Raw genomic sequence first — 57,671 nt, 5'->3', positions numbered from 1 at the left:
TTCAATCGCCTGATGCAAACCTTCGGACCAGCGCCGACCCGGCATGATACGGCCGGTGAATTCGTCGACAATGATGACTTCGTTATTGGCGACGATGTAATCGACGTCTTTTTGAAACAGCACATGCGCTCGCAACGATGCGTTCAGATAATGCATCAGGCGGATGTTGGCCGCATCGTAAAGACTGCTGCCTTCGGCCATCAGGCCATGTTCGACCATCAAACGCTCTATGCGCTCATGGCCTTCTTCAGTCAAATAAATCTGGCGGACTTTCTCATCGACCGAGTAATCGCCTTTCTCGCCCTCTTTTTCCTGTTTGGTCAGGAACGGTATGATCTCATTGGTTTTGACATAAATCTCGGTGCCTTCCTCGGTAGGGCCGGAAATGATCAGCGGCGTCCTGGCTTCATCGATCAGAATCGAGTCCACCTCGTCGACGATGGCAAAGTGCAGATCGCGCTGAACTTTCTGCTCCAGGCTGAACGCCATGTTGTCGCGCAGGTAGTCAAAGCCGAATTCGTTGTTGGTTCCATAGGTGATATCGGATGCATAAGCCTGGCGCCGCTCACGGCTGTCAAGCTGGCTGACGATGACGCCGGTCGTCAATCCCAAAAAGCCGTACAGGCGCCCCATCCACTCGGAATCGCGCCTGGCCAAATAGTCATTGACGGTCACGACATGCACGCCGCGTCCTGGCAACGCATTCAAATAAGCTGCCAGAGTCGCCATCAGGGTTTTACCTTCACCGGTTTTCATTTCAGCAATTTTGCCGTCATGCAGAATCATGCCGCCGATCAGCTGTACATCGAAATGACGCATGCCAAAAACGCGTGTGGACGCCTCTCTGACTGTTGCGAATGCCTCAGGAAGCAGGTTATCGAGCTTTTCGCCTTGCGCCAGACGGTCACGAAACTCCTGCGTTTTGCCTCTTAGGGCTTCATCAGATAATTTTTCGTATTCAGAAGCTAATGCATTGATCTTTTTGACCAACTTCCTTTTGTTCTTTATAAGCCTGTCGTTACGGCTCCCTACAACTAATCTAACCAGCTTACCGAGCATATTTTTTTCCGGTGTTGTATTTAGTAAAAAATTGATTCAAAGCGTTGGATTATATACTGTCTAATTTTTTAGTTACAGTTAAAAACACCCTTAAACTATGGGGTCAAAACTTTGAATATCAACAAGGAACATTTACGGATTGATCTAAAAGGTTTCGTTCAAGTGCCGGGATTCCGCCCTTTTGTTGCGCCCCTTACCCGGCAGCACGAGCCAGAAGGCTGGGGATTGCCAATACCAGCAGGAGCTTAACCATAGCGATTGAGGGTACTCCCTAACAGCAACAGACATTCCTGCACAATCTGAAGCATCAGGCCCGCCGTTGGCCGAAATAAAATCGCTGCCCGGTATCGCGACCCATCAGGATCGCGTGCGGTATATTTTCGATTCAGCCAGCCGATTTCATCGCTCATCCGTTCATCCGTTGCTGCCACTGCGGCCCTGGATATAGCATCATGCACCGGCAACAACCATGAAAAATACCGGCCAAATTATCGGCCCGTCTGCCGATGCCGATCTTTTAATACACAGAGGTCAGACCAGTCCTGATAGAATTAGCTATGACAACTGGGCAGCATTTCGAAAGCAGCGAGACCACATTACCCATCAATGCCGATGGCCAAAGCGCAAGCAGAAGAAACGCTGGCGAGCTTGTGCAGCCATCCGTTAGTACCCGTCCTGCCACATAGGACAGGCAAAATGCGCACACGCACAAGGTCTAACTGCGCTGAGAACGATGCTGAACATCCGCTGCATTTTGGACTTATTAAGCGGCGAACAATTGCTTAGAATATGCCGAACTTACTTTTTTGATTAATTTAATAACGACTAATACTCATGAAAATCAGTTTTATCGCCTCGCACGGAGGCTCTTCCGCCAGACATATCATCGCCGCCATTGAGCAAAAAGCCTTGGCCGCCGAATTGGGCGTGGTCATCACCAACAATTCAGATTCAGCCATATTGCGCTGGTGTCAGGAACAGCATATCCCCGTGCATCTGATCAATGCCAAAACGCATCCCGATCCGGAAAGCGAAGACCTGGCGATTATGAACACGCTGACTGAGGCCCAGACCGATCTGGTCGTGCTGTCGGGCTATATGAAAAAAATCGGCCCGCATACGCTGACGCGCTTTAACGGGCATATCCTGAACATACATCCGGCGCTATTGCCGAAGCACGGCGGCCACGGCCTCTACGGGGATCGCGTCCATGAAGCCGTGCTGAAATCGGGCGACACGGTCTCCGGCGCCTCCGTGCATCTGATCAACGAGCGCTATGACGAAGGTCCCGTACTCAAGCAGAGCCATGTACCGGTTTTGCCTGACGACACGGTCGCTTCTTTGCGTGCCCGCGTACAGGCAACGGAAGGCGATCTCTACTTGGAAACGCTTAAGGATATCGTTGAGGGAAAGCTGTAATGCGCTCGACTAAAGCCTTGATCAGAAAAGCAGCCTTGGCTTTTTTGATTGCCGGCGGCGCAGGCATGCTGCTGCCCGGTTGTGAAAATAAGCCAGCCTCAACTGATAAAAACGGTCTTACCGGCCTAAAAAGCCTAACAGGTGATTTTGAAAGCCGACAAAGCGATGTTCAAGACTTTACCGACCTAAATACCCTAACTGACGCTTTCGAAAACCAGCGCAGCAACATACAAGTCAGACAAGCCGGCACGATTGTCAAAATACTGCCGGACGATACCAACGGCTCGCGGCATCAGCGCTTTATCGTGCGGTTAAGTTCCGGCCAGTCCGTATTGATTGCGCATAACATCGATCTAGCGCCCAAAGTCGAGGGCATCAGCGAAGGATCAATGATCAGCTTCTCCGGCGAGTATGAGTGGAACAATAAAGGCGGCGTCATTCACTGGACGCATCATGATCCGCAAGGCCAGCATGAAGGAGGATGGCTAACCTATAACGGCAGGAGATATGAGTAGCTTGCTGCTTTAATAAACGGGCATAAAAAAGCCGTAGCAGCCTTTTGACTGCTACGGCTTTTACGCAAATTAGATGATAGTTACTTCTTCTGCTTGCGGGCCTTTTTGGCCTTGAGTCACAACAAACTGTACTCTTTGGCCTTCATCAAGGGATTTAAAGCCGGAGCCGTTAATGTTACGAAAATGAACAAATACATCAGGGCCGTTTTCTTGTTGAATAAAGCCGAAGCCTTTTTCAGAGTTAAACCATTTAACGGTACCGGTAGTAGTGGAAGCCATAATTGCAATCCTATTAAAATAAAAATTAGTAATTTAGCCTGTTAAGGCCGGTGGAGCTGGGAAATGAAGAATTACTTAATGATAAACAGGACGAGCAACTACAGAAGAACTTCGTAAAGATAAACATGCGGTAAATCGTATTTCGAGCTAACGGTCATTCTATATGGGCATTCCAGGCATGTCAATTTATTAAATCAATCTTTTTCCAGATAGTCAGCCGCTTACGACGCCGACTTGATATTCCGGGCCAGCCGATCGAAGAAATAACCGCCTTTGGCCGCCGATAACTTGATGATCTGAAAGGCTGGATTAATCTGTCCGGCATATTGAGCGAGCCCTTCATGATCATATTGAAACCAAACCGCAAGGCGGCCGGATCTACAAAAGGACAACTTGCCGATTTCCAGTATCATCCTGGTGGCCTGGCTTTTAGCATGTTTTTTCCAGCGTTTCCCGCACATTTTCAAGCAATGACATCTCATGCATGACTCTCTTCCTTGCATGACGTTGCCTGCCGCCGCCAAAAACCGAGCGCCGGATTATTCAATAACAGTGCCGCAAGCTGACTGGCCTGCGTTAAGCAAACCTCAGCTTCCAGGCTCAATCCGGAGCCGAATTCGAATTGCTGCGCTCTAATGCTCAGCAGGAAACACGGCGGCGGCGTTTGTTTCTTGACATCCTGATACACGGCCAGAACCGCGGAAGGATTCAGTGCGTGTGTGCTGTAGCTTTTGTCGCGTGCCGGACTGAGTTCGGCAAAATCGAATGCTTTCGCGCAGGATACGGACGCATCGACAAACAAAACCAAAGCTCTGTTCTCAAGATCCAGCGCATGTTCGATCTGCAGCTGAAAATCGGATAATATATCGATATTGTCCAGGTCCAAATGGGATTCAACGAACTCCAGCAACAGCGGCCCCAGGGCATCGTCGCCGCGGCTGAGATTCCCATAGCCGAATAGCAGGACCGGCTTAACCATCCAGGTTATGCTCGAATTCACCGTCGCTGTGCCTGACCAGCCTATCGATCAGCTTGCCTTCTACATCGATCAATTCCAGCTGCAGCGGCATTTTTCCGACGGCATGCGTCGCGCAGGACAAACAGGGATCATAGGCGCGAACGGCGACCTCCAGATTATTTAACAACGGCTCCGTCAATTCCTGACCGGACAGATACTCTGACGCGACCTGTCGCACGGACTCATTCATGGCCATATTGTTGCTAGTGGTCGAAACGATCAGATTCACCTTGGTGACAAGACCGTCTTCGTTGGCACGGTAATGATGAAACAATGTGCCGCGCGGCGCCTCGATCACGCCAATGCCTTCACAGCGTTTCTCACCTTTCGCAACCAGATCGTGGCTCATGATTTCAGGATCGTTCAGCAGTTCCTTGATGCGTTCGGCGCAATGCAGGGCTTCGATCATGCGCGTCCAATGATAAGCCAGCGTGCTGTGCACCATGGCTTCACCGCCGTACGCCTTGAATTCCAGCCGCGCAGTTTCCGCTAACGGCGTATCGATGTAATCGCAGTTATTGACGCGAGCCAAAGGACCTACGCGATACCAACCGTTCTCCTTGCCCAGCGCCAATAGATAAGGGAATTTCATATAGCTCCATGAACGTACTTCTTCATGGATATAGTCGTTATATCGGCAATAGTCTACATGATCGATGATGGTCTCGCCTTTATCGTTCCTGGCGCGCAAGCCGCCATGATAAAGCTCCAGCGCGCCGTCAGGCCTGGTTAGGCCCAGATAATTACTGCGTATCGCGGCAAACTGATCGTAATACGGCAGGTTGGAGCCGTGCACCTTTTTAACCAGTTCTACTGCGCCTGCCGCCCAAGCTATTATCTGATCGATATCCTGCAGCAGGTAGTCACGCTCTGTCTGAGTCAAGGACTTGTTCATGCCGCCGGCAATGGCCCCCGTCCCATGTATGCGTTTGCCGCAGATCATGCGGATGACTTCCTGACCGTATTTGCGCAGCTTGATGCCCTGCAGGCCGATATCCGGATAGGCTTCCAGTACGGCCACAATGTGGCGCTTATTGAGATCGCTTTCAAAGCCGAACAGCAAATCCGGACTGGCCAGATAAAAGAAATGCAAGGCATGGGACTGCAGCACCTGCCCGAAGTGCAGCAGGCGCCTTAGCTTGTCGGCGGCAGGCGGCAAATTCTGCGGATCAACGCCGACCAGTTGATCGATGGCCTTGCCGGCGGCCAATTGATGGCTGATCGGACAAATGCCGCACAGGCGCTGCACGATAACCGGAAACTCCCAGTAAGGCCGGCCCTGCATGAAACGCTCGAAGCCCCGGAATTCGACGATATGCAGCCGGGCCTGTTTGACTTTGTTGTCCTGATCCAGCAGTAAGGTGATCTTGCCGTGCCCTTCGACGCGCGAAACCTGATCGATGGCAACGCGCTTCAGGTTTTCCGGATTTTCGGCCGTTTCCAAATAATCGTACATAGGCATCTAGTCGTAGTGGATCAATTCATAAGGCAGTGCAGGGTCGCGCCCTTCCAGCAGATCGGTCAGGAATTTCCAGAATACATCAGCCGCAGGCGGGCAGCCCGGTAGAAAATAGTCAATCTTGACGACTTCATGCACCGGATACACCTTGTCCAGTAACAAAGGCAGCTCGGGATCATTGGGGATATGCGGGTTCTCGACGCCGATCCCGTCCAGATAAGATTCCCCCAGACATTCTTCCAGCGGCACATAATTTCTATAATTGGGCAGGCCGCCGTTAATGGCGCAGGCGCCGACAGCTACCAGAATCCTGCAGTGCTTGCGAAATTCCCGTAGTGTATGAACATTTTCCGAGTTGCACACCCCGCCCTCGATCAGACCTATATCGCAATCGGTGCAGCGCTTTATATCGGTAAGCGGCGAGCGGATGAATTCAACCTGATCAGCCAGCTGCACTATGCGTTCATCAATATCGAGCAGCGACATATGGCAGCCGAAACAGCCTGCCAGCGACACGGTTGCTACTTTGACTTTATCCGTCATGATTACCCCGTTCATAATCCAGACTGGTTTCGGCAATGGTCTTGTCGTCAAACAGGCGCTCGCCGATCGGGACAGTAAATCCGGTGCGTTTGATCAGAATGGCCCCAGTAGGACAGATATGCGCGGCCCGATCATTGACGTCCAGATCGGTGTCCTTTAACAGGCCGCTCTCGGAATTGAAAATCAGCCGCTTGTTGATGCCGCGGCCGCTGATCGCGAACACGTCCTTGCCATCCCTATGACTGGCACGCACGCACAGCGTACAAAAAATGCAGCGGTTGCGATCGACCAGCACATCGGGATGCGAAGCATCCAGTTGACGCGGTTGAAAGAAGTGCAGGAAATGGTTGTCGAGCATATTCAGGTAATAGCCGACGGCCTGCAACTGGCAATTGCCGCTTTTTTCGCAGCCCGGGCATAAATGATTGCCTTCCACGAACAGCATTTGTGTGATTCTGCGCCGGCTGTCATTCAGTTCCCTGGTGTCATTGAGTATTTCCTGCCCTTCCATGGCCGGGAATGTGCAGGCAGTGCAGGACCGGCCATTCACGGAGACCGAGCACAGCTTGCAGCTGCCGTGCGGCGCGTATTCCGGATGATGGCACAAATGCGGGATATAAACGCCGGCCGCAGCCGCGGCCTCCATAATGGTCTGCCCCTCTTCGAAAGGGATGGTCTTGCCGTCAATCGTAATGGTTTTAGTCATGATCCCCCACCTGAGATAAATGAGCCGCGGCATCATCGCGCTGAGCCAGGCGTCTGGCGATATCCAGCGCCCCATCCAGATCAAATCCCGGCTCGTAACTGATTTTCTTCAATTTGTTCTGATACAGCTCAGGATAGCGCTCCAAAGTCGTCAGCACCGGATTGGCGGCCGTTTGCCCCAGGCCGCAGTGACTGTAGCCCTTGATCAGCCGGCCCAATTCTTCAAGGGCCGCGACATCGCCGGCCGAGCCATGCCCTTCATGAATTTTAGCGACCTGCTTCCTCAATAACGAAGTTCCAACCCGGCATGGCGTGCAAAATCCGCAGCTTTCATGCGCAAAAAAGTGCGTGAAGTTATGGACGATATCGAAAATGTTACGGCTTTCGTTAAAGATAATGACTGATCCGCCGGTTGCCAGATCCTCGAAAGCCAGCTTGCGGTCGAATTCCTGGTTGGAAATAAACGTGCCGGAAGGACCGCCCATCTGCACGCCCAGCACATCCATCGCACCGCAATCATTCAATACCGTCTGAATGGTTGTGCCGAACGCATATTCATAGATGCCGGGTCTGGCGCAGTCCCCGCTGATGCTGAGAATTTTCGTACCCGCTGATTTCTCCGTTCCAACCTGTGTGAACCAGTCGGCGCCATTGACGGCAATCGCGCTCGCGGCAAAAAATGTCTCGACATTGTTGACTACCGTCGGCTTGCCGAGATACCCGTGCGTAACGGGATAAGGCGGGCGGTTGCGCGGAATGCCCGCCTTGCCTTCCAGCGATTCGATCAGTGCCGATTCTTCACCGCAGATATAAGCGCCAGCGCCGAGGTGGATGTCGATATCAAAATCCAGCCCCTCCCTGAGAATATTGCTTCCTAGCAGGCCAGCCTGTCTGCGTTGATGCAAGATTTCCTGTAAACGGTCATAGAGGTGCAGATACTCGCCGCGCAAATACAGGAAGCCCTGCCTGGCGCCGGTAATCGCTGCGCACAGGGTCATGCCTTCAAAGACCTGATGTGCAAAGGAATTCAACAGCACTCGATCCTTAAATGTGCCGGGCTCGCCTTCATCGGCGTTACAGACGACATAGCGCTCGCTCTGAGCTTCACCGGTGCAAAACGCCCATTTCATGGCCGTCTTGAAACCGGCTCCGCCTCGGCCTCGCAAACCGGATTGCTCAATTTCCGCCAGCGTGGCTTTCAGACCTCTTTTAAAGGCCGCTCTGAGCGCGGCGCCTTGCATAATGGGCTGTTTTAATAAAAGCCCTGGCTTGGCTACAGTGTCGTCGACATAGAACAGATCAGCCGGCCACGCAGCCAATGGCTCCCGGCGATTGATCAAATCAGCGATCCGGTCAATCCGGTCCCGGTCCAGACGGGTTAAGGCATAGCCGTTAACCATGCCGGCAGGGCCCTGATCACACATGCCCGTACAGGAGGTGTTATCGAGGCTAACCAAGCCGTCTTTACGCACCGCGCCGACAGCCACGTTCAGTTTTTCTGCCAAATAACCGGTCAGGTCTTTTTTGTCCCGCATGTGGTCGGTAATGCAATCGCTGATCAGCAGTTCATACTGCCCCCTGGGGGTCAAGTGCAAAAAGCTGTAGAATTCGACTACGCCGGTGATTCGCGTCCGGGGAATGGACAATAATCCGGATAACTGTTCTATCGCCTGTTCCGGGATATAATGGTAGCAGGCCTGAATCTCTCGCAGGATCTGAAGCAGCTGTTTTTCCTGGTTGTTGTGTTTTTCTGCAAGATCCTGAATGAATTGTTTCATTTTATCCGCCTGGTTGCGTATTTACAGTATGAGAAAATGAACTTCTTTGTCACTATATGATAATTTCTTAAATAATCCAACATTCCTGTAAGAACCTTTTCACACATACATGGCTAAAAAACCAGTCGCATTTAAAGCGGCGCTATCGTTTCCAAACCGGGCCATTGCCCATTTTTACAGCCGGATCGAGCAGCAACGTCAGATTCTGCAACACATTCGAGAGGCACTGCCGGAAGCCTTGGCAAAACAGGCGCGCTATTGCGTAATAAACGATAAGAAATTGCTGATTTATACGGATTCTGCGGCCTGGGCATCACAGTTGCGCTTTTATAGCCAAGCCATTCTTGCCGCTGTTGCGCCAATCACGCGAGAACCTGTCGCCCTTATGCAGGTTAAAATCCTTACCGAGCAGAAAAGCCTTTATGAAAAACCCATCAGGAGAGCCAATGTGCCAGCAAAGGACAAAATTGAAATCATCCGGAACCTGGGCCTAAATGTTCCGGATAATCAGTTGAAGCAGGCGTTGCTGAAGTTAAGCGCAACGCTGCAGCGGCTATCCGACGATGCCGGATAGCCCGAAGCGGACTTTATGCAGCGGACCGCGGTGATTGCGCGGAGCGCATGAAGGAAATCGGCGCGTCTTCTTCTTCATCAAACGTAACCATTTCCCACGCGTCTTTATCATTCAATAAAGTACGCAATAATTTGTTGTTCAGTCCATGCCCGGACTTATAACCGGTAAAGGCACCGATCAAACTATGCCCCAGGAGGTACAGGTCGCCGATCGCATCAAGAATTTTGTGCTTAACGAACTCATCCGCACAACGTAAGCCATCCTCATTGAGAATCTTATCGTCATCCACCACGATGGCGTTATCGAGACTGCCTCCCAACGCAAGATTATTTTGCCGGAGCATATCGATATCCTTCATGAAACCGAAGGTTCTGGCTCGGCTTACTTCCTTCACAAAAGTCGTGGACGAGAAATCCATTGTTGCAGTTTTGACGCGCTCATCAAATGCCGGGTGCTCAAAATCGATGGTAAACGTCACCTTAAAACCCTCAAATGGCTCGAAAGCCGCCCATTTATCACCGTCTTCAACTCTGATGCTGCGCTTTATGCGAATATACTGTTTTGGACTATCCTGCTCCTCAACCCCGGCCGACTGTAGCAAAAACACAAAAGGGCCGGCGCTTCCGTCCATGATAGGAACTTCCGCAGCACTGACATCGATAATCGCATTATCGATGCCCAATCCGGCAAACGCCGAAAGCAGATGTTCTATGGTTGAAATTTTTACGTCACCTGCAACCAGCGTTGTTGAAAGCATTGTTTCGCCGACATTTTCCGGTGAAGCATCAATGACAACCGGCTCATCTAAATCAACGCGGCGAAATTTAATACCGGTATTCGGTTCTGCAGGGCGTAAAGTCAAATACACTTTATCGCCCGTATGCAGCCCTACGCCTGTAGCCCTGATTGTATTTTTTAAAGTTCGCTGTTTAATCATAAAATAAAGGACGCCGAATTAAGGGGCAAAACAGGAATTCTACCACAACCAGGCCAAAAAAGAGATTAAGTCGACTTTCCGTCTAGTCGGCCTGCCGTCTCAGGAAAGCCGGAATATCCAGATAATCCAGATCGATATCTTTTTTAGGTTGCGCTCCGAACCGATTTTCCCTGGTTTCAGGCCTGTTCTGGCGTATGACGGTCGGTTTATCGAGTACGCCATAGTCGACCTCGCCAGCCGCCGCTTTCTGTACCAGTTTAACCGGCCCCCCTTTAGCTGATGACGCCGCCAATCCCATGCCTGTCGCGACGACAGTGACCTTAATTTCATCGCCCAGCTCAGGATCAATAGCGGTGCCGATCTTGATGATTGCATCTTCGGAAGCAAACTCATGGACAATATTACCGACTTCGTCAAACTCGGCAATACCCATATCGGCGGCAGAAATATTGACCAGAATGCCTCTTGCGCCTTGTAAATTGATATCTTCCAACAATGGGCAGGCAATGGCTTTTTCAGCCGCTTCGCGGGCACGATGCTCGCCTGTTGCCGATCCTGTCCCCATGATCGCGGCGCCCATGCCGGCCATGACGGTTCTGACGTCGGCAAAGTCCACGTTGATCATGCCCGGATGCACGATGAGTTCAGTAATGCCTTGCACCGCGTCCAGCAATACGCCGTTGGCCGCCTTGAATGCATTGACCAGAGAGACGCTGCTGCCCAGTACCCGCAGCAACTTCTGATTCGGAATCGTGATCAATGAATCGACATATTGCTCGAGTTCTTTAATGCCTCTTTCCGCAACCGCCAACTTTTTCTTGCCTTCGAACAGGAAGGGTTTAGTCACGACCGCCACAGTCAGAATCCCCATACTTCTGGCAATTTCTGCAATAACCGGAATAGCCCCCGTACCGGTGCCTCCGCCCATGCCCGCAGTCAAAAACAGCATGTCCGCGCCTTCAATCACTTCTCTGATGCGTTCCTTATTTTCTTCCGCCGCCTGTCTTCCGATATCCGGATTAGTGCCTGCGCCAAGGCCTTTAGTCAACTCAACGCCCAACTGGATAATCGTACCGACATTCAATCTTCTCAAAGCCTGCGCATCGGTATTCGCACAGATAAACTCCACACCTTCAATGTGACTGTCAATCATGTGATTGACCGCATTACCGCCACCGCCGCCAACACCAATAACTTTGATATTGGCCGTTTCAGTACACATATCCATTAATTCATATTTCATTTTCGCTGCCCCTTAAATAAACCCTACGAATACTAAAAATTACCCTGAAACCAACTCTTTATTTTTAAAAACAATCCAGAACTCTCGGAATCAATGATTCTGTCGCCGCTCTGATGCTCTTTTCCATACATTAATAAACCGACCCCTGTTGAGTGAACTGGATTTCTCACAACTTCGGTTAGTCCAGTCACATTTTGCGGGATACCCATGCGGACCGGCATATGAAAAATTTCTTCCGCCAGTTCGATCAATCCCATCACTTTTGAACTGCCGCCGGTCAAGACAACTCCGGCGGCAATCAATTCTTCATATCCACTGCGCCTCAGTTCCGCCTGTACCAGCAGCATCAGCTCTTCATAACGTGGCTCTATAATCTCTGACAGACTTTGCACCGAAATCTTGCGCGGAGCCCTGTCGCCGATGCTGGGCACTTCAATGACGCCATCAATATTGGCTAATTGCGTTAATGCACAGGCATATTTTTGCTTGATCTCTTCCGCATTGAAGGTGGGCGTGCGCAAGGCAACGGCAATGTCATTGGTGACCTGATCGCCGGCTATCGGAATGACGGCCGTATGTTTGATCGCGCCATCGACAAAAATAGCGATATCCGTAGTGCCGCCGCCGATATCAATCAAACAGACGCCCAGTTCCTTTTCATCTTCGGTCAGCACCGAATTGCATGACGCCAACTGTTCCAGCACAATATCCTCAACCTCAAGCCCGCAACGGCGGATACACTTGATGATATTCTGGGCGGCGCTGACGCTGCCCGTGACCATGTGAACTTTCGCTTCCAGACGTATGCCTGACATGCCGATAGGCTCTTTAATGCCCTCCTGGAGATCAATGACAAATTCCTGCGGCAGAATATGAATAATCTTCTGATCGGCAGGGATAGCGACTGCGCGGGCGGAATCAATGACCCTGTCGATATCATATTGAGTCACTTCCTTGTCTTTGATCGCCACGATGCCATGAGAGTTAAGACTTCTGATATGGCTGCCTGCAATGCCTGCGAATACGGACCTGATCTGGCACCCTGCCATTAATTCAGCCTCTTCCACGGCCCGCTGTATGGATTGCACGGTCGATTCAAGATTAACGACTACACCTTTTTTCAGTCCGCGCGACGCTGTTGAGCCGATGCCTATGACTTCTACTCTGCCTTCACCGGTAAGCTCACCCACAATAGCAGCGACCTTGGAAGTCCCAATGTCCAGTCCGACTATTAAATTACGCTCTGTTTTTTTCGCCATTTTGTTTACTCTGTGTCGCCTTTTCTAATCGCCCATCTGTTTCGTTTTCGGGGTTTGCAATTTTTTTCCAGTCAATTTCAGCAGTTCCGGGTTTCCATGAAACGCCATAGCCATTGGGATATCTCAAATCAACCACAGCCATTGCATCAACCTGCTCTGGCCCAAATACGGCCAGCGTCTTCAAGAAACGCTGCAGTTTCTTTAACGGCTCATTTCGTCCCAGCAGTATCTCCATACCGGTTGCCAGCCTGATTTTCCATGCCCACCGGTCATCGATGCTAAACTCGGCCAACTCCATAGACTGATCCGCCAGCACTGTTTTAATGCCCTTCATTATTTCCAGAACTTTCCTGTGTTGCTGCTCCGGCCCTACAAGCATAGGCAATGTCTGAAATTGTTCTACATTCTTCGGAGTAAACAATTCGCCTCTTTCATTCAACAGGCTGTGTTGCCCCCATCGTACATAAGGTTTCCTTTCATATACTTTTATGTCAATCGCATCCGGCCAGACCCGTTTAACCGTAGCGGTCTGCACCCATGGCAGTTGCGCGACAGCTTCGTGTATCGCCTGCATATCCGCTGAGAAAAAACTGGTCATAACCAGCGGCTGCAGCGCCGTTTTTATCTCATCCTTGCTAAGGTATTGAAAGACGCCTTCTATCCTGACGTATTTAATGGGCATCGTGTCGGAGCCGTAGCTCTTGACATCCTGCCTGTACAGCCAGATCAAACCTGTCAGCAATAATGCGGCCGCCAGAATTCTTACCGCGTATTTATTCATTAGCCGATACTGGTTTCCAATATCCGCCAAACCAATTCATCAAAATCAATGCCGGCCTGTTTAGCCGCCATCGGCACCAGACTGTGATCCGTCATGCCCGGTACGGTATTAATCTCAATCAATTGATATTGTCCGGCATCATCGACAAACACATCGAGTCTTGCCCATCCTTTAACGCCTAGCACCTGGCTGGCTTTCACGGCCAGATCACGCAACTGCAACTCGTCGTCCTGGTTCAAGCCGCATGGACAGTGATATTGAGTCGTGGTGGCCTTGTATTTCGCTTCATAATCATAAAACGCATGCGGCGTTTCCAGGCGTATGACCGGCAATGCCTCGCCGTTCAATACACCAACCGTATATTCCTTGCCTGCCACCCAAGACTCCGCATAGACATCGCAACGGAATTCTGCCGCCGTTTTCAGCGCTCTTTGCAGCTCATCGCGATTGGATGCCTTGCTCATGCCTATGCTGGAGCCTTCCTGAGCCGGCTTCACAATAACCGGGAAGCCCAACTGTGCTATGCAATCGTCCAGATCATGTTCATCTTTCAGCAAGAACCATTTGGGCGTGACCAATCCGTAACCCTGCCAGCACAGCTTGGTTCGGAGTTTATCCATACTCAATGCCGAGGCCAGAACGCCGCTGCCGGTATAGGGGATGCCCATCACATCCAGAACCGCCTGAAGCACGCCGTCTTCACCTCCCCGTCCATGAATGATGTTGAATACCCGGTCAACCTTAAGCCCGGCCAGTGCTTCTACGGGATTGCCTGTCACATCAATGGCGATTGCATCAATGCCTTGGCGCTTTAAAGCGTCGTACACGGCGGCGCCGCTTTTCAATGAAACTTCTCTTTCAGCGGCAGCCCCGCCCATCAACACGGCAACCCGGCCGAATTCTCGCGCCTCTTTAATCTTCAACGGCTTCATAATGCTACGCCTACCATACAAACTTCAGTCTGCAACTCAACCCCCTGACTTTCCATTACTTTAATCTGAACATAATTAATTAAGGCTTCGATATCGGCAGCCGTCGCCGTGCCGGTATTAATAATAAAATTCGCATGTTTTTCCGACACGCAGGCGCCGCCTATGGCATAGCCCTTTAAACCGGTCTGCTCTATAAGCCTTGCCGCATAGTCGCCTTGCGGATTTTTAAATACCGATCCGCAGCTCGGCTGGTTGGTCGGCTGCGTTTGCGCCCGTTTTTCCAGCAAACCTTTTATGCGCTGCATACTCTCTGCTGTGTCGCCTTGCTGCAGCGTTAGATGCGCCGCCAGAAACCATTCATCGTCACAGCCTTTCACCGAACGGTAGCTAATCTCGAAATCCTCAGGCAGCCGGATATGAACCTGGCCTTTCGAATTCAACATGTCCACGCTTTTAACAATATTCCAGGTTTCGCCGCCAAAGGCGCCGGCGTTCATCTTCAGGGCGCCGCCCATCGTTCCTGGTATGCCTGCCAGAAACTCGGCACCGACAAGTCCTTGCTCCGCGCAGAAGCGCGCCACATGCGCGCAAGGAACGCCGGCCTCGACATAAATCGACCCATCCGGGGTCAATCTCATTTCTTTCAACCGGCCTTTGGTATTGATGACCGTGCCGCGTATGCCGCCATCCCTGATCAGCAAATTGCTGCCCAGTCCCATCCAGAATACTGGTCCTGAAGCTGTGCCTTCCACATTAGACAGTTCCGCTATGAAATTTATCAAATCCTGTCGATCAAATGGCATATATAACCGGTCAGCCGGTCCGCCGACTCGCCAGCTGGTATATTTCGCCAGTTTTTCGTGATTTAACAATCGCCCTTTCATCGCAAGATCCAATCTTTCTTCTTTCAATCCTGACAAGTTATTGACCCGAAAGCGTCCGATAGCAGCTGCGGCAATTGCGTGGCGACTTGCCCCACATTGCCGGCCCCCATTGTTAAAATCACGTCATCAGGCTTTACGATGCCGGCCAGTATTTGCGGCAGATCTTCCCAGTCTTCGACGAATACCGGATCAACCTGGCCGCGCAAGCGAATAGCCCTGCTTAATGCTCTTCCATCTGCGCCGGGAATAACCGCTTCTCCTGCCGCATAAACATCCATCAGAATCAGTACATCAACGGTAGAAAGGACTTTGACAAAATCCTCAAACAAGTCCCGTGTACGCGTATAGCGGTGCGGCTGAAAAATAACAATCGAACGTCTGTCCGGCCAGGCCTGCCGTAAGGCTTCCAGTGTTGCGGCAATCTCGCGCGGGTGGTGGCCATAGTCGTCAACGAATGTCAGCTGCCCGCCGGCGATTTCCAGATCGCCCTGAATTTGAAACCGTCTGCCGACGCCTTTGAATGCGCCCAGGCTGTTGATGATCGCCTCATCATCGACATTCAGATGGGTCGCGATGCTGATAGCCGCAAGCGCATTGAGCATATTGTGCCAGCCGGGCATGTTCAAGGTGACCTGCAGCGGCGGATGATCGCCCCGGCGAATCACTTTAAAAGAAGTATGCATGCCTTCCTGTTTAATATTGATTGCTCGCACATCGGCATCGGCATGCACGCCATAAGTGGTTACCGGCTTGGAGATGTGCGGCAGAATTTCTCTGACGCCTTCGTCATCCATGCACATGACCGCCAAACCATAAAAAGGCAAATGATGCAGAAACTCAATGAACGTTTCCTTCAATCGCTGATAGCTGCCTTGGTAAGTCGCCATATGATCCTGGTCGATATTGGTGACGATTGCCATCATCGGCTGTAAATACAGGAATGACGCATCGCTCTCATCGGCCTCGGCAACCAGATAATGCCCTAGCCCCAGCTTGGCATTGCTGCCCGCGCTGTTCAGCCGGCCGCCGATGACGAAAGTCGGATCGAGTCCGCCCTCGGCCAGCATGCTGGCTGTCAGGCTGGTCGTGGTGGTTTTGCCGTGCGTGCCCGCTACGGCAATGCCGAACCTGAAGCGCATCAACTCGGCCAACATTTCCGCCCGCGGAATCACCGGTATTCTGTTCAGATACGCTTCGTCGATTTCCTCATTGCTGCGGTCTATGGCGCTTGAGGCAACAACCACATCCGCTTTTGCAACATTTTCGCGCTTATGTCCGATATTGATGGTTACGCCCAAGCCGGCCAGCCTTTGCGTGACCGAGCTTTCTTTTATGTCCGAACCTGAGACTTTATAGCCCAGATTGGATAAAACTTCTGCGATACCACTCATGCCGGTACCGCCTATGCCGACAAAATGTATCCGGTCGATTTTGCCTAACACCTGGGTCGGCATCTGTACATTAGGGAAATTCATAAGCCGGCCTCGGCCATGCAATAGCCGGCAACGACTTCAGTCGCATCCAGGCGGGCGCATTGTTTTGCAGTTCTACTCATTACATCCAGTTGTTTCAGCATTCTTGTTATTTGTTCTGCCAGCGTTGAGGCATTCAAGTCTTTCTGCATCAAGCAGATTCCGGCGCCGGCATCGGTTAAATAGCGGGCATTCGCTGTTTGATGATCGTCAATGGCATGCGGCAGCGGTACAAAAATAGCCGGCACCCCCAAAGCTGCGACTTCACTGACGGTCATCGCGCCGGCCCGGCAAATCACCATATCAGCCCATTGATAGGCCGCCACCATATCATCTATGAAAGCGCTTACGTCAGCATTAATGCCCAAAGCTTCATATCGGCTTTTGACCTGCTCGAACATGACCGTGCCGGTCTGGTGCTTGATCTGCGCATCTTTCAGTTGCCTGACCGCTTCCGGAACAACCTCATTCAATACCTGGGCACCCTGGCTGCCGCCCACGACCAGGATATGGACAGCCTGATTGCTCCGCCTGCCGCGGTCATCGAGCCGGTTTAAAAACTGTTTCCGAAGTGGATTGCCTGTGCATTCAGCCTTCACCTCCTTGTTAAAACTGTCGGGGAAAGCCTCCAGTATGCGATTGGCTATTTTTGCCAACAGCCGGTTTGTCGTACCGGGTACACGGTTCTGCTCATGAATGATCAAAGGTATGCCCAACAGTTTTGCCATCAGTCCGCCTGGCCCTGCAACAAATCCGCCCATGCCCAGCACCACGTCGGGTTTACGTCGCCGCAAGACTCGTAATGCCTGCATGCAAGCCTTTGCCAATGTCAATACGGCTTTTAATTTGGCCATGATGCCTTTGCCGCGCACGCCCGAAACCGACAGCCAGTCAATCTCAATGCCATTCTCGGGAACGACACGGCTTTCCAAGCCTTTCCGCGTACCCAGCCAGCTGACCTGCCAGCCTTTTTCCGCCAGCGACTGTGCGACCGCCAAGGCCGGAAACACATGACCGCCGGTCCCGCCGGCCATGATGACTATGCGCTTGCCCATTCCGACTTTCCTTTAGGCCTGTTGGCATTAATTTCATAAACTTCGCTCTGCACGCGAAACAGCAGCGCCACCGCGCAACACATAATCATCATACTGCCGCCGCCGTAACTCATCAGCGGCAAAGTCAGCCCCTTCGTCGGCAAAATGCCCATGTTGACCCCCATATTGACGAACGACTGAAAACCAAACCAGATGGCCAACCCATAGGCAACAAAAGCCGAGAATTTTTGCCCTGCCTTTTCTGCCTCGACAGCCACCTGAAAAGTCCGCCATATCAGTAACGAAAACAAGCCGATGACAGTCACTACGCCCAGCAGCCCCAACTCTTCGCCAATCACTGAAAACAGGAAGTCGGTATGCGCTTCCGGCAAATAGAATAATTTCTGTATGCCGCTGCCGAGTCCCACGCCCAACCATTCGCCGCGCCCAAAAGAAATCAGCGCCTGCACCAACTGAAATCCCGTATTCAGCGGATCGGCCCAAGGATTCATGAAACTGGTCACCCGGACCAGACGGTAAGGCGAAAAATAAACCAGCAAGACGGCCAGCAAGGCCACTACGGCCAGCAGAATAATGAATTGCGACAATCTGGCACCGGCGAGAAACATAATGCCCATGGCGATGCATAAAATGACTACCGACGAACCAAAATCCGGCTCCATCAGCAATAACAGGCAAGCCAACGAAAACAGCGCCAAAGGTTTTACAATCCCGTAAGCTGACTCGCGCAAAGACTGCTCATGCCGAGTAACATAGCCCGCCATATAGATAACGGCGAAGAATTTAACGACTTCCGACACCTGTATGCGCAAACCGCCTAATGACAACCAGCGTACGCTGCCGTTGACCCTTATGCCGAGGCCGGGCACCAGCACAATCACCAGCAACAGCAAGCCCGTTATGAACAGCCACGGCCCCCATTTTTCCCACGTTTGCATGGGCACCGCCATAACGCCGGCACCCAGGAATAATCCAAGGCCGATGTGTATCAGCTGCCTGATCGGATAATGCAGGCTGTCATCGGCCATTTTTACGCCTAAATGCAATGATGATGACGTCACCATTATGAAACCGATCAGCAGCAGGCTCGTACACGTCGCTAGCAACAACGGATCAAAATGCAGTCGCCTGGTCCGCGGCGTTTTCGCGCGATCGCTCATGCAACCAGCTCCAGCACCGCTTTAGTGAATTTCTCACCGCGATCCTGATAATTTTTAAACTGATCAAGACTGGCACAAGCTGGAGAAAGCAATACGCTTTCACCGGCATCTGCAAGATTGGCGGCAATCTGCACCGCCTGAAAAATATTTTCAGCAGAATAAACGGGTACACAGCCATTGAGCGCCTGCTCGATCAGTCCCGCATCCTTACCCATCAACACGACACTTTTGGCTTTTTCTTTGATGACGGGCATCAGCTCATTCATATCGGCTCCTTTGGCATCGCCCCCGGCAATCAGAATGACTTTGCGGTCATACCCCTGCAAAGCCGCCACGCAGGCACCGATATTGGTTGCCTTTGAATCATTGACCCAAGTGACGCCGCGTATTTCAGCGACGCGCTGCATGCGGTGCGCCAGCCCTTTAAATTTCTGCAATGCCCGGCACATGGCCTGCTCATCCAATCCGACAGCTACGCCTAATGCCAGAGCGGCCAGCGCATTTGCCGCATTATGCCGACCTTCAAGCGGCAATTCGGCCAGAGGCATCAGTGTCGTGTCATTGTGCATCAGATATTCCTTGCCGTCTTTTGCTGCAAGGTAAAAATTCGCCTTCATGCTGTTGATAGAAAATGTGAGCACTTCTCTGTTTGCATCTTTCATCGCATTGACAACAGGGTCATCAACATTAATGACCATAACGCCATTGCCGTCGAAAACCCTGCGCTTTTCCACAGCATAGCCGGCCATATCGGCATGCCTGTCCAGATGATCCGCCGATACATTAAGCACGGTAGCAGCCGCTGCATTGAAAACAGTGGTTCTTTCCAGCTGAAAACTTGAAAGCTCCAGCACATACAGTTCCGCATCCTGCTCTAGCAAATCCAGAGCCGGCGTCCCGAGATTTCCGCCTACGCCCACGCGTTTGCCGGCTTCTTTCGCCATTTCGCCGAGCATGGTTGTCACGGTGCTTTTACCGTTGGAACCGGTAATCGCAACAACTGGCACATCAACAGAGCAGGCAAACAGATCAATATCGCTGACGACTCTCGCGCCATTGGCAATGGCTTTGACAATAGCGTTCTCATTAAGCGACACACCGGGACTGACGACCAGATGCGTAGCCACCTTAAAAGCCGCTTCATCAAATCCGCCGGTAAAAACCGCGGCGTCAGGCATCTGCTGGGAGAATTCCTCCAATAGCGGCGGTTTAGCCCGGCTATCGACGATAGCGAACTTAATGCCCAGATTTTGTAAATAACGTGCCGCTGAAATTCCTGTTACGCCAAGGCCGACCACTAAAACCTTGGCGCTGTGTGGATCCAGCGCAAAATTCTTTTTTAACAATTCTGTAATCGCTGTCTTATCCATTTTCTTTATCTCAATTTCAAAGTTGCCAGACCGATCAGCACCAAGATCACGGTGATGATCCAGAAACGTACGATAACCCGAGGTTCGGGCCAACCTTTCAACTCAAAATGATGATGAATCGGTGCCATACGGAAAACGCGTTTCCCTGTCGTCTTGAAAGAGGCAACCTGGATAATCACGGATACCGTTTCCATGACGAAAACACCGCCCATAATCATCAGCACAACTTCTTGTCTAACAAGTATTGCCAATACGCCTAAAGCTCCGCCCAGCGCCAGCGCGCCTACATCGCCCATAAACACCATCGCGGGATAAGCGTTAAACCACAAAAAACCCAATCCGGCGCCCACCAAAGCGGCGCAAAATACAATCAATTCCCCGGCATTAGGCAAATAAGGAATCGCCAGATATTCGGCAAACGTCACATGCCCGGACAGATAGGCAAAAATTCCCAGCCCGGAAGCCACCATGACGGTCGGCATAATGGCCAATCCATCCAGACCGTCGGTTAAGTTAACGGCATTGCTGCTGCCGACAATGACGAAATAGGCCAACACCACATACATCCAGCCCATATCGAGCATGACGCTCTTGAAAAAAGGCACGATGAATTGCGTTTCCGCCGGCAGCACGGCTGTTTTGTACAGAAAAACTGCGGCCACCAGCCCGATGGCGGACTGCCAGAAATACTTAGCTTTAGCCGATAAGCCGTCACTGTTGCGGCGAACCACTTTCCGATAGTCATCGACGAATCCGATAACGCCGTAGCCCATGGTGACCAGCATGATGACCCAGATATAGCGATTGCCGAGATCGGCCCACAGCAAAGTACTGATGGCAATCGCCACCAAAATCAGGGTTCCGCCCATGGTAGGAGTGCCCGATTTTTCATAGTGCGTTTGCGGACCGCATTCACGAACACTCTGCCCGATCTTGTTGCGGCTTAGTTTTCTGATCATCACCGGCCCGACGATGAAGGAAATCATCAGCGCAGTTAATGCTCCGAGAATGGCGCGAAATGTCAGGTAATGAAAAACCCGAAAGCCGCCTTCGAATGTCATTAAATAATCTGCCAAATAAACTAACATCTTCTAAATCCTGAAATTTTCAACCAGAGCTGCAGCTACATTTTCCATGCGCTGCGCTCTCGACCCTTTGATCAAAACCGATTCGTTGCCTTTAAGTTCTTGTTTTAATGCATCGATCAGCTCATTCTGGGTCTCAAAAAAAGTAGCTCCCGGGCCAAAAAGCCGCACAGTATTTCGGGTATCGGCACCTGTAGCCAACAGACGCACGACTCCACTGGCTTTAAGCAGTTCGCCCATTTCTTCATGTATTTTTTTGCTCTCCGGCCCCAATTCGCCAAAAGCCCCCAGGACAACCCAGGGTTCGCCTGGCATGCCTTTCAGCACCTCCAGTCCCGCCTTCAGTGAGGCAAAATTCGCATTATAGGTATCATCGATGATGATGTTGCGCTGCCGGCCCATCAGCGGCTGTAAACGGCCCGTCACCGGTTTTACGCCTTCCAGCCCCTGCTTGATCTGTTGCAGGCCTACGCCTAAAGCCAGACAGGCCGCCGCCGCCGCAAGCGCATTAAGGACATTGTGCCGTCCTGCCAGTTTCAAGTTCACATTCAGAGAACCCTGAGCCGTGACTAACTCAAAACCGGTTATAAACTCGGCAGAAGCTGTACCACTCGAATCGGAACTCTCATTAGTGCGGATTTCCGTCCTGATTGCCCGGGCAGTCACGTCGGCTCCGTCATTTAAACCGAATGACACGGTTTTTCTGGCTCCGGCTATGGCTTTCCAATAGTCGAAATAGGCATCATCGTGATTCAACACGGCAATGCCGTCATTTTTAAGCGTCTGGATAATTTCGCCCTTCGCCCGCGCGACACCGTCCAGACTGCCGAAACCTTCTATATGTGCCGCACCTACATTCGTGATGATCACGACATCGGCTTGGGCATGGGTGCTGGTATAGGCAATTTCTCCGGGATGGTTTGCCCCCATCTCGACCACGGCATAGCGATGCCGTTCTTCGAGCCGAAGCAAAGTCAAAGGCACCCCGATTTCATTGTTCAGGTTGCCCTGAGTAAACAATACCGGATCATTGACGCCCAATATGGCTGCCACCATTTCCTTGACCGTCGTTTTGCCATTGCTGCCGGTCAGGCCGACTACCGAAACTGATGCCTTCCGGCGCCAGGCGCCGGCCAGTTCAGCCAATGCCAGACGTGTATCATCGACGACTATATGAGACATTGTCGGCGCGACTCCTTTATTCACAATGGCCGCGGCGGCTCCGGCCTGCTCGGCCAGATCGACGAAATCATTGCCGTCGAAGTTGTGTCCCTTGATTGCCACATAGAGCTGTCCGAGCTTGATGGCTCTGGTATCGATACTGACCGATGAGATGGCTGTGTCCTGCCCGACGAGTTGTCCGTGCACACAGCGGGCAATATCGCTTAATCTCATCGCCATCATTGCGCCGCTCTCGCTTTTAATGCGTCAATCACCGCTTGATTGTCGCTGAACGGTATTTTTACACCATTGATCTCCTGATACTGCTCATGGCCTTTACCGGCAATCACGATACAATCGTTTGCGCCCGCACTAGCTATCGCTTTTTGTATCGCCTGTTCTCTGTTTTGGATCACTTCAACCTTACCTGAACTGCAACCAGCCAATATGTCATTTACTATATCGAGTCCATTTTCATAACGCGGATTGTCATCCGTAACAATCACATAGTCTGCCCGATGTTCTGCGTAGGCTCCCATTTGCGGACGCTTGCCGATATCTCTGTTGCCGCCGCAACCGAAAACCACCCATAAAGCCTCTTTGCAATGCTTCCTGACGCTGGATAACACCTTGTCCAGCGCATCCGGCGTATGGGCATAATCGACAAAAATCAGAGGGGCATCCTCTCCGCCCAAGCGCTCCATGCGCCCGGCCACCGGCTCGAGGCGCTTCAACCTGTCAGCAGCATCTGTCAATGTAAGCCCCATCGCCAGCATGACGGTCAACACGGCCAGAACGTTCTCTACATTGAAATCGCCGTATAACGGCACCTTGACGCGCCGCTGCTCGTGCCGCCAACGCACGTCAAACTCGATGCCGCCGGCTTGATGCAGGATGTGTTCTGCATTCACGTTTTCGCCGCGGCCTTCTGTTTTCCCTTTGGCGCTAAATCCCCATACGGCAGCCGAATCAGGCGTTGCGGCTATAATTTGTTTGCTGTACTCATCGTCCAGATTCACTACCGCGAAAGCCAGTCCCGGCTTGTGCAATAATGCCAGCTTGGCCTCGACATAAGCCTCCATCGAACCGTGATAATCGAGGTGATCGCGGCTGATATTGGTAAAGACGGCGCCTTTAAAACGTACACCGTTAACGCGGCCCTGCTCCAAACCGTGCGACGAAACTTCCATTGCAACCGTTTGTTTTTTAGCCTTTGCCAGCTCAGCCAGTATGTGCTGAACAGCCAGGGCGTCGGGCGTCGTGTTAAGGGTTTTATTGAGCCTGCCCCACTCGCCCCAGCCCAGTGTCCCGATAATGCCGCAGTCATCCATAAGCTGACTTAAAAACTGACTGCACGAGGTTTTTCCATTCGTTCCGGTAATACCGATAACATCGAGCCGTTGCGATGGGTCACCGTAAAAACGCGCGGCGATTTCACCCAACCGCAATCCCAGATTGTCAACCGGAATGGCTGAAATATCGCCGCCCCCTTCCGCCAATTGCCTACCCTGCCCGGCCGGGTCAAAAATCACAGCACAAGCGCCATTTGCAATAGCCTGAGCGACATGCATCAATCCGTGCTGCGCAGACCCATTCAGGGCAATAAATGCATTGCCCTTGACTATCGCTCGGCTATCCAGCGCCAAACCCGTAATCGTCAATTCATCGTCGACGAGCGAAAGCCCCGCTAATAAATCCTTCAGCTTCATGTTCATGAGGCTTTCTGCGTCAGCAGCACCGGCATGGTGTCTTCCTGGTCTGGCGCTACGCCCAGCACTCTCAATGCGCCAGCCATGACTTTGGAAAACACCGGAGCGGAAACTATGCCACCGTAATATTGACCGGCGGAAGGTTCGTCAATCATGACCACGATAATCAGCCTAGGGTCGCTAGCCGGCGCCATGCCAGCAAAAACAGCCTGATAGGCTTTATCAACATAGCCTCCGGCCCCGGCTTTTTTTGCCGTTCCGGTTTTACCGGCGACTCTGTAGCCATCGACTCTGGCCTCATAAGCGGTGCCGTCTTTCGTAACTACGGTTTCCATCATCGCCCTGACGCGCCTGGCGGTCTTGGCTGAGAACACGCGCCGCATATCTTCATCTTCATCCCGTTTCAATAAACTGACCGAATGCAGAATGCCATCGTCGGCCAGTGCCGTATAAGCTCTTGCCAATTGCACAGCGGTTACATTCAAACCGTAACCGAACGACAAGGTCGCCTGCTCAAAAGGATGCCATTTGTGATAATCGAGCAGACTACCGCTGGCTTCACCTGGAAAACCGGCTCCGGTCGCCGTCCCAAACCCGAGTTTGTCATATAGGCCCCAGAAATAGGCCGGCGGCATTTCCAACGCCATCTGACTAACCGCCACGTTGCTGGACTTCTTCAGCACGTCTGTCAAAGTCATGGTGCCGTAATTATGCACATCCTTGACCAGATGGCGTCCGACCCGAAACATGCCGTTGGTTTCGAAAACCTCATCGGGGCGGACGTAACCGCCGTCCAAAGCCGCCGCGACTACTAAAGGCTTAACTGTCGAACCCGGCTCGAAGACATCCGTCATTGCCCGGTTCCTGTATAAGCTTTCTTTTAGATTCTTGCGGGTATTCGGATTGAAAGACGGCTGATTCACTGCCGCCAGAATTTCTCCGTTTTTTGCATCCAATACCACTAAGGTGCCTGATTTGGCTTTATGCATGTCAACGGCCAGCTGCAATTCCCGATACGCCAGATACTGGATGCGCTGATCAATGCTTAACTCTAGATTTTTTCCCGAAACCGGTTCTTTAATATTTTCAATGTCGTCAATAATGCGACGCTGCCCATCCCTGATGACCCGCTTGCTGCCCGGAGTGCCTTTCAAGGCTTTTTCATACCCTGCTTCAAGCCCTTCCTGCCCGATATCGTCCACATTGGTGAAGCCCACCAAATGCGCCGAAACGCCGCCCGTAGGATAAAAACGCTTGAATTCGCGCTCGAAATACACACCGGTCAGTTTTAACTCTTTTACCTGATCCGCCAATCCGGGATTGATCCGGCGAGCGATATACGCGAATTGCCGCGTAGTATCCTCTTTGAGCAGTTCGGTTACTTTGCCATCCGGCAGGCCCAACAGTTTTTCCATTTGCCGGACTTGATCTTTCGCAGCGAACTTAAGCTCCTTGGGATTCACCCATATGGATTGCACAGGCGTACTGATTGCCAAAGGTTCGCCGTTTCTATCTTTGATCATGCCTCTATAGGCCGATACCGATACGTCATCCACCTGCCTCATATCGCCCTGGTCTTTCAGAAACTGTTTATTCAGTACCTGCAGATCAACCGCTCGTCCGACCAATACCGCCATACAACTCATCATGAAAACCATGACGAACTTTCTTCTGCCGGAGAAATCGCCGGTTTGCGCGCTTGTTTTCCTGTTGTCTTGAAAATCTAACATTTACGGTTTTATGTAAATAATCTTTTCCCGTAACGGCATGACCAATTTCAATTGCTCCCGCGCGACTAACTCAACCCGATTCTGTTCCGTTAAAGTCGTCAGTTCCAACTGCAACTGTCCCCATTCCACTTCATACTGATCCAAGGCTCTTTCCTGTTTCTGAATCTCGATAAAGATCAGTCGCGAATAATATTTGCTATAAATCACCGCCAGCGCCGATACCAGAAGCATTATCAGCAGAACCGCCATACCTACAATCCGATTCGTCGCCACTTAAATTCTCTCTGCTACCCGCATGATTGCACTGCGCGCCCTAGGGTTCTGCGCAGTCTCCTGCTTACCGGCTTTTAACGCCTTGCCTACTTTTTTAAAAAGGCCTTTATCAATATCGGCTTCCTTGACAGGCAGCTTGCCGGGATCATATTTAGCTCCGGACTCGTCCCTGATAAAACGCTTTACGATTCTGTCTTCCAGCGAATGAAAAGAGATCACTACCAATCGTCCGCCCGGCTTCAGAACCCGCGCCGATTGCTGCAGGACGTCTTTTAACTCATCCAATTCCCTGTTGATTTCAATGCGTATGGCTTGAAAGGTACGCGTTGCAGGATGCTTATGCTTTTCTCTGATCGGCACGGCCTCTTCAATAAGCGCGGCTAATTGTCCGGTAGTTGCCACAGGCGATTGGGCTCGTCTTTCGATGACAGCCCTGGCTATGCGTCGCGCGAAGCGTTCCTCGCCATATTCGAACAAAACCTTGACGAGATCCTGCTCATCAACAGTCGCCAGCCATTGCGCTGCCGATACTCCGGCATTCCCATTCATGCGCATGTCCAAGGGTCCGTCGCGCAGAAAACTGAACCCCCTTTCAGGATTGTCCAGTTGAGGGGATGACACACCCAAATCCATCAGAATCCCGTCGACATGCCCCGCCAGACTTTCGCTGGTGACTATGTTTTCCAGCTCGGAAAAACAGTTATGTATCAACTGAAATCGCTTATCTTGAAGCATGGCCTTTGCATATTCGGAGTTAACCGCATCAGCGTCGCGGTCAAAAGCCAGCAAGCGTCCGGATGGACCTAATTGTTCCAAGATCCCCTGACTGTGGCCGCCTCGACCGAATGTACAATCCAGATAGATGCCGTCTTGTTTAATCGCCAACTGTTGCAGAGCTTCCGCAAACATAACGGGCAAATGTTTCACTAACAAATCTCCCGTCTTAAAAGGATAATGACCCTAGATCTTCCAACCCTTCGTCATCATCGCCATTGAGCCATTCATTTTCTTTTGCCGTCCATGCCTCTTCGTTCCAGATTTCAAACTTATTAAGCTGGCCAACTAAAACAATTTTCTTGTCCATGCGCGCATACGTCCTGAGTTTTTCCGGCAACAACAACCTCCCTTGCCCGTCCATATCGCACTCGGAAGCATTGCCAATAACGAAACGTCTTAACTTGCCGGCCATTTTATTCAAGGTAGGCAATTTACTGATCGTTTGTTCGAGCTTTTCCCATTCAGGCAGTGGATACAGCCATAAACAGCCGTGTTCTCCGACACATCGCTCATCCACGGCAACTGTCACAACCATCTGACGATCGCAGCACTCCTGCAATTCCTCACGATAGCGTGTTGGAATGGCAAGACGCCCTTTATCATCAAGCGTGATTGAGCTGATACCTCGAAACAAGATTTACCTCGAATTCCCAAAAAAACCATTTTTTTCCACTTTTCACCACTATAATTCACTATAGTTTTCAAACCAGCTTGAGTCAAGGAGGATTTCATTAATAATCTTTCTTTTTTGACAATGACTTACGTAACCTTGAATGTCAGGTTGAAACGCATAAAATACCTTCAAATAAATCTTATGCTTTATCAGAAAGTTAATTGATATTATGGTAGTAATACTTTAAACGTAAGACACCTTAAGCTCGGCAGGCTTTATCGGTGATAGCAGGAAGAAATGGGAAGGAACTGCGGCAATATTTACCGAACATTTTCATACAACTTCAACTTCAAAAATGTTTATGAATTCAACCTCTCGAAAATTTGAGGCTTAAACAAAAGAAAGAGTCAGCCTGTAAGCCGGGTTCTGTCTAGAACAGCCATTCATCTGGGCTGCAAGTCACCTTGCAGCTCAAGCAATCTACCCAGGAACCGCGCGGGCCACGCGTCTGTTCCTCTATTTGATCTTGCTCCGGGTGGGGTTTACCCTGCCGCTCCTGTTACCAGTTGCGCGGTGCGCTCTTACCGCACCTTTTCACCCTTACCAGCCACGAAGGCTGGCGGTATATTTTCTGCGGCACTTTCCGTAGGCTCGCGCCCCCCAGGCGTTACCTGGCACCCTGCCCAATGGAGCCCGGACTTTCCTCCATTTTATCTTGCGATAAAACAGCGACTGTTCAGCCGACTCTTTCAATGCATAGTTTACCACACTTGTTCACTGACTGCCTCGACGAATGATATTAACGGATAACCTAAGTGCTTTTACGTATTGCTTAATCTGTCACACTTATTCAACCAGTACCTTGACGAATACCATTAACGGATAAACTAAGCGTTTTTACTTATTGCATATCCAGCGCGGCCTGGTATAGCAATTTTTTTCTAACGCCGGTGATTTCCACAGCCATCGCGACGGCGGTTTTAATAGAGCATTCCCGCAATAACACAGCCAGCAGTTTCTGCTGCTCTGGGGTAATAATCTGTTCTTTTTTATCCACGACCGCACCATCGACAATGACAACGAACTCGCCCTTTCTCATATTTTCGTCGTTCTCGACCAACTCCAACGCCTTGCCCAAATGAGTCTTTACAATGGTTTCATGCAGTTTGGTCAATTCTCTGGCAATGACGATCTGACGATCCAACGGCAATACTTCTGCCATGTCTTTTAACGAGGCCAGAATCCGATGGCTGGACTCATAAAATACCCAGGTGGTCGGGCACATCAGTTTTTCATGAAAAAACGCCTGCCGCGCCGATGAAGTTCTGGGCAAAAAGCCTTCGAAAGAAAATTTCGTAACCGGCAGTCCTGCCGCCGACAATGCGGCGATCAATGCGCAAGCGCCCGGCACCGGCGACACTTCCAGCCCCGCGTCTTTCACCATGCGCACCAACGGCATACCCGGATCGCTTAGCAGCGGCGTACCGGCATCTGAAACCAGCGCGATTGATTGACCCTGTCTCATTTTTTCCAGCAGACCGGCCGAAGCCGTATCCTCATTGTGCTGATGCAGTGACACCACTTTATTGCTGACGCCATAATGCTGTAACAGCATTTTGACGTGCCGGGTGTCTTCCGCGGCAATTAAATCAACCTGTTTTAATATTTCCACCGCTCTAAAGGTAATATCTGCTAAATTACCTATTGGCGTAGCAACAACATATAATTTGCCGCATTGACTTGACATTGGACTTTCTCACTTGAAAACTTCTGATTTTAAGATACGGCCAAGGTATAAGCCGCTATTACTCTATGTCTCGCTTCCGGTCTTATGGCTTTTTTCCGGCTGCGCCATGCTGCCTGACAATAATGTCCAGCCTCAAGGGCAGACTACCCCTGTCATGCAAGCCCCCCTAACCGAACCGGCACCGCCATTATACCAGCAACCTGCCAGCGAACTGTCTCCCGAACAAAGCCAGCACCAACTGCAGGCTATTGACGCCCTGATTCAAGCCGGCAATCATGATACAGCGCAAAAACTCGCCGATGACCTTGATCCTGCCGCCTTGTCTGTCCAGCAACGCGGCCAGCTGAATCTGATTTATGCCCAGATTGCGCTCAATGTCGGTGAGGCCGAACAGGCCCTCGGCAGACTGGAGTTAATTCAAGCCCAGCAGCTAAGTCCGGAAAATAGAATCAAATATTTTCAATCACAGGCCTTTGCGTTTTCATTAACCGGCCGCCTGCTGGATAGCGTCAGATCCAGAATCGAGTTGAGCAAGTTATTAAACCCGCCTGATGAGCGCGACGACAACCATGCAGTCATTCTTGAAACATTAAGCCTAATGCCAGAACCCGCCTTGCAGGCGCAATCGCATGAGGCAAAGGATGAACTGGCCGGATGGCTATCCTTGGCCAGCGTATTAAAACTAAAGGAGCAAGACCCAGCCGCTTTTGATGCCGGATTGGCAAAATGGCGCGAAATTTTTCCAGGACATCCGGCCAACTCTTACTTACTGAAAAACAGGGCCGAAAACGCAGACAGACAGTCCCTATCGATCGCCGTTTTACTTCCCGAATCAGGCCCTTTCGCTCAAGCCGCCAAGGCCATACGCGCCGGTTTTATGGCCGCCTACGCTCGCCAGGACAGCAATGGCTCAAAACCCACTGTCCGCTTTTACGATACTGAACAGTCAACCCCAGCCGACTTATATAATCAGGCGGTCACTGACGGAGCGGAATTCATTGTCGGCCCGCTAAATAAAGAACACATTCAAAGCCTTGCGGACTCTGTTGCATTTGACGTTCCCGTACTGGCTTTAAACCACATTCCGGGACTGCTGAAACACAATCTCTACCAGTTCGGCCTCAGCCCGATGGATGACGTTGAACAGATTTCCCATAAGGCCTGGCTGGACGGCCACCAAAAAGCCTTATTGCTGATTCCGGAAAACGATCAGGGCAAACGCATAGCCAATTTTTTCACAGAAAACTGGCAGGGAGTCGGCGGCTCAATTCTTGAGTTGCAAAGCTATAATCCAAAGTCCACCGACTTTTCCCCAGCCATCAAAAAGCTGCTAAATATCGATGAAAGCGAGGGCCGCTATCATAAAATTAGCCAATTGGTGCCCTCATTGACCTATACTCCCAGGCAACGGCAGGATGCCGATACACTCCTGCTAAGCGCTTACACTGGCGAAGCGCGCCTGATCAATCCGCAATTGCAATACTATCAAGCCGGTAATCTGCCCATTTACGCGTTGCCGGCTGTCTACAGTGGCCAGCCCGATCCGGCGCTGGACCAGGACCTCAACAAGATAACATTTTGCGATACGCCCTGGCTGCTCGGCTCCAGCCAGGACGGCCTCAGCATGAGCGCTCTGCAAGACATCTGGAGACAATTTACCAGTCCTTATTTGCGCCTGATCGCCATGGGTATCGATGCCTATGGCCTGATCGACCAACTGGATAAGCTCGACATCGCCCCCTACTCCGGAGCCACCGGAATCTTGTCACTGATGCCTGACGGGCGCATTAAACGCGAACTGGCTTGCGCCAAATTCATGGATGGACGGCCTGAACTGATCGACACTATCAATATATCTCCCACGCATGAAAATCAGCCCACGCAGGCATTGTTGCCGATGGACGAGCATGCTGAATAAAATCAAAGCGAAAGCGACTCACTTAATCCGCGGTGAAAACGCCGAAGAGCAGGCCTATCGTTTTTTGCTCGCCAAAGGGCTCGAACCGGTTTGCCGCAATTTCCGCTGCAAGCAGGGCGAACTCGATTTAGTCATGCTCGATAAGCAGACACTGGTGATCATCGAAGTCAGATTTCGCACATCCGATAAATACGGCAGCGCGCTCGAGAGTGTTACACAAAAGAAACAATCCCGTATAATAGCGGCAACTCATCATTATTTATCAGCCAATAAGACAGACAGGCCTATTCGTTTTGATGTTATCGCCATTTCCGGCAATGGCACTATAGATTGGATACAAAACGCCTTTTAACCCTGCAATTTCAATGAGCTTACAAGACCGAATCATCAATCATTTCTCCGACAGCATTCAGACCAAACAGGATGCCATGGCCGGCCTCTGCGAGCTTATCGAGTTTGCCTCGCAGCGCATGGTCGCCGCCTTACTGAATGACAAAAAGATATTGTCCTGCGGAAATGGCGGCTCGGCGGCCAATGCCCAGTTTTTGTCCTCGGCCATGCTCAACCAGTTCGAGCGTGAACGCCCCTCATTGCCGGCCATTGCCTTGACCACGGACACGGTTGCCCTTACGGCCATAGCCAACGCTTATCATTTTGATGAAATTTTCGCGAAACAAATCCGGGCGCTCGGACAAGGCGGCGATATCCTGGTCGCATACACCGACGCCAGCGATGCGGCTAATTTATCCAAGGCAATCACTACCGCACACGACAAAGATATTTCAGTCATTGCCCTAACCGGCCATGACGGCGGCATGATTGCACCGTTATTGAATGAAACTGATATAGAAATTCGCGCGCCGTCAAGCTCAACCGCACGCATACAGGAAGTACACCTGCTGATTACACACTGCCTGTGCGACTTAATCGACCATCAACTCTTCGGCGGCTAATCCATGAAAAATCATCTGTTGCTATCTCTGCTGCTCGTTATCGGCCTGTCCGTGAACGGTTGCGCGACAACCGGCAAACCAATCAATGAACGCCGCCACGGCGATATCGTATTGATGGATCAATCCATAGAAGCCAATGCATCCCAAGCATTAAGAGCCGATGAAGAAATAGAAGAGAAAAGCCACGTAAATGTCACAGCTTACAATGGCATAGCCCTGGTTACGGGTGAAGCCCCTAGCGCGGGCTTGCGCAATAAAATCATTGCCATAGTCCGAACCATTCCTAACATAAAACAGATACACAATGCCGTACTGCTTGCCAAGCCCAGTTCAGAGCAAGCACGCGCTAATGATGCGATAATTACCGCAAACTTGAAAGCAGCACTGGCTTCCATTAATACGATACCCGGATTCAACGGCACAGAAGTCAAAGTAGTCACCGAAAACGGTGTAGTTTACCTGATGGGGCTGGTGCACAAGAATGAAGGCGCGGCAGCCACAGAAGCGGCCCGGCAGACCGCTGGCGTCAGAAAAATCGTCACAAAATATGAATATATTGACTGAGGCGATTGCCATCGGCTTTAACGCGGCGCTGGACCAATACCACAAAATTAGCCGCTCGGCGTAGTCCTGTCACTGATCTGCCTTACAACTTTTATTCAGCGCTTTCCGCATAAAGCTCGCTGCTGCCGTCCATATCGCCGGTCTGGACATATAACAGCGGCTGGCCTTGATTCAGCGCCGCTCCGCCAACGACTCTGCAGACCGCGATTTTGTGATCGCCCGCCTCAGTATAATGACTGACTTCGCAGTCAAAATAAGCAAGGCTTTCGGATAATATCGGCGCTCCGGTTTTGCCTGTCAGCCACTGATAACCGGCCATCTTGTCTTTGAGGCCGGAGCGGCCGAAATGCTCGGCAATGGCCTGCTGATCCTGCCCCAGAACATTGACGGTACAGATGCCGCCCGCCTGCAGCAGCTTATAGGAATAATGCTGGGGATTAATGCTCAACGCCAGCAGCAGCGGATCAAAAGAAACCTGCATAACCCAAGCCGCCGTAAAGGCGTTTTGATGTATTCCGTCACTGACGCCTATGACATAGATGCCATGACTGATTTGCTTGAACAGCTTGTCAGGATCTTCAATCATTGCCGGCTACCAGTTTAATGCGCATCGACAAGTCAACGGCGCGGACATTTTTAGTCAACGCGCCGATGGAAATATAATCGACTCCCGTTTCGGCAATCGTGCGTATATTGTCAAGGCCGATATTACCCGACGCTTCCAGCTCTATAGCCCCGGCATTCAGCGCTACCGCTGCCCGCATGTCTTCGAGGGTAAAATTGTCCAACATAATGCGATCGGGCTTGGCCGCGATAGCCTCTTCCAGCTCCTGCATGGATTCAACTTCCACTTCGACAGGAACCGATGTTTTGGCACGCGCGCTCTGAACAGCCTTGGCTATGGAGCCTGCCGCCATAATATGATTTTCCTTGATCAATACGCCGTCATACAGCCCAATTCTATGATTATGGCAGCCGCCACAGGCAACCGCGTATTTCTGTGCATTCCTGAGTCCTGGCATGGTCTTGCGGGTGTCCAGCACTTTACAGCCGGTGCCGGCGACAGCTTCCGCGTATTGCTTGGCGACTGTTGCCGTAGCTGACAAAGTCTGCAATAAATTCAACGCGGTACGTTCTCCCGTTAACAGGCTTCTGGCCGGACCGCTGAGCCTGCAAAGGAGCGTGTCTTTATCGACCTTATCGCCTTCACTCACTAGCCAATCAATGTTGACGCCGGGATTTAATGCCTTGAATACCGCATCAAACCAGGCACGGCCGCAGAGCACCATGGCCTCACGGGTAATGACCTCGGCTTCTGCATGCGTTGTTTCGGGAATGATTTCCGCTGTAATATCGCCCGAACCGATATCTTCATCAAGAAAAGGTTTTACTTCTGCGATTTTTGATTGTTCTGTCATAACCTGTCTAATTTGGAAAGCGCTTGTTCTACGATGGATCTCTCATCCAAGGTTACAATAGCCGCCTGCCCTTGTCTAAATTTTTCAGCCAATTCATGGACTTTAACTTCAAGCATTTTTGCGCCATTTTTGCCGACAAACAGCATATTTTCCGTTTCCGCACTTTTCCATATCAGCTTGCCCCATTGCCGTTCCAACTCGGAACCGAAAGCTGCCCAGCTGTTTTCAAGTATATCTTTTACCTGCTCGCTCCACTCATCCACGATGACTTCAGGCTTGATGCTCGCGCCCTGTTCCACAACCGGACTGGCTTTAACAACACTACCCAGCTCTCTTTTTTTATCTTTACTATCCATCAGGATGATATGCCGTACCGCAAGATCCTTAAAGAAGCGTGACTGTGCGTTTTTATCGTATGAAATTCGATCCAGTCCGTATCTCAGTTCTTTGATCATGCCGGGCAAAAATTTTAATATCCGTTTTTTTTCATCATCATCTCTCGGAGGCAATACGCTGACCACCAACTCTTCCATGGCCCGTACCGATTTTATCCAAAGTTCCGGCTCTTCATTTCTACGCACGTGATCGACCAGCAAAACATGTTGCCAGACATCATGCAGAAAGTCGGCTATGACTGCCGGCAATTCCTTTCCCTGTATGCTGTCATCAATAGTCTTGGCTACGACTTTTTTGCTCAGCTCCAGCGATTCTTTATTTTGCATTAACTGTCTGGAGCGATCTTCAAGAATCTGAACCCGCTGCTTTTGTTTTTCCAGATAACGCCCAAAATCGCTTGCCTCATTTGCCCAATGAACATGCCCAGATCCATTTTCTCTGGTTATAAGCTTTATGACGTCGACAATGCGCTCGTAAATCAGGCGGTCACTATGATCAGCCGGATTTAAAAATTGCCCGGCAGCAAACAAATCATTCAATAAGCGCCTGACAGGATTCTCTATACCGGTAAAGACGCTGTATTGTCCCAATGCAACCGCAGCCCAAGGTATTTCCAACTGGAGCAAGGCGGACTTTACAGTGCTTGTCAGCGTATCGTCACTGTTAATTTCTCCAAAAATCAAAGCCGCTAAATCCAGAATATCTTCATCGCATTTGGCCAATGCCTTGATATCACCGCTGAAATTTAGCTCTTCAAGCTTTTTAATGACTCGCCATTTCAGCGGGCTTCCGATCTCCCGATCAGCATCCTCGAAAGCATAAAGCTGACCAAGAATTTCCAGCGCGTGTATTATTTCAAAATGCTCATAGGTGGCTGCACTTTCGGATTTCGGAATTAAATCATAAGCTGACGGGGTGTACATTGAACGCCACCGATCCAGTTTTTTCTGTAATATCTGAAAATCTCGGCTTATCGATTCACTGCTTGCGATAGAAGGTTCAGACGCTTCCCTAATTTCACTGACATCGTATGAGACTATTTCACACTCTGAATCGAGCCGCCTGGTCAATTCGCCGTAGATAAAGCCTAGCTGGCTAAACACATGATCTTCAAATGATTTATAGACAGCAACCCGAAACTTGGTGGTTAATTTCAGTGGATTAATCACCTCGGCCAAAGCATGAGCCAGATTTGCCGGTGAAGCCGGATTATTACGGTCAGAAAAGACTTGTTTTCCCATCTTGATTGAGAGTTGCCTGTTCATCTGATGCAACTGCCCTTGAAAAGAATGCTCGCAGTCGCGGATAATGGAAGCAACTACATGACTTTCCTCTACCATAGCATCGCTAGCCAGCGAGGCAGAGGCCATATTTATTTTCTGATCCGGATTTTTTACCGTCTTTTGAGAGGTAAAATGGAAAGCATCGCTCACCTTAAGTAAGTAATTTTGCTTTATTTTTCTTCGAACCGCCTGAACGTGCTCCAACTGCTTTCTATAATCCGTTTTCTCGCGATCTTTTCCTGATTGCAGCCCGAATTCGAAATCAATCCGCATACAGCAATCATCCACCAATGGCTCGATGTATTGATAAAAAATCGATCTGAATTTAGCTAGAATTTCGGCATCATTCGATGTGCTTTTGCTAATGTCTGTGTATTGCCGTATGTTCATAGCCATGTTTCTTCCGCAAAATAAATGATCAGTCTTTGCCAAACCAAGACTATACCTAAATTATTATTTTGACAGATAATACGCATTTTTATCGTGAATTCTGTGCTCTATTTCCGTTTTTTCCCCTATAAATTTCATGAAAATAGATAGTCATTGGCTGACTGACATTACCCGTCTCCTTTCGCCAAACTTTGACGCAAGAACCGATGCTACGGATATTTCCTTACTAGTCATACACTGCATCAGTCTGCCGCCGAGCGAATTCGGCACGCCTTATATTGACCAGCTCTTCTGCAATCAGCTCGACCCGGACAAGCATCCCTATTTCAGAGACATCTATCAGCTGACGGTATCCTCACATCTATTGATCAGGCGGACGGGAGAAATCGTGCAGTATGTACCTTTTGACAAGCGCGCCTGGCATGCCGGGAAATCGGTTTATGAAGGCCGGGAGAGGTGTAATGATTTCTCCATCGGCATAGAACTTGAAGGCACCGAGCTGATCGAGTACACAGACGCACAATACCTGCAACTGGCGGCAGTGATTCGCCTGCTGCTTGAGACCTATCCGCAGCTATCGACAGATCGCATTACAGGACATAGCGATATTGCGCCCGAACGAAAAACCGATCCGGGCGCATCGTTTGATTGGCAAAAACTGTTCAGTTTATTGAATACCTAATAGCCCGGCGGCGATCTATGCCTGTTCAGCATGCTTGGACTGCCCAATGCCAAATGATTCGGCAAGCATCAGAACCACGCCCAGCGTAATGGCCGAATCGGCGATATTAAAGGCCGGCCAGTGCCAAGAATCATAATACACATCGAGAAAATCGATAACATAACCATACAACAACCGGTCAATTAAGTTACCGATCGCACCACCCAGAACCAGCGCCAGCGCGGCAGCCAGCAAGGTCTCATGTTTTTTCAATCTGGCCAGCCAGACAGTAATGCCTACACTGATCACAATGGCTAACCCTGCAAAAAACCAGCGCTGCCAGCCGCCCGCTTCGCTCAGGAAGCTGAAAGCCGCTCCGGGGTTATGCAGATAAGTCAGATTAAAATACGGCATGACCGGGATAGACTCGTAAAGCTGCATCGAACTATCGATGATGAGCTTACTGCCCTGATCCAGAGCTATTGCCAATAATGACAACCATAACCATTTCAACATAGTACTCACGCAAATTGTCGGTTTTCGCCAGCGCCAGCCACGTTTTCAACGCAGCGACCGCAAAGTTCAGGGTGATCGGCATGCGACCCCACATCCTGACGTTGATGCCAACAGCGCACGCATTTTTTATGCCCGGACACAACAACTTTTAACTTGACGCCGTCAATCTCGGTTTGAACGGCATCATCAGGACAAACCTGATCGGCCATTACCGTGGCATTTGAAGTAATAAAAACAAAGCGCAGCTCATCGGTCAAGCGGTTCAAAGCATCAAAATAATCCGCATTGCAATACAGTTCGACCTCGGCATTGAGCGAAGCGCCTATCTCTCCCTTCGCCCGGCTCTTTTCCAGCTCTTTACCGACGACAGTTCGGACAGCCATGACTTTCTGCCAGAACTCGCGGTTCATCGCAGCCTCGTCGTCCAGTTTGCACAGGCCTTGATACCAAGTTTCCAGAAATATCGATTCACTGCGCTCGCCGGGCATATAATTCCAGATTTCATCGGCTGTATAGCTGATGATGGGCGCGAGCCAGCGAGTCAGCGCTTCCAGCACGTGATACATGGCCGTTTGAGCAGAACGTCTGGCCAAACAATCTTCTTTGGCCGTATATTGACGGTCCTTGATGATATCCAGATAAAAGCCGCCCAGATCGATCACGCAAAAATGGTGCACTTTCTGGAAAATAAGCTGAAACTGATAGCTTTCGTAAGCGGCCTTAACTTCTTCCTGGAGCGCATAGGCCCTATCCACGACCCAACGATCCAGGGCCAGCAAGTCCTTCGCCTCGACCAGATGCCGGGCAGGATCGAAGCCGTCCAGATTCGACAGCAGGAACCGGGCCGTGTTTCTCAAGCGACGGTATCCGTCCGAGGTCCGGTTAAGGATTTCATCGGACACTGACATTTCGCCGCGATAATCGGTCGACGCTACCCATAAGCGCAAGACGTCGGCGCCCAGTTCCTTCATGACCTCCTGCGGCGCGATCACATTGCCTCTGGACTTGGACATTTTCTTGCCTTCCGCATCCACAGTAAAACCGTGTGTTAACACGGCTTCATAAGGCGCCACATCATTCATGGCCGTCGAAGCCAGCAGCGATGACTGGAACCAGCCGCGATGCTGATCTGAACCTTCCAGATACAGATCGGCCGGGAAAGCCAATTCCTGGCGTCTCTCCAGAACACAGGCATGGGTAACGCCGGAATCAAACCAGACATCCAGCGTATCGGTCATTTTCTCGTATAATGAAGCTTCCTCGCCCAGCAACTCTTCCTTCTCCAGTTCAAACCAAGCTTCTATGCCTTTTTGCTCGATGCGTTGAGCCACTTGCTCGATCAGTTCAGGCGTGCGTGGATGCAGTTCGCCGGTTTCTTTATGGACAAAAAAGGCAATTGGCACGCCCCAGGTGCGCTGGCGCGAAATACACCAGTCAGGCCGGTTTTCCATCATGCTTTCAATACGCGCCTGACCCCATTCCGGAATCCAGGCTACCCGCTTGACTTCATTCAGCGCCTGCTCGCGTAAGCCGTTTTTATCCATCGAGATAAACCATTGCGGCGTAGCCCGGAAAATAATCGGCGTTTTATGGCGCCAGCAATGCGGATAACTGTGCAGGATGGCTTCCTCATGCACCAGCTTGCCTTTTTCTTTGAGCACCGCCACCACATGATCATTGGCACTGAACACATGCTCGCCGGCGAACAGTTCGGTATTAGGCAGAAAAACGCCATCGTTGCCGACCGGATTGTCGACCGGCAAACCGTATTTTTGGCCGACCACATAGTCGTCCTGACCGTGCCCTGGCGCCGTATGCACGGCGCCGGTGCCGGCATCGGTCGTGACATGGTCGCCGAGGATAATCGGTACCTGACGGTCATAAAAAGGATGTTGCAGCAACTGATGTTCCAGCGACGCGCCTTTGCAATAGGCAATAACATGGTAGTTTTCGACGTCATAGCGCGACATCGCATCCTTAAGCAGGACTTCAGCTATGACCAGGCGCTCTTTTTTGCTGTCTTTCTCGCACTGAACCACGGCATAGTCAAGATCGGGATTCAAGGCAACGCCCTGGTTGGCCGGCAGTGTCCACGGCGTCGTGGTCCAGATAACGACCGATAAAGGCCCCTCGCCATCATGCTCGGGGACATGATGGCAGCTCGCCATAAACGCTTCTTCATCAATAACCTGGAAACGCACATCGATGGCCGGCGAATGCTTGTCTTCGTACTCGACTTCCGCTTCGGCCAGCGCCGAGCCGCAATCGGTGCACCAGTGCACGGGCTTGGCGCCCTTGGTCAAATGCCCTTTGGCGCTGATTTTTCCCAATGCACGCACGATATCGGCTTCAAAGGCATAATCCATCGTTAAATACGGGTTATCCCAATCACCCAGTACACCGAGACGCACAAACGCTTCTTTCTGAATATTGACCTGCTTGCCTGCATACTCGCGGCAGGCCTTGCGAAAAACCGCCGGAGATACTTTAACGCCGGCCTTGCCGACTTTCTTTTCCACCATCAATTCGATAGGCAGGCCGTGGCAATCCCAGCCCGGCACATAAGGCGCATCAAAACCGCTCAGCGTTTTCGATTTGACAATGATATCTTTCAGGACTTTATTGACTGCGTGGCCGATATGAATTTCACCATTGGCGTAGGGGGGGCCATCGTGCAGAATGAATTTGGGACTGCCGGCAAACTGCTCTCTGATTTTGCGATACAGGCCGGCCTCCTGCCATTTATTTAACCGCTCCGGCTCGCGTTGCGCCAGATTGGCCTTCATCGGGAAGGCAGTCTTAGGTAGATTCAGTGTTTTTTTATAGTCCATCGTCATACGTTTCTTAATTCAGCAAAAATCTTTTTAGTATTCGCCACATCTTTTACGATCTGAGCCTTAAGTTCATCCAGCGACCGGAAACGCATCTCATCCCTGATCTTCCGCTTAAAATGCACTTCCACGTAACGCCCGTAAATTTCTTTATTAAAATCAAACAAATGTGTTTCCAATATCACTTTTGAGCCGCCATCGACCGTAGGCCGCGTCCCGACATTCGCTACCCCTTCGAATTCTTGGCCGTCTATGCCGGTCATGGTAACGGCATAGACGCCGACCACAGGCGTATTTTTTCTAAACATACGTATATTGGCGGTCGGATAACCGATCGTCCTGCCCCGCTTATCGCCATGCGCAACCCGTCCGCATACGGAATAACAGCGTCCCAGCAGTCTCTCGGCTTTAACCAGATCACCGGCGCCCAGCGCGTCCCTGATCAGGGTACTGCTTACGCGCTGACCGTCTACATAATAAGATCCGGTATCTTCAACTTCGAAACCGAACGCCTGGCCTTCTTTCTTCAGCATGGCAAAATTGCCGCGCCGGTCTTTGCCGAAATGAAAATCATCCCCGACAACCAAATGCTTGATATTCAGTTTTTTGATTAAAATATCCGAAATGAACTGTTCGGCGTCACAATTGGCAATCTGTTGATTAAAGCGCAATATCAGTAAATCATCAACGGGCAGCTTTAAAAACTGGATCACTTTCTCCCGCAAGCGCATCAATCGGGACGGCGCATTTTTTCCCAGAAAATATTCCAGCGGCTGCGGCTCGAAAATCATCACGATAACCGGCAGACCCAGCGCCCTACCGCGCGTCGCCAGATTATCAATCACGGCCCTGTGGCCTAAATGCAAGCCGTCAAAATTCCCGATAGTCAACACACAACCGTTTTCCAACGGTTCCAAATGAGACAGGCCTCTAATTAAACGCATGAATGTGACAAATCAAAATTCTTTATTCTATCATGGGTAACTTCATGAGAACTCAAAACATAAATCCGGCGAAATGCATGAATCCGACAAGAAACCCTAGGATTTCAGCAAAGCGCTATTGCAATACGTTACTGTCATGCCAGCCGACTAAATGCTTGAACCTTAAACCGGTCATGACTAATGTCGACGCATAAATTGCACACCCTATCGCAATCCATACGATCAAATTGATGACTCTGTCCATGGAATCCCACTGCCCCCATTGACTGACGTCAACAGAATAATACAAGGCGGCTGCCATTACCGCACTTGCCAACAGTATCCTGACCAAAAACAATGCCCATCCTTCGGCCGGCCGATAAACCTTTTCTTTCAACAGTTTGCCAAGCAGTAAAAAAGCATTTAAAAACGCGCTCAGGGATGTTGCCAAAGCGATCCCCGCATGCGCCATAGGAAACATCAGCGCAGCGTTTAAAATGATATTGGCGGCAATAGCATATAACCCATAACGGACCGGCGTTTTCATATCTTGCCGGGAAGTGAAACCAGGCGCCAACACTTTAATCAGAATAAATGCCAACAATCCGGCTGAATACGCCATGAGGCTCTGCCCGGCCAACTGCACATCGTCAGCGCCAAATTCCTTGTATTGAAACAGTGTCGATAAAATCGGTTCGGCCAGCATCAGCAGCCCGACCATGGCCGGCATGCCGATCAATAAAACCAGGCGCAGCCCCCAATCCAATGAATTCGAAAAAGCCCTCGCATCGTCGGCGGCATGATTTTTCGACAAGCTCGGCAAAATAACTGTAGCCACGGCAATGCCGAAAATACCCAGCGGAAACTCCACCAGACGGTCTGAATAATACAACCAGGAAACGCTGCCGGCGCCTAAAAACGAAGCCATCAATGTATCCAGCAGCAAATTGATCTGCGTGGCTGAAACGCCGAGAATCGCCGGCAGCATGAACCCCATCATGCGCTTGACGCCTACATCATTAAAATCGAATCTCGGCCGCGGGAGCAGACCTAAGCGCATCAAGGCCGGCATCTGAAACAACAATTGCACTACGCCGGCTATGAAGACTCCCCACGCCAATGCCACAACCGGCTCGGCCATCAGAGGCGCCAGCCAGATTGCGGCAGCGATCATGCAAATATTCAGCAAAGCCGGCGTCAAGGCCGGAATGGCAAACTTGCCGTGCGCATTCAAGACACTGCCTGCAAACGCCACCGACGAGATAAAAAACAAATATGGAAAAGTAATCCGCAGCATCTGCACGGCCAGTTCATGCTGAGATCCTTGCCAGATAAAGCCGGGAGCGAACAAAGTAATGAGCGCAGGTGCAGCAACCATGCCGAGAATCGTGACCAGCATTAAAACCAGTACCAAGCTTCCGGCCGTCCTGTCGACGAATTGCTTTAACGCCGCCTGGCTGCCGCGCTCCTTTTGGTCTGATAGCGCTGGAATAAAAGCCTGGGCAAAAGCCCCTTCAGTAAACAGGCGCCGCAGAAAATTCGGAATTTTAAAGGCGACAAAAAATGCATCGGTTGCCGGATTAACGCCGAAAAGCCGCGCTATCAGCATGTCCCGGACAAACCCCAATAGACGCGAAATCATGGCCATACTGCCCACAACGGCAGTTGATTTAAAAAGCTGTCCGCTCAATACTGCTCCTCGCTGTTAATTCATTATTTTTTTGACAATGATACCATTTAAAAAGATAATATGCGGTCTTATTAACTCACATAGCAAAAATCGAGAAATTATGGCTAATACAGCACAAGCTAAAAAGCGTGCGCGACAAGCGGAAAAAAGCCGTATTCGCAACGCAGGACAACGCAGCAATTTACGCACGTTCGTAAAAAAAGTTATTGCCGCAGTTAACGCGGGCGACAAAGAAAAAGCGCAAGCCGCCTTCAAGACCGTTGTGCCCATTATCGATTCAGCAGTAAACAAAGGCCTTATCCACAAGAATAAAGCCTCACGCAGCAAAAGCAGACTGAATTCAAAAGTAAAATCTATCGCTTAATAAAAGCTTTAGTCTTACTAAATAAAAAGGCCGAACTCCCACGAGTTGCGGCCTTTTTATTTGGCCGCCTTACAGCAGCACCATATTATCGCGGTGCATCATTTCCGAATCATCGGCATAGCCAAGAATAGCTTCAAATTCGGAACTGCTCTTGCCGGCAATCAACTCTGCGTCCGCCCTGCCATAATTGACAAGCCCCCGGGCGATTTCCTGACCGCTTTCATCCACACACGAAACCAGCTCGCCGCGTTCAAACCGGCCCGACACTGATTTAACACCAACAGCCAGCAAGCTCTTGCCGTCACTTTTTAAAACCCTGACTGCGCCTGCATCAAGAACCAGCTTTCCTTTGACCTGCAACTGCCCGGCAAGCCAGCGCTTTCTGGCCGCCAAAGGCTCTATGTCCGGCAATAAATACGTCCCCAGATTAGCCCCGGCAATCACCGACGTAATCACATCCTCAACAACACCTGCCGCAATCACGGTAGCAGCCCCCGACCTGGACGCCAGGCGCGCCGCACGAACCTTGGTAAACATGCCGCCTCGCCCCAACCCACTACGGCTTTCGCCAGCCACCACATCCAAACGACTGTCATTAACACTGATCTCGGAGATCAGCTCTGCCTCAGGATACAGACTGGGATCGGCCGTAAACAACCCTTTCTGGTCCGTCAGAATGATCAGCAGATCCGCCTCCACCAGATTCGCCACCAAGGCGCCCAGCGTATCGTTATCACCGAAGCGGATTTCTTCGGTTGCGACCGTATCATTTTCATTAATGACCGGCACGACACCCATCTTGATCAGCGTCAGCAGAGTGCTTCTGGCATTCAAATAGCGCTGACGATCCGATAAATCATCGTGCGTCAGCAGCACTTGCGCCGCATGCAGTCCGTGTTGCTGAAAATTATCGTCAAAAACGCGCACTAACCCCATCTGACCGACCGATGCCGCCGCCTGCAGCTCATGCAATGTTTTAGGCCTTGTTTTCCAGCCTAGACGACACATGCCTTCAGCCACCGAACCCGAGGAAACCAGCAGCACTTCAATTGACTGCCGCCTTAGCGCAGCCATTTGCCTAACCCAAGCCGCAATAGCCGGCTTATTGAGGCCTCGGCCGCCATCCGTCAACAAAGAACTGCCTATTTTGACGACAATTCGTTTGGCTTTCGCAAAATCACTCCTGCTCACTTTCTTCTCGCCGATGCTGTTCCAAAAATTCCATGATGGCAAACATTAATTCTCTAGTACCATCCCCGTTAATTGCCGAGATTTTAAAGACCGGCCCCGACCAGCCAAGCTCATCAATAATTGCCTGGCAATGCTCACCCACTTCCTCATCAAGCAACCTGTCTACTTTATTGAGCACCAGCCAACGCGGCTTATGCGCCAAATCATCGCTCCATTTCTCGACTTCACGGATAATCTTGCGCGCCGCCTCAACCGGCAAATCCGAACTTTCATAAGGCTCAACATCAACCAGATGCAACAACAGGCGCGTCCGCGACAAGTGCTTGAGAAACTGCAAACCCAGCCCCGCACCTTCAGCCGCCCCTTCAATCACACCCGGAATATCGGCAATCACAAAACTGCGCAGATCATCAATCCTGACCACGCCAAGATTAGGATGCAACGTAGTAAACGGATAATCAGCGACCTTAGGCCGAGCTGACGATACGGCACGGATCAAGCTGGATTTTCCCGCATTAGGCATACCAAGCAAGCCGACATCGGCAATCAGCGTCAACTCCAAATGCAGCCTGCGATGCTCGCCCTCAGTACCTTTGCTGGCATATTGCGGAGCGCGGTTAACGCTGCTTTTAAAACGGGTATTGCCGAGCCCATGAAAGCCGCCTTTGGCCACCAGCAGCGTCTGGCCGACTTCGGTCAGATCCCCCATCTCCTCACCCGTTTCCGCATCGGAGACACGCGTGCCCAAAGGCACCTGCACATAGCAATCATCACCTTTTTTACCCGTGCAATTGCGAGCCATGCCATTCTCGCCGCGCTGCGCCCTGTGCACTGAGTGATAGCGAAAATCAACCAGCGTATTTACATTTTCAGCCGCAACCAGATAGACACTGCCGCCATCGCCGCCATCGCCGCCATCAGGCCCGCCTAACGGCACATATTTCTCGCGACGGAAGCCGACCTTGCCATTGCCGCCATCACCCGCTTCTACACGAATTTCCGCCTCATCAACAAATTTCATAAATCACGCCGCCGCATTTAAAAACTTACTTACCGATAAAAACAAAAAAAGCCCCACTATTAACGAGCGGAGCTTTTTTAGACAACCATACTACCGCTCTGTGCGGCTTGTAAGTTTTATGCAGCAACTACACTGACAAATTTACGGCCGTTAGGACCTTTAACCTGAAAAAGCACTTTACCGTCAGTTGTTGCAAACAATGTATGATCTTTTCCGCAACCGACATTGTCGCCTGCGTGAAAATGCGTTCCACGTTGGCGCACAATAATGCTGCCCGCCGTCACAACTTGACCGCCAAAACGTTTAACACCCAATCTTTTTGCATTAGAGTCGCGTCCGTTACGCGTACTACCGCCCGCTTTCTTATGAGCCATCTGTAACTCCTAAATATTAAGCAGAAATGCCAGTAATCTGGACTTCTGTATAGTATTGACGATGCCCCATGTGTTTCATATGGTGCTTACGTCTTCTGAATTTAATAATCTTAACTTTTTTATGCCGACCTTGAGACAAAACAGTCGCTGTCACTTTGCCGCCTTCGATGAAAGGCAAGCCAACTTTAACATCACCGCCTGACTGAACCATCAGCACTTTATCGAATTCAATGCTGTCGCCTGTTCCAAGCTCAAGTTTTTCTATTTTTAAGGTCGTACCTTCTTCTACTCGGTACTGTTTACCACCTGTTTGAATTACCGCATACATCTGCGCAAGCTCCATCAAGCATTAATCTGTTTAAAGTGAACAGACAATTTTATTTTTAAAACTAAGTCAAGTCAAATTTAAAATCAACCGACCCCTAATATTCTCGCAATAAAATAACACAAGAAGGCTATTGACACCACTATAGTTTATTCAATAGCATGGGCGATTAACTTTGTATTAAGTTATAATAGCTTAACGGCTTTGTATTTCATAGCTATCATCATGAAAAATAACCTAAACACGCAGCACTAAATAATGGCATCACAATCCACATCGAACGCATCAGCGCCCATTGATTTTAATTCGATCAAGAATTTAACCATCTCTGAAGCCAAGGCGGTCGACCAGCTCATCATTAACGAGTTAAGTTCCGATGTTATCCTGATCAATCAGGTCGGCCATTATATTATCGGCAACGGCGGCAAAAGACTGCGCCCGATGCTGCTGCTGCTTGCAGCCAAGGCTTTGGGCGATGTCAATAGCAATCATCTGGTGCTCGCCGCCGTCATTGAATTCATCCATACCGCGACACTGCTGCACGATGACGTGGTTGACGATTCAGACCGCCGGCGCGGTAAAGAGTCGGCCAATGCGGTCTGGGGCAATGCCGCCAGCGTCCTGGTCGGCGATTACCTCTACTCCAGCGCCTTTGAAATGATGGTGCGCACGGGCAATATGCGCGTTATGGAAATTCTGTCCAAAACGACAACCGCCATTGCCGAAGGCGAGGTTCTTCAGCTTTTGAACTGCAATAACCCCGAAACCACCGAAGAAAAATATCTCGAAGTCATCTCCAGAAAAACCGCCATCCTGTTCAGCGCCGCAACCCGATTGGGCGCCGTTATCTCCAATGCTTCCGAAGAAGTGGAGGAGGGCTTGGCCAAGTACGGCCAACATCTCGGCATCGCTTTTCAACTTATCGACGATGCGCTGGATTACAAGGCCAATCAGGAGGAATTAGGCAAGAATCTCGGCGACGACCTGGCCGAAGGCAAACCGACTTTGCCATTGATTTATGCCATTCAGCACGGCGATGACAGTGAAGCCAGCATCGTGATCGATGCGGTCAAGAACGGCAATCGTGATGCCTTCAGTGAAGTTTATGCCGTCGTAAAGAGCACTAAAGCGATTGATTATACCGAGCAGCGCGCCGATGAAGAAGCGCAAAAAGCGATCGATGCATTAAGCATCCTGCCCGATTCGGAATACAAAAACGCACTGATTCTATTGGCTAAGTTTTCCGTTCAACGCAATTATTAATGCCAGAAATGGCAGGGCTGTGCTTAGCTTCTAAGCACAGCGTCGGCGCATACAGCCTATCAATCTTATAGATCAGATTTGAATTTATCGACCAGACCGGTGATACGTTCAACCCTCCGACCAACAGTCGCCACGAACACTGCCTCATCAGCTACCAGTTTGACCGTTTTTCTGGCCCGGGTGATAGCCGTGTAAAGCAATTCCTTCGTCAACACTGGATTAACCCCATCAGGCAAAGCAATCAGCACCTCCTCGAACTCAGAGCCCTGGCTTTTGTGTATCGTCATCGCAAACACGGTCTCGCAATGCGGCACGCGCGCGGGCAGATATTTTTTGACGCTGCCATCGGCCCGCTGGAAGAACACCATCAGTTTTCCTTCCTGATCATTGTCAGGCAGACAGATACCGATATCGCCATTGTAAAGCTGCAAGGCAGGATTGTTCTGCGTGACCATGATTGGCCGCCCGACATACCAAAGCCCAGATACATTGATCAATTTTTGCGCAACGAGTTTTTGCTCGACCAGATGATTGATCTCGGCGACGCTGTTTTTGCCATGCCGGTTGGCGCATAGCACCTGAAAGTGACTGAAGGCGCGATAGATTTCGTCAAAGGACGCTGCGGCCTTGATCAGTCGCAGATAGTCGGTCTGTCTCCCCGCCACATAATCGACAGGATCCTGGTCCAGCAGCGTTATATTTTTATCCCCACTCTGCAGCGCCTGCCAGGCGACATCAGCCTGCTGCTGATTTACGGCGGTCGCCAACTTCTTGATGTTCTCGTCAAACCGGTGCGATTTCTTCAGTTCCAGCGTGCAGTCCGGCAAAATCGCCGTCAGATCAGCCAGCACGGCTCCCGATTCGACCGAAGCAAGCTGATCCTTATCGCCAAGCAAAATCAGGCCGGCGCCGGGCTTTAGCGCATCGGCCAGCTTGCTCATCAGCGCCAGATCGACCATGGACGCCTCATCGACCACAACCAGATCATGAATCAACGGCTTGTCGGCATTATGGCGAAAATATGGAGACGGCGGCATGGCGCCCAGCAAGCGGTGCAGTGTTGTCACTTTTTCAGGAATGAGCCGCTTGACGGACTCATCACATGGCAGCGACGCTTTGTTAATGCCTATCGATTCCTGCAGACGCATGGCCGCCTTGCCAGTCGGTGCCGCCAAGGCGATATGCAGAGGCTCTGAGGCCAGTTCCTGCATTAAGGCCAGAATCCTGACCACCGTCGTCGTCTTGCCCGTACCGGGTCCTCCGGTAATAATGCAAAATCCCCGCGTAAGCGCCATCTTAGCAGCCTCTCGCTGCCAGTCGATTTCATCGGACAGCGCTGGAAAATAACGGTCCAGCGCGGCCTCGAGGCCTTCTATAGATGGCTTTGCCTGCGCCATCGCCTTGATCTGTTTTGCCAACCGGCTCTCATAATCCCAATAACGATGCAGATACAGACGGTTGTGCTCAAGCACCAGAGGCAGCGTCCCGGCAGCTTGGCCTGATACGGCCGCCAACCCCGAAGCCCGCACCAATGCGCAGTCGCTTTCTGCCAGTTGAATGCAGCTGTGACCCTGGCTTTGCTCATGCGACAACTGCCTGACCAGGCTTTCAAACAGTGGCTTTTCCTCAGTGCTGAGCTTGCACCGCTGCCCCAGAAAACGGGCGAAAGCACTATCCAGCCGGCTATAGACTCTTTCCTGATCCTGCATCTTATTCTCCGAACAATGCGGCCAAGGCCTCGATCCTGGCCAGATCCGGCCGGTCCTGATAAACCCCGCTCATGGCCTGCTCAGGCTGCATGCCGCGCACAAATAAGTAACGGACGCCGCCGAAGTGACGCTGATAACTGTAATCCGGCAGGCGTTTTTGCAGATAGCGATGCAGCACCACGGTATAAATCCAGTATTGCAGCCCATAATTATGCTCGAGCATGGCCTGGGCCAGGGTTTCATTCTCATAATCGGCAAGGCTGTTGGTCTTGTAGTCCATGATGTAATAAAGGCCGTCATGCTCACAGACCAGATCGATAAAACCGGTCAGATAGCCGCACATCTGCTTGCTGTTCAATGGCTGAAAAACCGGCGTATCGAGAAGGATTTTATTGATCCGGCTAACGTCGACCGGCTGCATGGACAAATAGAACGGCATCTCTTTCAGGCAGCGGCTTTCTTTCAGGTTCATCAGACAGAAAGACGCATCCATATCGGACAGCGGCGTCGTGACGACGGCTTGCAGCAACTCATCAATCAGCTCCGGCGTTTCCAGCCTGAGGCCGTAACGCTGGCAGGCCTGATTGCGCAGTTTCGAGATATCCTTGCGCCGGGCCAGATCGGCAAACGCCACATTCTCCAGCAGCTCGTGCACGACATTGCCGGTATGCGCGCCGCGCGGCAATGCCAGCTTGTCCTTTTCGGGCTCCGGATGCTGCACCTCGCCGGCCTTGTCTTCAGGCAACTCAGGCGCATCGTGCAGTCTTAAATTTGACAAGGCTGTATAACTGCTCATTTGCCAGCTCGTATATAACGGCCTTTTCCGTTTTTTGGGGAGCAAATCGCACGGCGCAAGCCGCCGCTGATAACTGCCGGCTGTCAGGCACGGCAGTTCCAGTAATCGATAGTCAAACGAACTCGACTGGCATAAGGCGACAAATTTTGCCTGCTGCGCAGCAAAGTCGGCATCGGCAAAATCCAGCAGCCAGGCCATGGCCGAATCATTGGCGGCTTTCTCTGACCTGACATCGGCCCAGGCGATGTAGCAGCGCGATTTGGCCCGCGTCACGGCCACGTAAAACACGCGCAGATCCTCGGCCAGCTCTTCGGCCAGCGCCAGCGCCTTGCGCCGTTCGAAATCCTTCGAGCCCAGATCGACGGTCACCCGGCCGCTGTCATGGCATTTGATCAGCCGCGTTTCGCTGCTCAACCGGCCGCTGCGCTGCCACAGATAAGGGCAGAAAATGACCGAATACTCCAGCCCTTTGGAGCGGTGCATGGTGATGATTTTGACCGCTTCCTCGTCGCTCTCGAGCCGCAACTGCTGGTCATCGGCGCTGCTTTTGTCCTGCTCCGCCTTGGTAATGGCCGCTTGCAGCCAATCCAGCGTTTTATTGATGCCCAGATGCTCATCGACGGCAGCCTGCTGCACCAGCTCGATCAAGTGATGCAGATTGGTCAGACGCCTTTCGGCCATAACCGTGGTGGATAGGTGAGTCCGGATGGCCTCCTGCGCCAGCAGATGCTGCATCATGACCATCAGGCCTTTTTGCTGCCAGTCCTGGTAATAGCCCAGAAAACGCGCCATGCGCGCATCCAGCTCCGTCTCGCTGTTGACCAGCTCATAAAGCGCCCGACCGTCCAGGCCGAACCAGTTCAAGGCCAGCGCCTGCTTGAGCAGGGCCATTTCGCCCGGATGCGCCACAGCCTGCAACAACACATATAAATCCAGGGCTTCCCGTGAGGCAAAAACAGATTCGGTGCTGTTCAATACCGATGGCACGCCCACACTGCGCAACGCCGTTTGATAATCGCGGGCCTGCGTATTGGTCCGCACCAGAATCGCGATATCTCTGGGTTCGAGCTTGCCGGCCATAACATCGTCATTGATTTTCCTGGCCAGCGTATAATCGCCGCTCAGCAATTGCAGAATTTCATTGACGGCCGCGTTTCTGATCTCATCGGCCGCCTTGCCGGCGGTCCAGTAGCCCGATTTGGCATCGCTTGGCGGCAACTGCCACAACACCATCGGCGCGAGAGCCCGATCGGCTTGGTACAGTGTCCGCTCTGCCGCCGGCACGGCCGCCGCTACGGCATTGAACGCCAGATCCTCGAGCAGAAATGCCCGCTCGCGCTTGAACAACGTGTTTACGGCATCGACCAGCTCGGGGTGCGAACGCCAGTTCCTGCCCAGCGTGAACTGATGCCGAGCCTGTTTTTGCGCCGCCAGATAGGAGTAAATATCGGCGCCGCGGAATTTGTAGATCGCCTGCTTGGGATCGCCGATCAGATACAGGTAATGATCAGGCGATGCAAACAGCGACGAGAAAATAAACCATTGGTCCTGATCGGTATCCTGGAATTCATCGATCAGCGCGACTTTGAAGCGCTGCCGGAGTTCGGCGATCAACAGCTCGCCTTTATCGCCATGCAGAGCTTCCGACAGGCGCGTGATCAGATCGTCGAACGACATGACATTCATCTGCCGTAGCCGCTTGTCCAGTTCCAGGTGCAAGGTTTCCAGCAGGCTCCGGCGCAAGGTCAGAGTAATAACGCCCTCCGCCTCGGCCAGCGCATTGAAAGGCGCGGTATCGATCGCCAGGTCGGCCAGATAGCCGGCCTTCTTATCGCCTCTTAGCTTGCGGCCGTCCAGCCCTTCCATGAGCCCGTCTTCGGTCAGAACCGCCAGAGTCTCGGCATCGGGCAGCTGCGCCGTCCTGCCGTGCAGCCAATCGCTGAGCGCCTGGATATGCTGTTCAAAGCTATCGCAATAACTCGACTTGAACTTACCGTCGGCGAAGCTGTTTCTCATAACCTCCACACAAGCATCCAGCGCATCCCTGGCGGACGCGGCCAACTGCCTTAATTCGGCCAATTGATTATCCAGACAAGCGCCTGACGGATAAATGTCGACATGAGCCGGAATGAAATCGACGCTGGCCAGCAGCTCGTGCGGCGTTTTATAGTCCGCAGTCAGCACGGAAACTTCCCAAGCGGAACGTTTGTAGATCTGCCGGCGCCAGAAATCGTCTGCGCAGGCTTGCTTAATGTCGGCCAGGTCGCTGGTCAATTCGGCGTCGAACAACTGCCCGCTTTCCAGCGCATGCTCTTTCAGGATACGCTGGCAGAAACCATGTATCGTGAAGATGCCGGCCTGATCGATATCCAGCAATGCCCGCTCCAGGCGCTGCCTGACCAATTCTGGCTCTATGTCGAGATTATCCAGCCACGCGACTACATTGCTGTCCACGTCATCGAAGCGTCCGTCCAGGACCCTTTTGGCTTCGGCCAGCCTGGCGCGCACACGCGATTTCAGCTCCTCAGTCGCCGCCTTGGTAAAGGTCACGACCAGCAGCTCTTCGATCTTCATGTCCTGCTCGACGACAAAACGCAGCACCAGCATGGCGATGGCATAGGTTTTGCCGGTCCCGGCGCTGGCTTCTATCAGATTGACGCCTTTGAGCAGTTCGGTTTGCACCGGGTTGAAATCATGCATTCTCATTATCCGATAATCACTGGCCATGCGTTGCCGCCCAGACATCCTGCAGCAGCGCCTGGCATTGCCGTTCGAACGACTCGCCCAGCACCCGCGCCATATCCTCGGCATTGTGGTAAAACCTTCTGAGCTCCGGCTCATAAGGCTGTTCAACGGCTCTGGCCAACTGTTCCATGGCCGTATCGAGCGCCGATTTGGTCGTGCGGCTGCTGGTATTCAACTTATGCGCCTGCCTGACGTAGGCCAGAGCCGGCTCGACAAAGAACGCATCAGGCTGCTGTTGGCCCAGCCGGTAAATCTCTATCAGTTCGGGCAGATATTCGGGTTGGCAATGTTCGGGCAGAAACAGCAGATCTTCATCGGTGCTGAGCAGACAGGTCGCCTGCGGCTCCAGACGATTGATGATCAGGTGATGCAGCCAGGCGTTGATGAAATCCTTGCCTTTCAGATCGGCGTAACGATAGAACAGGCTGCCATTCTGATAGCGGTTGCCCAGCTTGCCGATCAGGCGATAGCTGCCGACTTTGATGTCGACGGGCAAATCGTCCAAGGCCGGGCCCAGATTTTTCTGCTCGATGCGCTTGACGAACTCAGCGATCAATTTCTGCTGCCGTTCAAACTCGAGCTCGCCCGGACTGCCGGCCAGCCAGCGGCCCTGCGCCTGCAGTTTTTTCAGCGATGCGGAAGCGCCGCTTAACTGCTGCTGTATCCAGTCATGGTGGATGGCATAGCCGTCCAGCTTGCCGATTTCAAAGGGTTCGCGCTCTTCGGCCTTGGCTTCCATGCCGCCAAAGCGCAGATCCAGCTGCCGCCGCAGGAAATGGCGCTGCGGATGCTGGAAGAAGGCAAACAGATCGCCCAGATCGATCACCTCGCCGGCTTCGGCTTCAATAGCGCCCTGCCACCATAATTGCGGCTCCTGTCGGGCCGCCGACAAGGCCTTGGCCGTCGCGCAGTCGGCCGCCGAAAAGCTGAACAGCTCCGATGCGCCGTCGAAATAGCGCGGGCTGAACGGTTGCAAGGGATGCTTCGTTACTAGCTCGGTCAGCCCGTAACCGCCCTCGAGCACGTCGAGCAGTTCGCTGATGATGACGGATGGCGGAATGGCATCGTTCTGGCTGATCGACTGGCCGATATAGGTCATGATCAGGCGTTGCCGTGTCGACAGCAGGATTTCCAGAAACTGATAGCGGTCGTCCGCCCGGCGCGAACGGTCGCCCTTGCGGAAATGCTGGCCAAGCAAATCAAAAGTCGGGGCGCGGTCGATTTTGGGGAATTCGCCGTCATTCATGCCCAGCAGCGCAATGACCTTGAATGGGATCGAGCGCATCGGCAACATCGAGCAAAACGTCAACTGGCCACGCAAAAAGCCGTGCGAAGATTTGCGCTCGGACATCGTGCCTTCCAGCCAGCTGACGATGACTTGCAGCTCGACATCATCATTATGGACAGCCGCCACATCGGCCGATAATTCGACCAGCAGTTCGTTAAGCTGCTGGCGCTCAACCGGATCGGCGCCCTGCAACAGTTGATCGGCATAATAATAAAGCTGCGCACTCCAGGCTTTCAGCGTTTTAGCCTGCTTCAGTTCCGCGCTGGCTTGAAATGCCAGCTGCATGAATTCACACAGGCCGCCCAATGCCTGTGCCGATGAGCCTTCGATATCGCAGTAAGGCAGCACGTCATCGATAAAGTTGTCATCATCACCAACCGCATAGCCCATTAATAACCGATCCAGCGCCGCCTGCCAGGTATTTCCACCCGATTCGGGCAATCCCAGTTCCTGTCTGTGCTTAGACGATTTGCCCCAGCGTACTTCCGTGGCGCGCACCCAATGCTTGATCAGTTCCAGATCGGTTTCGGACAGTCCAAAGCCCGGATAGACCACCGGCTGTTCCAGCAGGTCCAGTACGCTTTGCCAGCCGAAACGGCTCTGGCTGAGATTCAGGAAGCGGATAAAAGCTTCCAGGGCATTGTTGCTCACGCGCAGGCTGCGGTCGGCGATGGCGTGCTGGATGTCGTCGAAGACGGCCGCGATGAACGGCTCATAGGCTTGAATGTCGGGCGCCATGACCACGATATCGCGCAGTTCCAGCGTCGGGTCCTGCTCCAGCGCCAGTAGCAGCTCGTTTTTCAGAACTTCGATCTCACGCATACGCGAATGGCAGGCATGGATACGGATCGAGTCGTCTCTCTGCAGCGCTCGCTTTTCCGGCGCATTATTCAGGATATCGTTTTGCAGTTGCTGCAGATTTGTGCGCGCGTCGTTGAGCTCAAAACTGGCTGGTTCGAAATCGAACTGCATCTGCTCCAGAATCATGTCCTGGAACTCGCGGCCCTGCTGGCCCAACGTTGACAGCAACGGGTGCCCGGTGAACGTTTCCGATCCGACGCGCTGACGCCTGCTTTCGATATCGGCCCAATACTCCCGTGCCGGATTCAGCAGAAAAAAATGCACATCGCAATGCCTGGACAGCGCCTGCAGATAGCTCAGAAACAAAGGCGGCATGGTATTGACGCCGAACACGGACACGCGCTCGGGCACGGCATCGCCGAAAGCATCTTCTCCGGCATTGTTCAAACGCTCGATCACATCCAGCCACAGCGAGCCACGGTGGCCGACGCCGATCTGCCCGGTGACCAGCAGCCAGAGCGCCCGTTGCCAGCGCTCCGTTTCGGACTGGTAAAGCAGTTTTCCCTGATGCCAGAGCTCCAGCATATCAGGCCGCATCATCTGGTACTGGTCGAAAATCTGCGCCAGCTGCTGCGCCAGTTGATAGCGTTTGACGGCGAGATTCTCCCCGGTCAGATACTGTTTTAACGCCTTGAATTCATGCCCAAAGGCATCATCCTGTAACCGGCGCAGCAAGGCTTCAAACCGCCAGAGCATGACGTTACGCTCGAAAACCGTATCGCTGAGCGACAGGTTGACCTTTTGAGCCAATGAGCTGAAAAAGCGGTTCGGAAACAGAAACTCATAGTTGCCCCAGACCTTGAATTCAGTCGCCAGTTGTTGTGACAGCCAGCGCTCCATGCCCTGGCTCTGGATCAGAAAAACTTCCTTGGCAAAAGGCGATGACAGCGGCGCGTTTCCGATCACAGCGCTCAGATGCGCCACCAGATTCTCGGTTTTATTGGAGCTGTGCAGGATGAACATGGGAATTTTTACCAGTCATGAATCCCGGCCATTATACACAGGCTGAGCCATATTCTGACTGTAAAACCGCCTTGCCATCAACACAATCAGATCGTGTCTTTTCGCGTAAGGCTTGGCGCGGCACGCCATATCGGCGTCCGCCTGATTTGACTCATCCTGCCGGTCTAGTGAAACCGGCCATAATGGCAACCGGCGAGGATGAGTAAAGTGAATTCTGAATAGTGCAGGACAACAAAATTTGCCCGCGCATCAGCTTAAGGTCTAAAACCACGAAGGACACGAAGCAACCATCTCGTTAAAAACTTCGTTCGCTTCGTGCTTAATTGACCTGCACTTTATAAGCCGAACAGCTAGCTAATCTTTCAGATTAACTAGCCCTTCAAGCAGAAGACGCACTTTCTGTTGAATGATGCGTGTGTTTTCAGGCCCCATGCGCAGCATTTGCTTGTGCACGGGACTTGCGTTTTCCAGCTCGCTGTCGGCGTATTTGTAAAGCACTCCAGGCTGCACAAGGGGAATGGGCGCATCTATGGCTGGCGCCGCCAGGATTTCCGCCCCGGCCTTGGCAAGAATATCTTCCAGCTTGTATTCCGCAGGATAGCCGAACTCGGCAAAGACCTGTACGAATAGCGGCCTGAACTTCTTGTAAACGGCCAGCGCCGCCTCGACATCCAGCGCACTGATCGCCGCCGCCAGCTTGTCATAGCGCTGATAGCTTTGCCGGCTCATGAACAGGTTCTCATCGGGAGCAAAACGCTCGCTAGGCTTGAGGAAACGCATATGCTTCTCAAGCCTCAAACCCTGCGAGAAATCGTTGGCGATTGTGATATATTTTCTGATCAGCTGGTCGGTATTGAGCCATTCGGCAAGCCCCGGCGAAATCCTGATCATGTCCTCGCGTATCTGTCCGTCACTATTGGCGAGATCCGGCAGGATAACCCCCTTTCCCTGTCGGGACTCTTCGGCAATGTCCGGCACGATGTCGGCATCGGGCGCCTCCATGTCTGGCCCTGTCGGAATCGGCGCCTTTTGTGCATCTGTTTTGGTATCGGAAACCGGCGGCAGCGCCAAAGGTTGCGTTTGCGTTTGCGGCTCAGTAATATCGGCAGGTCGCTGCAGATTGAAATAAAACCAGCCCATGCCCGCAGCGATAATCAAAACAAGCACCAGCCAAATCAGGATGTTGCTGGATTTTTTTGGTTTAGTTTGGCCGTATCGCCCCATAGTTAAGACCTTCTTTCAGTTGTGGGTTAGAATAATTGACAATTTTTTTAAAGTGCCCAAGAAGTCAGAATCGTGTATCAACAATACTTTCATTTTAGTGAATTACCGTTTTCGATAGCGCCTGATCCGCACTTCATGTTCATGAGCGCGCGCCATCAGGAAGGTCTGGCGCACCTGCTTTACGGCATCAATATGGGCGGCGGTTTCGTTGCCCTGACCGGTGAAGTCGGCACCGGCAAAACCACGCTGTGCCGATGCCTGTTGCAGCAGTTGCCCGTCAATGTCGATATCGCTTTGATCTTAAACCCAAAACTCAATGCCGTCGAATTATTGGCCACGATCTGTGATGAGCTGAGCATCGGCTATGACAAAAACCGGCAAACGCTGAAAGACTTCATCGACAAGATCAATCAATACCTGCTCACAGCCTATGCCAACGGCAGGCGCACCGTATTGCTGATCGATGA

At 51.5% G+C, this 57,671-nt stretch carries 53 protein-coding genes and 1 other RNA gene (2 of these 54 cut by a window edge); 11 read left to right on the top strand and 43 right to left on the bottom strand.

Annotation, left to right across the window (positions count from 1 at the left end):
* Together secA and IT781_RS00805 are read right to left on the bottom strand one after the other, a co-directional pair.
* On the bottom strand, positions 1-1,059 hold the 5' portion of the coding sequence (gene secA / locus IT781_RS00810) for a preprotein translocase subunit SecA (RefSeq protein ID WP_194968221.1). It extends 1,650 nt beyond the left edge of the window; only the first 1,059 of its 2,709 coding nucleotides appear in the window; the start codon lies at positions 1,057-1,059; its stop codon lies off the left edge, out of view.
* 245 nt (positions 1,060-1,304) lie between these two features.
* The gene (locus IT781_RS00805) at positions 1,305-1,469 is read right to left on the bottom strand and encodes a hypothetical protein (RefSeq protein ID WP_194968220.1); all 165 of its coding nucleotides are present in this window, start codon (positions 1,467-1,469) and stop codon (positions 1,305-1,307) included.
* Between the two features lie 424 nt (positions 1,470-1,893).
* On the opposite strand from IT781_RS00805, the gene IT781_RS00800 reads away from it, so the two are divergent.
* Positions 1,894-2,478, top strand: coding sequence for a phosphoribosylglycinamide formyltransferase (locus tag IT781_RS00800; RefSeq protein ID WP_194968219.1), 585 nt, complete (start codon positions 1,894-1,896; stop codon positions 2,476-2,478).
* Entirely contained in the window at positions 2,478-2,993 is a 516-nt protein-coding gene (locus tag IT781_RS00795; protein ID WP_228778830.1) for a DUF3465 domain-containing protein, read from the top strand. Before IT781_RS00800 ends, IT781_RS00795 begins: the two co-directional genes overlap by 1 nt.
* Positions 2,994-3,062: 69 nt before the next feature.
* Here the strand turns inward: IT781_RS00795 and IT781_RS00790 are convergent, their stop codons facing one another.
* From IT781_RS00790 to IT781_RS00760, 7 genes are all read right to left on the bottom strand, one after another.
* Positions 3,063-3,272, bottom strand: a complete 210-nt coding sequence (locus tag IT781_RS00790; protein ID WP_194968218.1) for a cold-shock protein — start codon at positions 3,270-3,272, stop codon at positions 3,063-3,065.
* Between the two features lie 221 nt (positions 3,273-3,493).
* The gene (locus tag IT781_RS00785; RefSeq protein WP_194968217.1) at positions 3,494-3,754 is read right to left on the bottom strand and encodes a hypothetical protein; all 261 of its coding nucleotides are present in this window, start codon (positions 3,752-3,754) and stop codon (positions 3,494-3,496) included.
* Positions 3,751-4,251: a hydrogenase maturation protease gene (locus IT781_RS00780; protein WP_194968216.1), complete on the bottom strand. Its 501-nt coding sequence runs from the start codon at positions 4,249-4,251 to the stop codon at positions 3,751-3,753. Before IT781_RS00780 ends, IT781_RS00785 begins: the two co-directional genes overlap by 4 nt.
* Positions 4,244-5,746 carry a Ni/Fe hydrogenase subunit alpha gene (locus IT781_RS00775; protein ID WP_194968215.1) on the bottom strand — a complete coding sequence of 501 codons (1,503 nt, stop codon included), beginning with the start codon at positions 5,744-5,746 and terminating at the stop codon, positions 4,244-4,246. The genes IT781_RS00780 and IT781_RS00775 overlap by 8 nt, the downstream gene beginning before the upstream one ends.
* A 6-nt stretch (positions 5,747-5,752) precedes the next feature.
* Positions 5,753-6,292: an NADP oxidoreductase gene (locus IT781_RS00770; protein WP_194968214.1), complete on the bottom strand. Its 540-nt coding sequence runs from the start codon at positions 6,290-6,292 to the stop codon at positions 5,753-5,755.
* A complete protein-coding gene (locus tag IT781_RS00765; RefSeq protein ID WP_194968213.1) occupies positions 6,282-6,998 on the bottom strand; it encodes a 2Fe-2S iron-sulfur cluster-binding protein in 717 nt (238 codons plus the stop codon). Before IT781_RS00765 ends, IT781_RS00770 begins: the two co-directional genes overlap by 11 nt.
* Entirely contained in the window at positions 6,991-8,775 is a 1,785-nt protein-coding gene (locus IT781_RS00760) for an NAD(P)H-dependent oxidoreductase subunit E (RefSeq protein WP_194968212.1), read from the bottom strand. The genes IT781_RS00765 and IT781_RS00760 overlap by 8 nt, the downstream gene beginning before the upstream one ends.
* A gap of 109 nt (positions 8,776-8,884) precedes the next feature.
* Between IT781_RS00760 and IT781_RS00755 the strand changes: the two genes are divergently transcribed.
* Positions 8,885-9,349: a DUF721 domain-containing protein gene (locus tag IT781_RS00755; protein ID WP_194968211.1), complete on the top strand. Its 465-nt coding sequence runs from the start codon at positions 8,885-8,887 to the stop codon at positions 9,347-9,349.
* A 13-nt stretch (positions 9,350-9,362) separates the two neighbouring features.
* Here the strand turns inward: IT781_RS00755 and lpxC are convergent, their stop codons facing one another.
* The 19 genes from lpxC to rsmI form a co-directional block, all read right to left on the bottom strand.
* On the bottom strand, positions 9,363-10,286 hold the full coding sequence (gene lpxC / locus IT781_RS00750) for a UDP-3-O-acyl-N-acetylglucosamine deacetylase (protein WP_194968210.1): 924 nt from the start codon (positions 10,284-10,286) through the stop codon (positions 9,363-9,365).
* A gap of 82 nt (positions 10,287-10,368) precedes the next feature.
* The gene (gene ftsZ / locus IT781_RS00745) at positions 10,369-11,529 is read right to left on the bottom strand and encodes a cell division protein FtsZ (RefSeq protein WP_194968209.1); all 1,161 of its coding nucleotides are present in this window, start codon (positions 11,527-11,529) and stop codon (positions 10,369-10,371) included.
* A 32-nt stretch (positions 11,530-11,561) separates the two neighbouring features.
* Complete coding sequence (ftsA, locus tag IT781_RS00740; RefSeq protein ID WP_194968208.1) at positions 11,562-12,788, bottom strand: cell division protein FtsA; 1,227 nt, start codon at positions 12,786-12,788, stop codon at positions 11,562-11,564.
* Positions 12,766-13,569 (bottom strand): cell division protein FtsQ/DivIB, encoded by an 804-nt coding sequence (locus IT781_RS00735; protein ID WP_194968207.1) that lies wholly within the window; start codon positions 13,567-13,569, stop codon positions 12,766-12,768. Before IT781_RS00735 ends, ftsA begins: the two co-directional genes overlap by 23 nt.
* Positions 13,569-14,501 (bottom strand): D-alanine--D-alanine ligase, encoded by a 933-nt coding sequence (locus IT781_RS00730; protein WP_194968206.1) that lies wholly within the window; start codon positions 14,499-14,501, stop codon positions 13,569-13,571. Before IT781_RS00730 ends, IT781_RS00735 begins: the two co-directional genes overlap by 1 nt.
* Positions 14,498-15,385, bottom strand: a complete 888-nt coding sequence (gene murB / locus IT781_RS00725; RefSeq protein WP_194968205.1) for a UDP-N-acetylmuramate dehydrogenase — start codon at positions 15,383-15,385, stop codon at positions 14,498-14,500. The genes IT781_RS00730 and murB overlap by 4 nt, the downstream gene beginning before the upstream one ends.
* A gap of 23 nt (positions 15,386-15,408) precedes the next feature.
* Positions 15,409-16,860, bottom strand: coding sequence for a UDP-N-acetylmuramate--L-alanine ligase (gene murC / locus IT781_RS00720; protein ID WP_194968204.1), 1,452 nt, complete (start codon positions 16,858-16,860; stop codon positions 15,409-15,411).
* Positions 16,857-17,912, bottom strand: coding sequence for an undecaprenyldiphospho-muramoylpentapeptide beta-N-acetylglucosaminyltransferase (gene murG / locus IT781_RS00715; RefSeq protein ID WP_194968203.1), 1,056 nt, complete (start codon positions 17,910-17,912; stop codon positions 16,857-16,859). The genes murC and murG overlap by 4 nt, the downstream gene beginning before the upstream one ends.
* Positions 17,897-19,072, bottom strand: a complete 1,176-nt coding sequence (gene ftsW / locus IT781_RS00710; protein ID WP_194968202.1) for a putative lipid II flippase FtsW — start codon at positions 19,070-19,072, stop codon at positions 17,897-17,899. The genes murG and ftsW overlap by 16 nt, the downstream gene beginning before the upstream one ends.
* Entirely contained in the window at positions 19,069-20,442 is a 1,374-nt protein-coding gene (murD, locus tag IT781_RS00705; RefSeq protein WP_194968201.1) for a UDP-N-acetylmuramoyl-L-alanine--D-glutamate ligase, read from the bottom strand. Before murD ends, ftsW begins: the two co-directional genes overlap by 4 nt.
* A 5-nt stretch (positions 20,443-20,447) precedes the next feature.
* Positions 20,448-21,530 carry a phospho-N-acetylmuramoyl-pentapeptide-transferase gene (gene mraY / locus IT781_RS00700; RefSeq protein WP_194968200.1) on the bottom strand — a complete coding sequence of 361 codons (1,083 nt, stop codon included), beginning with the start codon at positions 21,528-21,530 and terminating at the stop codon, positions 20,448-20,450.
* A 3-nt stretch (positions 21,531-21,533) separates the two neighbouring features.
* The gene (gene murF, locus IT781_RS00695; protein WP_194968306.1) at positions 21,534-22,928 is read right to left on the bottom strand and encodes a UDP-N-acetylmuramoyl-tripeptide--D-alanyl-D-alanine ligase; all 1,395 of its coding nucleotides are present in this window, start codon (positions 22,926-22,928) and stop codon (positions 21,534-21,536) included.
* Positions 22,928-24,397: a UDP-N-acetylmuramoyl-L-alanyl-D-glutamate--2,6-diaminopimelate ligase gene (locus tag IT781_RS00690; protein WP_194968305.1), complete on the bottom strand. Its 1,470-nt coding sequence runs from the start codon at positions 24,395-24,397 to the stop codon at positions 22,928-22,930. Before IT781_RS00690 ends, murF begins: the two co-directional genes overlap by 1 nt.
* 2 nt (positions 24,398-24,399) lie before the next feature.
* The gene (locus IT781_RS00685; RefSeq protein WP_194968199.1) at positions 24,400-26,127 is read right to left on the bottom strand and encodes a penicillin-binding protein 2; all 1,728 of its coding nucleotides are present in this window, start codon (positions 26,125-26,127) and stop codon (positions 24,400-24,402) included.
* Positions 26,128-26,376 carry a cell division protein FtsL gene (ftsL, locus tag IT781_RS00680; protein ID WP_194968198.1) on the bottom strand — a complete coding sequence of 83 codons (249 nt, stop codon included), beginning with the start codon at positions 26,374-26,376 and terminating at the stop codon, positions 26,128-26,130. It abuts the gene before it with no gap.
* Positions 26,377-26,400: 24 nt separating this feature from the next.
* Positions 26,401-27,327 (bottom strand): 16S rRNA (cytosine(1402)-N(4))-methyltransferase RsmH, encoded by a 927-nt coding sequence (gene rsmH / locus IT781_RS00675; RefSeq protein ID WP_194968197.1) that lies wholly within the window; start codon positions 27,325-27,327, stop codon positions 26,401-26,403.
* Positions 27,328-27,343: 16 nt separating this feature from the next.
* Positions 27,344-27,811, bottom strand: a complete 468-nt coding sequence (gene mraZ / locus IT781_RS00670) for a division/cell wall cluster transcriptional repressor MraZ (protein WP_194968196.1) — start codon at positions 27,809-27,811, stop codon at positions 27,344-27,346.
* A gap of 378 nt (positions 27,812-28,189) precedes the next feature.
* Positions 28,190-28,538: RNase P RNA component class A (rnpB, locus tag IT781_RS00665), an RNA gene on the bottom strand.
* Between the two features lie 153 nt (positions 28,539-28,691).
* On the bottom strand, positions 28,692-29,537 hold the full coding sequence (gene rsmI, locus IT781_RS00660) for a 16S rRNA (cytidine(1402)-2'-O)-methyltransferase (RefSeq protein WP_194968195.1): 846 nt from the start codon (positions 29,535-29,537) through the stop codon (positions 28,692-28,694).
* Positions 29,538-29,643: 106 nt separating this feature from the next.
* Between rsmI and IT781_RS00655 the strand changes: the two genes are divergently transcribed.
* The 4 genes from IT781_RS00655 to IT781_RS00640 are packed head-to-tail and all read left to right on the top strand — an operon-like array spanning position 29,644 to position 32,972.
* Positions 29,644-31,455, top strand: a complete 1,812-nt coding sequence (locus tag IT781_RS00655; protein WP_194968194.1) for a penicillin-binding protein activator — start codon at positions 29,644-29,646, stop codon at positions 31,453-31,455.
* Positions 31,445-31,807: a YraN family protein gene (locus IT781_RS00650; protein WP_194968193.1), complete on the top strand. Its 363-nt coding sequence runs from the start codon at positions 31,445-31,447 to the stop codon at positions 31,805-31,807. The genes IT781_RS00655 and IT781_RS00650 overlap by 11 nt, the downstream gene beginning before the upstream one ends.
* Positions 31,808-31,820: 13 nt before the next feature.
* The gene (locus tag IT781_RS00645; RefSeq protein ID WP_194968192.1) at positions 31,821-32,408 is read left to right on the top strand and encodes a phosphoheptose isomerase; all 588 of its coding nucleotides are present in this window, start codon (positions 31,821-31,823) and stop codon (positions 32,406-32,408) included.
* A 3-nt stretch (positions 32,409-32,411) separates the two neighbouring features.
* Positions 32,412-32,972: a BON domain-containing protein gene (locus IT781_RS00640; RefSeq protein WP_194968191.1), complete on the top strand. Its 561-nt coding sequence runs from the start codon at positions 32,412-32,414 to the stop codon at positions 32,970-32,972.
* A 91-nt stretch (positions 32,973-33,063) separates the two neighbouring features.
* On the opposite strand, the gene IT781_RS00635 is transcribed toward IT781_RS00640, so the two are convergent.
* The 3 genes from IT781_RS00635 to IT781_RS00625 are packed head-to-tail and all read right to left on the bottom strand — an operon-like array spanning position 33,064 to position 36,465.
* The gene (locus IT781_RS00635) at positions 33,064-33,558 is read right to left on the bottom strand and encodes a flavin reductase family protein (protein ID WP_194968190.1); all 495 of its coding nucleotides are present in this window, start codon (positions 33,556-33,558) and stop codon (positions 33,064-33,066) included.
* Positions 33,551-34,390, bottom strand: coding sequence for a carboxylating nicotinate-nucleotide diphosphorylase (gene nadC, locus IT781_RS00630; RefSeq protein WP_194968189.1), 840 nt, complete (start codon positions 34,388-34,390; stop codon positions 33,551-33,553). The genes IT781_RS00635 and nadC overlap by 8 nt, the downstream gene beginning before the upstream one ends.
* A complete protein-coding gene (locus IT781_RS00625; protein ID WP_194968188.1) occupies positions 34,387-36,465 on the bottom strand; it encodes a DUF1631 family protein in 2,079 nt (692 codons plus the stop codon). The genes nadC and IT781_RS00625 overlap by 4 nt, the downstream gene beginning before the upstream one ends.
* A gap of 130 nt (positions 36,466-36,595) precedes the next feature.
* Here IT781_RS00625 and ampD point away from each other — a divergent pair, with 130 nt between their 5' ends.
* Positions 36,596-37,141, top strand: coding sequence for a 1,6-anhydro-N-acetylmuramyl-L-alanine amidase AmpD (gene ampD / locus IT781_RS00620; protein ID WP_194968187.1), 546 nt, complete (start codon positions 36,596-36,598; stop codon positions 37,139-37,141).
* Between the two features lie 15 nt (positions 37,142-37,156).
* Here the strand turns inward: ampD and lspA are convergent, their stop codons facing one another.
* From lspA to murJ, 4 genes are all read right to left on the bottom strand, one after another.
* Complete coding sequence (gene lspA / locus IT781_RS00615) at positions 37,157-37,636, bottom strand: signal peptidase II (RefSeq protein ID WP_194968186.1); 480 nt, start codon at positions 37,634-37,636, stop codon at positions 37,157-37,159.
* 5 nt (positions 37,637-37,641) lie between these two features.
* The gene (gene ileS / locus IT781_RS00610; RefSeq protein WP_194968185.1) at positions 37,642-40,473 is read right to left on the bottom strand and encodes an isoleucine--tRNA ligase; all 2,832 of its coding nucleotides are present in this window, start codon (positions 40,471-40,473) and stop codon (positions 37,642-37,644) included.
* Positions 40,470-41,411 (bottom strand): bifunctional riboflavin kinase/FAD synthetase, encoded by a 942-nt coding sequence (ribF, locus tag IT781_RS00605; RefSeq protein WP_194968184.1) that lies wholly within the window; start codon positions 41,409-41,411, stop codon positions 40,470-40,472. The genes ileS and ribF overlap by 4 nt, the downstream gene beginning before the upstream one ends.
* Before the next feature lie 115 nt (positions 41,412-41,526).
* Positions 41,527-43,080, bottom strand: a complete 1,554-nt coding sequence (gene murJ, locus IT781_RS00600) for a murein biosynthesis integral membrane protein MurJ (RefSeq protein WP_194968183.1) — start codon at positions 43,078-43,080, stop codon at positions 41,527-41,529.
* A gap of 100 nt (positions 43,081-43,180) precedes the next feature.
* Here murJ and rpsT point away from each other — a divergent pair, with 100 nt between their 5' ends.
* Entirely contained in the window at positions 43,181-43,444 is a 264-nt protein-coding gene (rpsT, locus tag IT781_RS00595) for a 30S ribosomal protein S20 (protein WP_027159061.1), read from the top strand.
* A 69-nt stretch (positions 43,445-43,513) separates the two neighbouring features.
* Here rpsT and proB read toward each other — a convergent pair whose 3' ends face one another.
* From proB to rplU, 4 genes are all read right to left on the bottom strand, one after another.
* Entirely contained in the window at positions 43,514-44,635 is a 1,122-nt protein-coding gene (proB, locus tag IT781_RS00590; RefSeq protein WP_194968182.1) for a glutamate 5-kinase, read from the bottom strand.
* On the bottom strand, positions 44,622-45,656 hold the full coding sequence (gene cgtA, locus IT781_RS00585; protein ID WP_194968181.1) for an Obg family GTPase CgtA: 1,035 nt from the start codon (positions 45,654-45,656) through the stop codon (positions 44,622-44,624). The genes proB and cgtA overlap by 14 nt, the downstream gene beginning before the upstream one ends.
* Positions 45,657-45,772: 116 nt before the next feature.
* Positions 45,773-46,030, bottom strand: coding sequence for a 50S ribosomal protein L27 (gene rpmA, locus IT781_RS00580; protein ID WP_194968180.1), 258 nt, complete (start codon positions 46,028-46,030; stop codon positions 45,773-45,775).
* 16 nt (positions 46,031-46,046) lie between these two features.
* A complete protein-coding gene (gene rplU, locus IT781_RS00575; RefSeq protein WP_027159057.1) occupies positions 46,047-46,358 on the bottom strand; it encodes a 50S ribosomal protein L21 in 312 nt (103 codons plus the stop codon).
* 255 nt (positions 46,359-46,613) lie between these two features.
* Between rplU and ispB the strand changes: the two genes are divergently transcribed.
* Positions 46,614-47,618 carry an octaprenyl diphosphate synthase gene (gene ispB / locus IT781_RS00570; RefSeq protein ID WP_194968179.1) on the top strand — a complete coding sequence of 335 codons (1,005 nt, stop codon included), beginning with the start codon at positions 46,614-46,616 and terminating at the stop codon, positions 47,616-47,618.
* Between the two features lie 65 nt (positions 47,619-47,683).
* Here ispB and recD read toward each other — a convergent pair whose 3' ends face one another.
* From recD to IT781_RS00550, 4 genes are all read right to left on the bottom strand, one after another.
* Positions 47,684-49,327, bottom strand: a complete 1,644-nt coding sequence (recD, locus tag IT781_RS00565; protein ID WP_194968178.1) for an exodeoxyribonuclease V subunit alpha — start codon at positions 49,325-49,327, stop codon at positions 47,684-47,686.
* A 1-nt stretch (position 49,328) separates the two neighbouring features.
* A complete protein-coding gene (recB, locus tag IT781_RS00560; RefSeq protein ID WP_194968177.1) occupies positions 49,329-52,823 on the bottom strand; it encodes an exodeoxyribonuclease V subunit beta in 3,495 nt (1,164 codons plus the stop codon).
* 16 nt (positions 52,824-52,839) lie between these two features.
* A complete protein-coding gene (gene recC / locus IT781_RS00555; RefSeq protein WP_194968176.1) occupies positions 52,840-55,980 on the bottom strand; it encodes an exodeoxyribonuclease V subunit gamma in 3,141 nt (1,046 codons plus the stop codon).
* A 354-nt stretch (positions 55,981-56,334) separates the two neighbouring features.
* Positions 56,335-57,204: a DUF3014 domain-containing protein gene (locus IT781_RS00550; protein ID WP_228778829.1), complete on the bottom strand. Its 870-nt coding sequence runs from the start codon at positions 57,202-57,204 to the stop codon at positions 56,335-56,337.
* 72 nt (positions 57,205-57,276) lie between these two features.
* Between IT781_RS00550 and IT781_RS00545 the strand changes: the two genes are divergently transcribed.
* Positions 57,277-57,671 carry the 5' end (the start) of an ExeA family protein gene (locus tag IT781_RS00545; RefSeq protein ID WP_194968175.1) on the top strand. The gene runs 1,240 nt beyond the window's last position, so only the first 395 of its 1,635 coding nucleotides appear in the window; it begins with the start codon at positions 57,277-57,279; its stop codon lies beyond the right edge, outside the window.

The organism is Methylobacter sp. BlB1 (assembly GCF_015476545.1).
GTDB lineage: Bacteria > Pseudomonadota > Gammaproteobacteria > Methylococcales > Methylomonadaceae > Methylobacter.
This window is presented reverse-complemented; position numbering and strand designations above follow the sequence as displayed.

Bases quoted from the DNA above. Each gene is read 5' to 3' on its own strand.
- IT781_RS00805 (WP_194968220.1), bottom strand. From the start codon at position 1,469: ATGAGCGATGAAATCGGCTGGCTGAATCGAAAATATACCGCACGCGAT.
- IT781_RS00800 (WP_194968219.1), top strand. From the start codon at position 1,894: ATGAAAATCAGTTTTATCGCCTCGCACGGAGGCTCTTCCGCCAGACAT.
- IT781_RS00795 (WP_228778830.1), top strand. From the start codon at position 2,478: ATGCGCTCGACTAAAGCCTTGATCAGAAAAGCAGCCTTGGCTTTTTTG.
- IT781_RS00790 (WP_194968218.1), bottom strand. From the start codon at position 3,272: ATGGCTTCCACTACTACCGGTACCGTTAAATGGTTTAACTCTGAAAAA.
- IT781_RS00785 (WP_194968217.1), bottom strand. From the start codon at position 3,754: ATGAGATGTCATTGCTTGAAAATGTGCGGGAAACGCTGGAAAAAACAT.
- IT781_RS00780 (WP_194968216.1), bottom strand. From the start codon at position 4,251: ATGGTTAAGCCGGTCCTGCTATTCGGCTATGGGAATCTCAGCCGCGGC.
- IT781_RS00775 (WP_194968215.1), bottom strand. From the start codon at position 5,746: ATGTACGATTATTTGGAAACGGCCGAAAATCCGGAAAACCTGAAGCGC.
- IT781_RS00770 (WP_194968214.1), bottom strand. From the start codon at position 6,292: ATGACGGATAAAGTCAAAGTAGCAACCGTGTCGCTGGCAGGCTGTTTC.
- IT781_RS00765 (WP_194968213.1), bottom strand. From the start codon at position 6,998: ATGACTAAAACCATTACGATTGACGGCAAGACCATCCCTTTCGAAGAG.
- IT781_RS00760 (WP_194968212.1), bottom strand. From the start codon at position 8,775: ATGAAACAATTCATTCAGGATCTTGCAGAAAAACACAACAACCAGGAA.
- IT781_RS00755 (WP_194968211.1), top strand. From the start codon at position 8,885: ATGGCTAAAAAACCAGTCGCATTTAAAGCGGCGCTATCGTTTCCAAAC.
- lpxC (WP_194968210.1), bottom strand. From the start codon at position 10,286: ATGATTAAACAGCGAACTTTAAAAAATACAATCAGGGCTACAGGCGTA.
- ftsZ (WP_194968209.1), bottom strand. From the start codon at position 11,529: ATGAAATATGAATTAATGGATATGTGTACTGAAACGGCCAATATCAAA.
- ftsA (WP_194968208.1), bottom strand. From the start codon at position 12,788: ATGGCGAAAAAAACAGAGCGTAATTTAATAGTCGGACTGGACATTGGG.
- IT781_RS00735 (WP_194968207.1), bottom strand. From the start codon at position 13,569: ATGAATAAATACGCGGTAAGAATTCTGGCGGCCGCATTATTGCTGACA.
- IT781_RS00730 (WP_194968206.1), bottom strand. From the start codon at position 14,501: ATGAAGCCGTTGAAGATTAAAGAGGCGCGAGAATTCGGCCGGGTTGCC.
- murB (WP_194968205.1), bottom strand. From the start codon at position 15,385: ATGAAAGGGCGATTGTTAAATCACGAAAAACTGGCGAAATATACCAGC.
- murC (WP_194968204.1), bottom strand. From the start codon at position 16,860: ATGAATTTCCCTAATGTACAGATGCCGACCCAGGTGTTAGGCAAAATC.
- murG (WP_194968203.1), bottom strand. From the start codon at position 17,912: ATGGGCAAGCGCATAGTCATCATGGCCGGCGGGACCGGCGGTCATGTG.
- ftsW (WP_194968202.1), bottom strand. From the start codon at position 19,072: ATGAGCGATCGCGCGAAAACGCCGCGGACCAGGCGACTGCATTTTGAT.
- murD (WP_194968201.1), bottom strand. From the start codon at position 20,442: ATGGATAAGACAGCGATTACAGAATTGTTAAAAAAGAATTTTGCGCTG.
- mraY (WP_194968200.1), bottom strand. From the start codon at position 21,530: ATGTTAGTTTATTTGGCAGATTATTTAATGACATTCGAAGGCGGCTTT.
- murF (WP_194968306.1), bottom strand. From the start codon at position 22,928: ATGGCGATGAGATTAAGCGATATTGCCCGCTGTGTGCACGGACAACTC.
- IT781_RS00690 (WP_194968305.1), bottom strand. From the start codon at position 24,397: ATGAAGCTGAAGGATTTATTAGCGGGGCTTTCGCTCGTCGACGATGAA.
- IT781_RS00685 (WP_194968199.1), bottom strand. From the start codon at position 26,127: ATGTTAGATTTTCAAGACAACAGGAAAACAAGCGCGCAAACCGGCGAT.
- ftsL (WP_194968198.1), bottom strand. From the start codon at position 26,376: ATGGCGGTTCTGCTGATAATGCTTCTGGTATCGGCGCTGGCGGTGATT.
- rsmI (WP_194968195.1), bottom strand. From the start codon at position 29,537: ATGTCAAGTCAATGCGGCAAATTATATGTTGTTGCTACGCCAATAGGT.
- IT781_RS00655 (WP_194968194.1), top strand. From the start codon at position 29,644: ATGCTGCCTGACAATAATGTCCAGCCTCAAGGGCAGACTACCCCTGTC.
- IT781_RS00650 (WP_194968193.1), top strand. From the start codon at position 31,445: ATGCTGAATAAAATCAAAGCGAAAGCGACTCACTTAATCCGCGGTGAA.
- IT781_RS00645 (WP_194968192.1), top strand. From the start codon at position 31,821: ATGAGCTTACAAGACCGAATCATCAATCATTTCTCCGACAGCATTCAG.
- IT781_RS00640 (WP_194968191.1), top strand. From the start codon at position 32,412: ATGAAAAATCATCTGTTGCTATCTCTGCTGCTCGTTATCGGCCTGTCC.
- IT781_RS00635 (WP_194968190.1), bottom strand. From the start codon at position 33,558: ATGATTGAAGATCCTGACAAGCTGTTCAAGCAAATCAGTCATGGCATC.
- nadC (WP_194968189.1), bottom strand. From the start codon at position 34,390: ATGACAGAACAATCAAAAATCGCAGAAGTAAAACCTTTTCTTGATGAA.
- IT781_RS00625 (WP_194968188.1), bottom strand. From the start codon at position 36,465: ATGGCTATGAACATACGGCAATACACAGACATTAGCAAAAGCACATCG.
- ampD (WP_194968187.1), top strand. From the start codon at position 36,596: ATGAAAATAGATAGTCATTGGCTGACTGACATTACCCGTCTCCTTTCG.
- lspA (WP_194968186.1), bottom strand. From the start codon at position 37,636: ATGTTGAAATGGTTATGGTTGTCATTATTGGCAATAGCTCTGGATCAG.
- ileS (WP_194968185.1), bottom strand. From the start codon at position 40,473: ATGACGATGGACTATAAAAAAACACTGAATCTACCTAAGACTGCCTTC.
- ribF (WP_194968184.1), bottom strand. From the start codon at position 41,411: ATGCGTTTAATTAGAGGCCTGTCTCATTTGGAACCGTTGGAAAACGGT.
- rpsT (WP_027159061.1), top strand. From the start codon at position 43,181: ATGGCTAATACAGCACAAGCTAAAAAGCGTGCGCGACAAGCGGAAAAA.
- cgtA (WP_194968181.1), bottom strand. From the start codon at position 45,656: ATGAAATTTGTTGATGAGGCGGAAATTCGTGTAGAAGCGGGTGATGGC.
- rpmA (WP_194968180.1), bottom strand. From the start codon at position 46,030: ATGGCTCATAAGAAAGCGGGCGGTAGTACGCGTAACGGACGCGACTCT.
- rplU (WP_027159057.1), bottom strand. From the start codon at position 46,358: ATGTATGCGGTAATTCAAACAGGTGGTAAACAGTACCGAGTAGAAGAA.
- ispB (WP_194968179.1), top strand. From the start codon at position 46,614: ATGGCATCACAATCCACATCGAACGCATCAGCGCCCATTGATTTTAAT.
- recD (WP_194968178.1), bottom strand. From the start codon at position 49,327: ATGCAGGATCAGGAAAGAGTCTATAGCCGGCTGGATAGTGCTTTCGCC.
- recB (WP_194968177.1), bottom strand. From the start codon at position 52,823: ATGCATGATTTCAACCCGGTGCAAACCGAACTGCTCAAAGGCGTCAAT.
- recC (WP_194968176.1), bottom strand. From the start codon at position 55,980: ATGTTCATCCTGCACAGCTCCAATAAAACCGAGAATCTGGTGGCGCAT.
- IT781_RS00550 (WP_228778829.1), bottom strand. From the start codon at position 57,204: ATGGGGCGATACGGCCAAACTAAACCAAAAAAATCCAGCAACATCCTG.